General features: G+C 67.5%; 58 protein-coding genes and 2 pseudogenes (2 of these 60 running past the window's edge). 45 read left to right on the top strand and 15 right to left on the bottom strand.

The features are described 5' to 3' along the window. Nucleotides 1-389 carry the 3' portion of a 50S ribosomal protein L10 gene (gene rplJ / locus P6281_RS22450; protein ID WP_014381143.1) on the top strand. Its footprint begins 244 nt before the window's first position, so the window shows 389 of its 633 coding nt (coding positions 245-633); its start codon lies beyond the left edge, outside the window; it ends in the stop codon at nt 387-389. A gap of 44 nt (nt 390-433) precedes the next feature. After that, on the top strand, nt 434-826 hold the full coding sequence (rplL, locus tag P6281_RS22445) for a 50S ribosomal protein L7/L12 (RefSeq protein WP_008260886.1): 393 nt from the start codon (nt 434-436) through the stop codon (nt 824-826). Between the two features lie 49 nt (nt 827-875). Here rplL and P6281_RS22440 read toward each other — a convergent pair whose 3' ends face one another. Next, the gene (locus P6281_RS22440; protein WP_036459705.1) at nt 876-1565 is read right to left on the bottom strand and encodes a TetR/AcrR family transcriptional regulator; all 690 of its coding nucleotides are present in this window, start codon (nt 1563-1565) and stop codon (nt 876-878) included. A gap of 71 nt (nt 1566-1636) precedes the next feature. On the opposite strand from P6281_RS22440, the gene P6281_RS22435 reads away from it, so the two are divergent. The 10 genes from P6281_RS22435 to P6281_RS22390 all read left to right on the top strand — a co-directional run bounded on the left by P6281_RS22435 (nt 1637) and on the right by P6281_RS22390 (nt 18119). After that, nucleotides 1637-3139, top strand: a complete 1503-nt coding sequence (locus tag P6281_RS22435; protein ID WP_014381141.1) for a carotenoid oxygenase family protein — start codon at nt 1637-1639, stop codon at nt 3137-3139. A 171-nt stretch (nt 3140-3310) separates the two neighbouring features. Beyond that, nucleotides 3311-4321, top strand: a complete 1011-nt coding sequence (locus tag P6281_RS22430; RefSeq protein WP_008260873.1) for an ABC transporter ATP-binding protein — start codon at nt 3311-3313, stop codon at nt 4319-4321. A gap of 406 nt (nt 4322-4727) precedes the next feature. Next, nucleotides 4728-8246, top strand: a complete 3519-nt coding sequence (rpoB, locus tag P6281_RS22425; RefSeq protein ID WP_324738525.1) for a DNA-directed RNA polymerase subunit beta — start codon at nt 4728-4730, stop codon at nt 8244-8246. Between the two features lie 44 nt (nt 8247-8290). Continuing rightward, nucleotides 8291-12241, top strand: a complete 3951-nt coding sequence (locus tag P6281_RS22420; RefSeq protein WP_009957074.1) for a DNA-directed RNA polymerase subunit beta' — start codon at nt 8291-8293, stop codon at nt 12239-12241. A gap of 158 nt (nt 12242-12399) precedes the next feature. Next, nucleotides 12400-13155, top strand: a complete 756-nt coding sequence (locus P6281_RS22415; RefSeq protein WP_008260869.1) for a deoxyribonuclease IV — start codon at nt 12400-12402, stop codon at nt 13153-13155. Nucleotides 13156-13182: 27 nt separating this feature from the next. After that, on the top strand, nt 13183-14022 hold the full coding sequence (locus P6281_RS22410) for an extracellular catalytic domain type 1 short-chain-length polyhydroxyalkanoate depolymerase (RefSeq protein ID WP_008260865.1): 840 nt from the start codon (nt 13183-13185) through the stop codon (nt 14020-14022). Between the two features lie 47 nt (nt 14023-14069). Beyond that, nucleotides 14070-15698, top strand: a complete 1629-nt coding sequence (locus P6281_RS22405; RefSeq protein ID WP_008260863.1) for an acyl-CoA dehydrogenase family protein — start codon at nt 14070-14072, stop codon at nt 15696-15698. Continuing rightward, nucleotides 15695-16633 carry a crotonase/enoyl-CoA hydratase family protein gene (locus P6281_RS22400; RefSeq protein ID WP_008260861.1) on the top strand — a complete coding sequence of 313 codons (939 nt, stop codon included), beginning with the start codon at nt 15695-15697 and terminating at the stop codon, nt 16631-16633. The genes P6281_RS22405 and P6281_RS22400 overlap by 4 nt, the downstream gene beginning before the upstream one ends. A gap of 2 nt (nt 16634-16635) precedes the next feature. Then, on the top strand, nt 16636-17355 hold the full coding sequence (locus P6281_RS22395; RefSeq protein WP_014385817.1) for a PaaX family transcriptional regulator C-terminal domain-containing protein: 720 nt from the start codon (nt 16636-16638) through the stop codon (nt 17353-17355). Beyond that, nucleotides 17352-18119 (top strand): crotonase/enoyl-CoA hydratase family protein, encoded by a 768-nt coding sequence (locus P6281_RS22390; protein WP_202377576.1) that lies wholly within the window; start codon nt 17352-17354, stop codon nt 18117-18119. Before P6281_RS22395 ends, P6281_RS22390 begins: the two co-directional genes overlap by 4 nt. A 39-nt stretch (nt 18120-18158) precedes the next feature. Here P6281_RS22390 and P6281_RS22385 read toward each other — a convergent pair whose 3' ends face one another. Together P6281_RS22385 and P6281_RS22380 are read right to left on the bottom strand one after the other, a co-directional pair. After that, nucleotides 18159-18620, bottom strand: a complete 462-nt coding sequence (locus P6281_RS22385) for a DUF3060 domain-containing protein (protein WP_044059221.1) — start codon at nt 18618-18620, stop codon at nt 18159-18161. Nucleotides 18621-18649: 29 nt separating this feature from the next. Continuing rightward, nucleotides 18650-19027: a DUF3060 domain-containing protein gene (locus tag P6281_RS22380; RefSeq protein ID WP_014381131.1), complete on the bottom strand. Its 378-nt coding sequence runs from the start codon at nt 19025-19027 to the stop codon at nt 18650-18652. 196 nt (nt 19028-19223) lie between these two features. Between P6281_RS22380 and P6281_RS22375 the strand changes: the two genes are divergently transcribed. From P6281_RS22375 to P6281_RS22335, 9 genes are all read left to right on the top strand, one after another. Beyond that, nucleotides 19224-19868: a TetR/AcrR family transcriptional regulator gene (locus P6281_RS22375; protein ID WP_008260853.1), complete on the top strand. Its 645-nt coding sequence runs from the start codon at nt 19224-19226 to the stop codon at nt 19866-19868. Between the two features lie 257 nt (nt 19869-20125). Next, complete coding sequence (gene rpsL, locus P6281_RS22370) at nt 20126-20500, top strand: 30S ribosomal protein S12 (RefSeq protein WP_007767794.1); 375 nt, start codon at nt 20126-20128, stop codon at nt 20498-20500. Further along, a complete protein-coding gene (gene rpsG / locus P6281_RS22365; protein WP_008260850.1) occupies nt 20500-20970 on the top strand; it encodes a 30S ribosomal protein S7 in 471 nt (156 codons plus the stop codon). The genes rpsL and rpsG overlap by 1 nt, the downstream gene beginning before the upstream one ends. 81 nt (nt 20971-21051) lie before the next feature. Then, complete coding sequence (fusA, locus tag P6281_RS22360; RefSeq protein ID WP_008260848.1) at nt 21052-23157, top strand: elongation factor G; 2106 nt, start codon at nt 21052-21054, stop codon at nt 23155-23157. 110 nt (nt 23158-23267) lie between these two features. Beyond that, nucleotides 23268-24458 (top strand): elongation factor Tu, encoded by a 1191-nt coding sequence (tuf, locus tag P6281_RS22355; RefSeq protein ID WP_008260847.1) that lies wholly within the window; start codon nt 23268-23270, stop codon nt 24456-24458. A 171-nt stretch (nt 24459-24629) separates the two neighbouring features. Next, nucleotides 24630-25370, top strand: coding sequence for a PE family protein (locus P6281_RS22350; RefSeq protein ID WP_169716665.1), 741 nt, complete (start codon nt 24630-24632; stop codon nt 25368-25370). A 92-nt stretch (nt 25371-25462) separates the two neighbouring features. Further along, nucleotides 25463-26311, top strand: coding sequence for an SHOCT domain-containing protein (locus tag P6281_RS22345; protein ID WP_202284502.1), 849 nt, complete (start codon nt 25463-25465; stop codon nt 26309-26311). A 91-nt stretch (nt 26312-26402) separates the two neighbouring features. Next, nucleotides 26403-27221 (top strand): mycofactocin-coupled SDR family oxidoreductase, encoded by an 819-nt coding sequence (locus P6281_RS22340; protein WP_324738524.1) that lies wholly within the window; start codon nt 26403-26405, stop codon nt 27219-27221. A gap of 25 nt (nt 27222-27246) precedes the next feature. Further along, the gene (locus P6281_RS22335) at nt 27247-28434 is read left to right on the top strand and encodes an NAD(P)/FAD-dependent oxidoreductase (protein WP_324738523.1); all 1188 of its coding nucleotides are present in this window, start codon (nt 27247-27249) and stop codon (nt 28432-28434) included. A 7-nt stretch (nt 28435-28441) separates the two neighbouring features. On the opposite strand, the gene P6281_RS22330 is transcribed toward P6281_RS22335, so the two are convergent. Next, nucleotides 28442-29269, bottom strand: a complete 828-nt coding sequence (locus tag P6281_RS22330; protein WP_009956322.1) for an inositol monophosphatase family protein — start codon at nt 29267-29269, stop codon at nt 28442-28444. Between the two features lie 567 nt (nt 29270-29836). Here P6281_RS22330 and P6281_RS22325 point away from each other — a divergent pair. Continuing rightward, the gene (locus P6281_RS22325) at nt 29837-30697 is read left to right on the top strand and encodes an aldo/keto reductase (protein ID WP_193375520.1); all 861 of its coding nucleotides are present in this window, start codon (nt 29837-29839) and stop codon (nt 30695-30697) included. A 62-nt stretch (nt 30698-30759) separates the two neighbouring features. Here the strand turns inward: P6281_RS22325 and P6281_RS22320 are convergent, their stop codons facing one another. Further along, on the bottom strand, nt 30760-31803 hold the full coding sequence (locus tag P6281_RS22320) for a DUF2332 domain-containing protein (RefSeq protein WP_014383299.1): 1044 nt from the start codon (nt 31801-31803) through the stop codon (nt 30760-30762). Then, nucleotides 31800-32393: a mycofactocin system transcriptional regulator gene (gene mftR, locus P6281_RS22315; RefSeq protein ID WP_009957101.1), complete on the bottom strand. Its 594-nt coding sequence runs from the start codon at nt 32391-32393 to the stop codon at nt 31800-31802. The genes P6281_RS22320 and mftR overlap by 4 nt, the downstream gene beginning before the upstream one ends. Nucleotides 32394-32495: 102 nt before the next feature. Here mftR and mftA point away from each other — a divergent pair, with 102 nt between their 5' ends. The 8 genes from mftA to P6281_RS22275 all read left to right on the top strand — a co-directional run bounded on the left by mftA (nt 32496) and on the right by P6281_RS22275 (nt 39751). Further along, on the top strand, nt 32496-32585 hold the full coding sequence (gene mftA, locus P6281_RS22310) for a mycofactocin precursor MftA (RefSeq protein ID WP_007773607.1): 90 nt from the start codon (nt 32496-32498) through the stop codon (nt 32583-32585). Beyond that, complete coding sequence (gene mftB, locus P6281_RS22305; protein ID WP_201358779.1) at nt 32570-32911, top strand: mycofactocin biosynthesis chaperone MftB; 342 nt, start codon at nt 32570-32572, stop codon at nt 32909-32911. The genes mftA and mftB overlap by 16 nt, the downstream gene beginning before the upstream one ends. Continuing rightward, nucleotides 32908-34119, top strand: a complete 1212-nt coding sequence (gene mftC / locus P6281_RS22300) for a mycofactocin radical SAM maturase (RefSeq protein ID WP_009957098.1) — start codon at nt 32908-32910, stop codon at nt 34117-34119. Before mftB ends, mftC begins: the two co-directional genes overlap by 4 nt. Nucleotides 34120-34121: 2 nt before the next feature. Beyond that, on the top strand, nt 34122-35309 hold the full coding sequence (gene mftD / locus P6281_RS22295) for a pre-mycofactocin synthase MftD (protein WP_009957097.1): 1188 nt from the start codon (nt 34122-34124) through the stop codon (nt 35307-35309). 163 nt (nt 35310-35472) lie between these two features. Next, nucleotides 35473-36204, top strand: a complete 732-nt coding sequence (gene mftE / locus P6281_RS22290; protein ID WP_324738522.1) for a mycofactocin biosynthesis peptidyl-dipeptidase MftE — start codon at nt 35473-35475, stop codon at nt 36202-36204. Next, a complete protein-coding gene (gene mftF, locus P6281_RS22285) occupies nt 36201-37619 on the top strand; it encodes a mycofactocin biosynthesis glycosyltransferase MftF (RefSeq protein ID WP_014385805.1) in 1419 nt (472 codons plus the stop codon). The genes mftE and mftF overlap by 4 nt, the downstream gene beginning before the upstream one ends. Before the next feature lie 8 nt (nt 37620-37627). Next, entirely contained in the window at nt 37628-39073 is a 1446-nt protein-coding gene (gene mftG, locus P6281_RS22280; protein ID WP_014385804.1) for a mycofactocin dehydrogenase MftG, read from the top strand. Nucleotides 39074-39151: 78 nt separating this feature from the next. Continuing rightward, entirely contained in the window at nt 39152-39751 is a 600-nt protein-coding gene (locus tag P6281_RS22275) for a TetR/AcrR family transcriptional regulator (RefSeq protein WP_170320628.1), read from the top strand. On the opposite strand, the gene P6281_RS22270 is transcribed toward P6281_RS22275, so the two are convergent. Next, on the bottom strand, nt 39717-40979 hold the full coding sequence (locus tag P6281_RS22270) for a cytochrome P450 (RefSeq protein WP_008260825.1): 1263 nt from the start codon (nt 40977-40979) through the stop codon (nt 39717-39719). The genes P6281_RS22275 and P6281_RS22270 overlap by 35 nt on opposite strands. 138 nt (nt 40980-41117) lie before the next feature. Continuing rightward, nucleotides 41118-41324, bottom strand: a pseudogene (locus P6281_RS26195) (hypothetical protein); the annotation flags it as partial. A gap of 110 nt (nt 41325-41434) precedes the next feature. Between P6281_RS26195 and rpsJ the strand changes: the two are divergent. The 15 genes and pseudogenes from rpsJ (at nt 41435) to P6281_RS22195 (ending at nt 53004) form a co-directional block, all read left to right on the top strand. Then, nucleotides 41435-41740 carry a 30S ribosomal protein S10 gene (gene rpsJ / locus P6281_RS22265; RefSeq protein ID WP_003873519.1) on the top strand — a complete coding sequence of 102 codons (306 nt, stop codon included), beginning with the start codon at nt 41435-41437 and terminating at the stop codon, nt 41738-41740. A gap of 14 nt (nt 41741-41754) precedes the next feature. After that, nucleotides 41755-42408, top strand: coding sequence for a 50S ribosomal protein L3 (rplC, locus tag P6281_RS22260; RefSeq protein ID WP_008260820.1), 654 nt, complete (start codon nt 41755-41757; stop codon nt 42406-42408). Next, nucleotides 42408-43079, top strand: coding sequence for a 50S ribosomal protein L4 (gene rplD, locus P6281_RS22255; RefSeq protein ID WP_009957092.1), 672 nt, complete (start codon nt 42408-42410; stop codon nt 43077-43079). Before rplC ends, rplD begins: the two co-directional genes overlap by 1 nt. Further along, entirely contained in the window at nt 43079-43381 is a 303-nt protein-coding gene (gene rplW, locus P6281_RS22250; RefSeq protein ID WP_003873516.1) for a 50S ribosomal protein L23, read from the top strand. The genes rplD and rplW overlap by 1 nt, the downstream gene beginning before the upstream one ends. A 28-nt stretch (nt 43382-43409) precedes the next feature. Then, nucleotides 43410-44252: a 50S ribosomal protein L2 gene (gene rplB / locus P6281_RS22245; RefSeq protein ID WP_008260807.1), complete on the top strand. Its 843-nt coding sequence runs from the start codon at nt 43410-43412 to the stop codon at nt 44250-44252. 29 nt (nt 44253-44281) lie between these two features. Continuing rightward, nucleotides 44282-44563 (top strand): 30S ribosomal protein S19, encoded by a 282-nt coding sequence (gene rpsS, locus P6281_RS22240; RefSeq protein ID WP_009957090.1) that lies wholly within the window; start codon nt 44282-44284, stop codon nt 44561-44563. After that, entirely contained in the window at nt 44560-45117 is a 558-nt protein-coding gene (gene rplV / locus P6281_RS22235; RefSeq protein ID WP_009957089.1) for a 50S ribosomal protein L22, read from the top strand. The genes rpsS and rplV overlap by 4 nt, the downstream gene beginning before the upstream one ends. Further along, entirely contained in the window at nt 45117-45941 is an 825-nt protein-coding gene (gene rpsC, locus P6281_RS22230; protein ID WP_008260804.1) for a 30S ribosomal protein S3, read from the top strand. Before rplV ends, rpsC begins: the two co-directional genes overlap by 1 nt. A gap of 3 nt (nt 45942-45944) precedes the next feature. Beyond that, on the top strand, nt 45945-46361 hold the full coding sequence (gene rplP, locus P6281_RS22225) for a 50S ribosomal protein L16 (RefSeq protein WP_008260803.1): 417 nt from the start codon (nt 45945-45947) through the stop codon (nt 46359-46361). Continuing rightward, nucleotides 46361-46594 (top strand): 50S ribosomal protein L29, encoded by a 234-nt coding sequence (rpmC, locus tag P6281_RS22220; RefSeq protein WP_043955376.1) that lies wholly within the window; start codon nt 46361-46363, stop codon nt 46592-46594. The genes rplP and rpmC overlap by 1 nt, the downstream gene beginning before the upstream one ends. Then, entirely contained in the window at nt 46594-46941 is a 348-nt protein-coding gene (gene rpsQ, locus P6281_RS22215) for a 30S ribosomal protein S17 (protein WP_008260801.1), read from the top strand. Before rpmC ends, rpsQ begins: the two co-directional genes overlap by 1 nt. A gap of 115 nt (nt 46942-47056) precedes the next feature. Further along, nucleotides 47057-49417: an arylsulfatase gene (locus P6281_RS22210; RefSeq protein WP_202377575.1), complete on the top strand. Its 2361-nt coding sequence runs from the start codon at nt 47057-47059 to the stop codon at nt 49415-49417. 68 nt (nt 49418-49485) lie between these two features. Then, nucleotides 49486-50376, top strand: coding sequence for a formylglycine-generating enzyme family protein (locus P6281_RS22205; RefSeq protein WP_014942910.1), 891 nt, complete (start codon nt 49486-49488; stop codon nt 50374-50376). Between the two features lie 39 nt (nt 50377-50415). Beyond that, nucleotides 50416-51546, top strand: a pseudogene (locus tag P6281_RS22200) (HNH endonuclease signature motif containing protein); the annotation flags it as partial. Nucleotides 51547-51564: 18 nt separating this feature from the next. After that, nucleotides 51565-53004, top strand: a complete 1440-nt coding sequence (locus P6281_RS22195) for a recombinase family protein (RefSeq protein ID WP_072501373.1) — start codon at nt 51565-51567, stop codon at nt 53002-53004. Here the strand turns inward: P6281_RS22195 and P6281_RS22190 are convergent. The 7 genes from P6281_RS22190 to P6281_RS22160 all read right to left on the bottom strand — a co-directional run. Continuing rightward, a complete protein-coding gene (locus P6281_RS22190; RefSeq protein ID WP_008260795.1) occupies nt 53001-53627 on the bottom strand; it encodes a GNAT family N-acetyltransferase in 627 nt (208 codons plus the stop codon). The two genes, P6281_RS22195 and P6281_RS22190, sit on opposite strands and share 4 nt — an antisense overlap. A gap of 606 nt (nt 53628-54233) precedes the next feature. Continuing rightward, on the bottom strand, nt 54234-55208 hold the full coding sequence (locus tag P6281_RS22185; RefSeq protein WP_008260794.1) for an ImmA/IrrE family metallo-endopeptidase: 975 nt from the start codon (nt 55206-55208) through the stop codon (nt 54234-54236). Beyond that, a complete protein-coding gene (locus tag P6281_RS22180; RefSeq protein ID WP_225325531.1) occupies nt 55205-55795 on the bottom strand; it encodes a hypothetical protein in 591 nt (196 codons plus the stop codon). The genes P6281_RS22185 and P6281_RS22180 overlap by 4 nt, the downstream gene beginning before the upstream one ends. Nucleotides 55796-55998: 203 nt before the next feature. Next, nucleotides 55999-56547: a hypothetical protein gene (locus P6281_RS22175; RefSeq protein WP_008260789.1), complete on the bottom strand. Its 549-nt coding sequence runs from the start codon at nt 56545-56547 to the stop codon at nt 55999-56001. 66 nt (nt 56548-56613) lie between these two features. Next, nucleotides 56614-56820: a hypothetical protein gene (locus P6281_RS22170; protein ID WP_008260788.1), complete on the bottom strand. Its 207-nt coding sequence runs from the start codon at nt 56818-56820 to the stop codon at nt 56614-56616. Between the two features lie 104 nt (nt 56821-56924). Further along, a complete protein-coding gene (locus P6281_RS22165; RefSeq protein ID WP_041321066.1) occupies nt 56925-57335 on the bottom strand; it encodes a hypothetical protein in 411 nt (136 codons plus the stop codon). Between the two features lie 308 nt (nt 57336-57643). Then, nucleotides 57644-57671: the final stretch of a hypothetical protein gene (locus P6281_RS22160; protein ID WP_008260785.1), read on the bottom strand. The gene runs 716 nt beyond the window's last position; 28 of the gene's 744 nt are visible here — the last part of the coding sequence; its start codon lies off the right edge, out of view; its stop codon occupies nt 57644-57646.

Raw genomic sequence — 57671 nt, 5'->3', positions numbered from 1 at the left:
TCACCGGGGAGCCGGTCGACGCCGCCAAGGCCATCAAGACCTTCGCCAAGGAGCACAAGGCGCTGGTCATCAAGGGTGGCTACATGGACGGCCGCGCGCTGACGGTCGCCGAAGTCGAGCGCATCGCCGACCTCGAGTCGCGCGAGGTGCTGCTGGCCAAGCTGGCCGGCGCGATGAAGGGCAACCTCGCCAAGGCGGCCGGGCTGTTCAACGCCCCGGCGTCGCAGGTCGCCCGGCTCGCGGCCGCGTTGCAAGAGAAGAAGGCCGCAGAGGGACCGGCGGGGCCAGCAGCTTCCGAGGCCGCTGCCGAGCCCGCCGCGGAAGCCGCCCCGGAACCCGCTTCGGAAGCACCCGCCGAGCCTGCGGAAACCCCGGCCGAAGCCGAATAACAACCACCCCGGAACCTGGGAAAAACAAGGAAGGACCCACACCCATGGCAAAGATGTCTACCGACGACCTGCTCGACGCGTTCAAGGAGATGACGCTCCTGGAGCTCTCCGACTTCGTCAAGAAGTTCGAGGAGACCTTCGAGGTCACCGCGGCCGCCCCGGTCGCCGTCGCCGCGGCCGGCCCGGCCGCCGGTGGCGCGCCCGCCGAGGCCGCCGAGGAGCAGTCGGAATTCGACGTGATCCTCGAGTCCGCCGGCGACAAGAAGATCGGCGTCATCAAGGTGGTCCGCGAGATCGTCTCCGGCCTGGGCCTCAAGGAGGCCAAGGACCTGGTCGACGGCGCGCCCAAGCCGCTGCTGGAGAAGGTCGCCAAGGAGGCCGCCGACGAGGCCAAGACCAAGCTCGAGGCCGCCGGCGCCACCGTCACCGTCAAGTAAGTCACTGCGCGCAGGCCCCCGGGATCGAGGTCCCGGGGGCTTCGTGCGCTCAGCGCGCGCCCATCGCGGTCTGCAGCGACTGCGCCACCTGCTCCGGTGAATCACCAAGGGCCACAAGCAGGTTCGACGTCATCGACCCCAGCACCGGGACGACGGCCGAGCTGTCGTCGCCGTAGTAGCCGGCCAGTTCCAGCATGACGAAGCCGTGGATCAACGCCCAGAACTGGGCCGCGGTCGCCACCACGGACGCGTCGTCGACACCGTCTTTCACGGCGCCCGCGGGTTTGATGCGGCCGGCCACCGCGCACCGGTGCACCCCGCGCACCACGTGAGCGAAGCTCGGGTAGTCGCGCTCGATCTCGGCGACCGTCAGCGTCAGGACGTTGTGGGCGGGCGCGTTGATGCCGTGCGCGCTGGTGCTGCCGAACATCAGCCGATACACGTGCGGGCGCTTGATCGCGTAGCGGCGGTAGGCCGCCCCGATCATGAACAGATCGGCGACCGGGTCGGCGGTGTGCGGCACGGTCAGCGCGGCGTCGAACTGGCGCAGGCCCTCCTCGGCCACCTCGGCGATGAGCCCCCGCATCCCGCCGAAGTGGGTGTAGACCGCCATGGTGGAGGTCCCCGCGGCGCCGGCCACCTTGCGCGTCTGCAGGGCGTCGGGGCCGTGCTCGTCGAGCAGGCCGACCGCCGCGCGCAGCATCTCCTCGCGAACGCTGCGCTGAACGTCTGAAGTCATCGTTGCCATCTTCTCATCGGGGGCGTACGGTGCCAATAACGCTGAAATAACAATGTTATAGGAGGTCAGCCATGGCGACCACGACAACCGCCAAGCCCGGCAACCCCTACCTCGAGGACTTCCTGGCGCCGGTGAGCGCGGAGGTCACCGCCACCGACCTCAAGGTCACCGGACGCATTCCCGAACACCTCGACGGGCGCTACCTGCGCAACGGGCCCAACCCCGTCGCCGAGGTGGACCCCGCCGTCTACCACTGGTTCAGCGGTGACGGCATGGTGCACGGGGTGGCGCTGCAAGGCGGGCAGGCCCGCTGGTATCGCAACCGATGGGTGCGCACCGCCCACGTCTGCACCGCACTCGGCGAGCCGGCGCCCAGCGGGCTGAATCCGCGGGCCGGCATGCTCTCCGTCGGCCCCAACACCAACGTGCTCAGCCACGCCGGCCACACGCTCGCGCTCGTCGAGGGGGGCGGGGCGAACTACCGCCTCACCGACGAGCTGGACACCGAGGGGCCCTGCGACTTCGACGGAACCCTGTTCGGGGGATACACCGCCCATCCGCACGCCGACCCGCGGACCGGCGAATTGCACGCGGTGTCCTACTCGTTCACCCGCGGGCGGACCGTGCAGTACTCGGTCATCGACACCCAGGGCCGGGCGCGGCGCACCGTCGACATCGAGGTGGGCGGGTCGCCGATGATGCACGACTTCTCGCTGACCGACAAGTACGTGGTGATCTACGATCTGCCCGTCACGTTCGACCCCGTTCAGGTGATGCCGGCGAACGTGCCCCGTTGGCTGAGCCTGCCGGCCCGCCTGGTGATGCAGTCGCTCATCGGGCGCGTGCGGCTGCCCAGCCCGATGGCGACGGCGATCAATCGCAACCAGCGGCCGACCAGCCGGATGCCGTACCGGTGGGACGACAACTACCCGGCGCGCATCGGGGTGATGCCCCGAGAGGGCGGAAATCGGGACGTGCGCTGGTTCGACATCGAGCCCTGCTACGTCTACCACCCGCTTAACGCGTACTCCGAGATGCGCGACGGCACAGAGGTTTTGGTGCTCGACGTGGTGCGCTACGCGCGGATGTTCGACCGTGACCTGCGCGGTCCCGGCGACAGCCGGCCGACGCTGGACCGCTGGACCGTCAACCTGGCCACCGGGACGGTGACCAGCGAACGCCGCGACGATCGCCCCCAAGAATTCCCGCGCATCAACGAGACCTTGCTGGGCGGGCCGCACCGGTATGGCTACACCATCGGCACCGAGGGCGGTTACCTGTCCGGCGGGCGATCCGAGATGTCGACCGCCGTGTACAAGCACGACTACGCGACCGGATCCGCCACCGCTGCCGATCTCGATGCGTGCCTTTTGCTCGGCGAGATGTCGTTTGTGCCCAATCCCGCACCGGGCGCCGAGGATGACGGCATCCTCATGGGGTTCGGCTATCACCGCGACCGCGACGAGGGCCAACTGGTCTTGCTGGACGCGCAGACGCTCGAGCACGTCGCCACCGTGCATCTGCCGCAGCGGGTGCCGATGGGATTCCACGGCAACTGGGCGCCGGCTGGCTAACACGTGCGTCAAATAAGTTGCGCCATCGGGGCTTCCGGCTGATCTCGGGACGGCCAATTTTTCCCCGCTGTGTGCCGCAACCCTGATGCCGTGTGGCAGGCGTGCGCTACAGTGACTCATGCCACACAAAAGGGCAGGTGGCAGGCATGAGTGTCGACGGAAGGATTTCCCATGGGCGTCGCAATCGAGGTGAATGGACTCACGAAGTCCTTCGGTTCCTCGAGAATCTGGGAAGACGTGACGCTGGAAATCCCCGCCGGGGAGGTCAGCGTCCTGCTGGGGCCGTCGGGTACCGGCAAATCGGTTTTCCTGAAGTCACTGATCGGTTTGTTGCGCCCCGAGCGCGGCTCGGTCGTCATCGACGGCACCGACATCCTGCAGTGCTCGGCCAAGGAGCTCTACGAGATCCGCACGCTGTTCGGCGTGATGTTCCAGGACGGCGCGCTGTTCGGGTCGATGAACCTCTTCGACAACGCTGCCTTCCCGCTGCGCGAGCACACCAAGAAGAAGGAAGGCGAGATCCGTGACATCGTCATGGAGAAGCTGACCCTGGTCGGCCTCGGCGGCGACGAGAAGAAGTTCCCCGGTGAGATCTCCGGCGGTATGCGCAAGCGCGCCAGCCTGGCCCGCGCCCTGGTGATGGACCCGCAGATCATCCTGTGCGACGAGCCCGACTCCGGTCTGGACCCGGTTCGTACCGCCTACCTGAGCCAGCTGATCCTCGACATCAACGCCCAGATCGACGCCACGGTGCTGATCGTCACGCACAACATCAACATCGCCCGCACGGTGCCGGACAACATGGGCATGCTGTTCCGCCGCAAGCTGGTCATGTTCGGCCCCCGCGAGGTGCTGCTGACCAGTGACGAGCCGGTCGTGCGGCAGTTCCTCAACGGCCGCCGCATCGGGCCGATCGGCATGTCGGAGGAAAAGGACGAAGCGACCATGGCCGAGGAGCAGGCGGCGCTGGACGCCGGACAGCATGCGGGCGGTGTAGAGGAGATCGAGGGCGTGCCGCCGCAGATCGTCGCATCGCCCGGCATGCCGGAACGCAAGGCCGTCGCCCGCCGCCAGGCGCGGGTGCGCGAGATCCTGCACACCCTGCCCAAGACCGCTCAGACCGCCATCCTCGACGACCTCGAAGGCACCCACCGGTACCGCGCACACGAGATCGGCGAATGAGGGGCGCCGGGCCGGCGGGTTCCGTGATAACTCCGCGTAACACTCCCGGCCCGCCCTCTTGACGACGGGCCCTAAACGAGCCAGTCTGTTGGGCAGCATGTACCTGAACAGTCCGAGGGAAGTCGAGATCGCCAGCCAGCGTCGATGTCCCTGGACCCCCAGGGCTGGGAAGTTGAGGAATGCGCCGTCCTGCGCTATTGTTGGACGTTGCGCTGGCTACCTCCTGCCCACCTCACCCGCCACCTGACACCGTGGTCTAAGCCTGAGCCCCCTACGTGGCTTAGTTCTTTAGTTGCGCGCGTGAGATCCGGACAGTTCGTTCGCCGGCCGAACCGACACAATTCGCGGCGAGCTGGCCGGTGGTCCCGGCCTTCGTGAGTCGCACGAGGTGCTGGAAGGATGCATCTTGGCTGATTTCCGCCAGAGCAAGACGGATCGCCCACAAAATTCCTCTAACGGAAGTTCGTCGAACGGCTCCGTGCCCGGAGCGCCCAACCGAGTTTCCTTCGCCAAGCTCCGCGAGCCCCTCGAGGTTCCGGGCCTGCTTGACGTGCAGATCGACTCCTTCGAGTGGTTGATCGGCGCGCCGCGGTGGCGCGAGGCGGCCGCCGCGCGCGGCGACGGCAAGCCGGGGGTCACCCCGGTGGGCGGCCTCGAAGAGGTGCTCTTGGAGCTCTCGCCGATCGAGGACTTCTCCGGCTCGATGTCGCTGTCGTTCTCCGACCCGCGCTTCGACGAGGTCAAGGCGCCGGTCGACGAGTGCAAAGACAAGGACATGACGTACGCGGCCCCGCTGTTCGTCACGGCCGAGTTCATCAACAACAACACCGGCGAGATCAAGAGCCAGACGGTGTTCATGGGTGACTTCCCGATGATGACCGAGAAGGGCACCTTCATCATCAACGGCACCGAGCGCGTCGTGGTCAGCCAGCTGGTCCGCTCGCCCGGTGTGTACTTCGACGAGACCATCGACAAGTCGACCGAGAAGCTGCTGCACAGCGTCAAGGTGATCCCCAGCCGGGGCGCGTGGCTGGAGTTCGACGTCGACAAGCGCGACACCGTCGGCGTGCGCATCGACCGCAAGCGCCGCCAGCCGGTCACCGTGCTGCTCAAGGCGCTGGGCTGGACCAACGAGCAGATCACCGAGCGCTTCGGCTTCTCCGAGATCATGATGTCGACGCTGGAGAAGGACAACACCGCCGGCACCGACGAGGCGCTGCTGGACATCTACCGCAAGCTGCGTCCGGGCGAGCCGCCGACCAAGGAGTCCGCGCAGACCCTGCTGGAGAACCTGTTCTTCAAGGAGAAGCGCTACGACCTGGCGCGTGTCGGCCGCTACAAGGTCAACAAGAAGCTCGGCCTGCACGCGGGCGAGCCGATCACCAGCTCGACGCTGACCGAGGAAGACGTCGTCGCCACCATCGAGTACCTGGTGCGCCTGCACGAGGGCCAGCCCACGATGACCGTCCCCGGCGGCATCGAGGTGCCGGTGGAGACCGACGACATCGACCACTTCGGCAACCGCCGCCTGCGCACCGTGGGTGAGCTGATCCAGAACCAGATCCGGGTCGGCATGTCGCGGATGGAGCGCGTCGTCCGCGAGCGGATGACCACGCAGGACGTCGAGGCCATCACGCCGCAGACCCTGATCAACATCCGGCCGGTCGTCGCCGCGATCAAGGAGTTCTTCGGCACCAGCCAGCTGAGCCAGTTCATGGACCAGAACAACCCGCTGTCCGGTCTGACCCACAAGCGCCGCCTCTCGGCGCTGGGCCCCGGCGGTCTGTCCCGTGAGCGCGCCGGCCTGGAGGTCCGTGACGTCCACCCCTCGCACTACGGCCGGATGTGCCCGATCGAGACCCCGGAGGGTCCCAACATCGGTCTGATCGGCTCGCTGTCGGTGTACGCGCGGGTGAACCCGTTCGGGTTCATCGAGACCCCGTACCGCAAGGTGGTCGACGGTGTGGTCACCGACGAGATCCACTACCTGACCGCCGACGAGGAGGACCGCCACGTCGTAGCGCAGGCCAACTCGCCGATCGACGCCAAGGGCCGGTTCGAGGAGTCGCGCGTCCTGGTCCGCCGGAAGGCGGGCGAGGTCGAGTACGTGCCCTCGTCCGAGGTGGACTACATGGACGTGTCGCCGCGCCAGATGGTGTCGGTGGCCACCGCGATGATCCCGTTCCTCGAGCACGATGACGCCAACCGTGCCCTGATGGGCGCCAACATGCAGCGCCAGGCGGTTCCGCTGGTGCGCAGCGAGGCGCCGCTGGTGGGCACCGGCATGGAGCTGCGCGCGGCGATCGACGCCGGCGACGTCGTCGTCGCGGACGAGGCCGGGGTGATCGAGGAGGTCTCCGCCGACTACATCACCGTGATGGCCGACGACGGCACCCGGCACACCTACCGGATGCGCAAGTTCGAGCGGTCCAACCACGGCACCTGCGCCAACCAGTCGCCGATCGTCGACGCGGGCGACCGCGTCGAGGCCGGCCAGGTGATCGCCGACGGTCCGTGCACCGAGAACGGCGAGATGGCGCTGGGCAAGAACCTGCTCGTGGCGATCATGCCGTGGGAGGGCCACAACTACGAGGACGCGATCATCCTGTCCAACCGTCTGGTTGAGGAGGACGTGCTCACCTCGATCCACATCGAGGAGCACGAGATCGACGCCCGCGACACCAAGCTGGGCGCCGAGGAGATCACCCGGGACATCCCGAACGTCTCCGACGAGGTGCTGGCCGACCTCGACGAGCGCGGCATCGTGCGCATCGGCGCCGAGGTCCGCGACGGCGACATCCTGGTCGGCAAGGTGACCCCGAAGGGTGAGACCGAGCTGACCCCGGAGGAGCGGTTGCTGCGGGCGATCTTCGGCGAGAAGGCCCGCGAGGTCCGCGACACCTCGCTGAAGGTGCCGCACGGTGAGTCCGGCAAGGTCATCGGCATCCGGGTGTTCTCCCGCGAGGACGACGACGAGCTGCCGGCCGGTGTCAACGAGCTGGTCCGCGTCTACGTGGCGCAAAAGCGGAAGATCTCCGACGGCGACAAGCTGGCCGGACGGCACGGCAACAAGGGTGTGATCGGCAAGATCCTGCCCCAGGAGGACATGCCGTTCCTGCCGGACGGCACTCCGGTGGACATCATCCTGAACACCCACGGGGTGCCGCGACGGATGAACATCGGCCAGATCCTGGAGACCCACCTCGGGTGGGTCGCCAAGTCCGGCTGGAACATCGAGGGCTCACCCGATTGGGCGGTGAACCTGCCCGAGGAGCTGCGGCACGCGCAGCCGGACCAGATCGTGTCGACGCCGGTGTTCGACGGCGCCAAGGAGGAGGAGCTTGCGGGCATGCTGTCCTGCACGCTGCCCAACCGCGACGGCGAGGTCATGGTGGACGGCGACGGCAAGTCGGTGCTGTTCGACGGCCGCAGCGGCGAGCCGTTCCCGTACCCGGTGACCGTCGGCTACATGTACATCATGAAGCTGCACCACCTGGTGGACGACAAGATCCACGCCCGCTCCACCGGCCCGTACTCGATGATCACCCAGCAGCCGCTGGGCGGTAAGGCGCAGTTCGGTGGCCAGCGCTTCGGTGAGATGGAGTGCTGGGCGATGCAGGCCTACGGCGCGGCGTACACGCTGCAGGAGCTGTTGACCATCAAGTCCGACGACACCGTCGGCCGGGTCAAGGTGTACGAGGCGATCGTCAAGGGCGAGAACATCCCGGAGCCGGGTATCCCCGAGTCCTTCAAGGTGTTGCTCAAGGAACTGCAGTCGCTGTGCCTCAATGTCGAGGTGCTGTCCTCGGACGGCGCGGCGATCGAGTTGCGCGAAGGCGAGGACGAGGACCTCGAACGGGCCGCGGCGAACCTGGGAATCAACTTGTCCCGCAACGAATCCGCGTCCGTTGAGGACCTCGCCTAACAAACGTTTTCAGTTACTAAACCCGCAGGGGGAAAGGGAGTTACGTGCTCGACGTCAACTTCTTCGATGAACTCCGGATCGGTCTGGCCACCGCGGAGGACATCAGGCAATGGTCTTACGGCGAGGTCAAGAAGCCGGAGACGATCAACTACCGCACGCTGAAGCCCGAGAAGGACGGCCTGTTCTGCGAGAAGATCTTCGGACCGACTCGCGACTGGGAGTGCTACTGCGGCAAGTACAAGCGCGTCCGCTTCAAGGGCATCATCTGTGAGCGCTGTGGCGTCGAGGTGACCCGCGCCAAGGTGCGTCGCGAGCGGATGGGCCACATCGAACTGGCCGCGCCCGTCACGCACATCTGGTACTTCAAGGGCGTGCCGTCGCGGCTGGGGTACCTGCTCGACCTGGCGCCGAAAGATCTCGAGAAGATCATCTACTTCGCCGCCTACGTCATCACCTCGGTCGACGAGGAGATGCGCCACAACGAGCTCTCGACGCTCGAGGCCGAAATGATGGTGGAGCGCAAGGCCATCGAGGACCAGCGCGACGCCGACCTGGAGGCCCGCGCCCAGAAGCTCGAGGCCGACCTGGCCGAGCTGGAGGCCGAGGGCGCCAAGGCCGACGCGCGCCGCAAGGTCCGCGACGGCGGCGAGCGCGAGATGCGTCAGCTGCGCGACCGGGCCCAGCGTGAGCTGGACCGGCTCGAGGAGATCTGGACGACCTTCACCAAGCTGGCTCCCAAGCAGCTGATCGTCGACGAGAACCTCTACCGCGAGCTGATCGACCGCTTCGGTGAGTACTTCACCGGCGCCATGGGCGCGGAGTCGATCCAGAAGCTGATCGAGAACTTCGACATCGACGCCGAGGCCGAGATCCTGCGCGACGTCATCCGGAACGGCAAGGGGCAGAAGAAACTTCGCGCCCTGAAGCGGCTCAAGGTGGTCGCCGCCTTCCAGCAGTCGGGCAACTCGCCGATGGGCATGGTGCTCGACGCCGTCCCGGTGATCCCGCCGGAACTGCGCCCGATGGTCCAGCTCGACGGTGGCCGGTTCGCCACCAGCGACCTCAACGACCTGTACCGCCGGGTGATCAACCGGAACAACCGCCTCAAGAGGCTGATCGACCTCGGCGCGCCCGAGATCATCGTCAACAACGAGAAGCGGATGTTGCAGGAGTCCGTGGACGCGTTGTTCGACAACGGCCGTCGCGGCCGCCCGGTCACCGGACCCGGTAACCGCCCGCTGAAGTCGCTGTCCGATCTGCTCAAGGGTAAGCAGGGCCGGTTCCGTCAGAACCTGCTCGGCAAGCGTGTCGACTACTCGGGCCGCAGCGTCATCGTGGTCGGCCCGCAGCTCAAGCTGCACCAGTGCGGTCTGCCCAAGCTGATGGCGCTGGAGCTGTTCAAGCCGTTCGTGATGAAGCGGCTGGTCGACCTCAACCACGCGCAGAACATCAAGAGCGCCAAGCGCATGGTGGAGCGCCAGCGTCCCCAGGTGTGGGATGTCCTCGAAGAGGTCATCGCCGAGCACCCGGTGCTGCTGAACCGCGCGCCCACCCTGCACCGGCTGGGTATCCAGGCCTTCGAGCCGATGCTGGTGGAAGGCAAGGCAATTCAGCTGCACCCGCTGGTGTGTGAGGCGTTCAACGCCGACTTCGACGGTGACCAGATGGCGGTGCACCTGCCGCTGTCCGCCGAGGCGCAGGCCGAGGCCCGCATCCTGATGCTGTCCTCGAACAACATCCTGTCGCCCGCGTCGGGCCGTCCGCTGGCCATGCCGCGTCTGGACATGGTGACCGGGCTGTACTACCTGACCACCGAGGTCGACGCCGCCTTGGGCGAATTCAAGCCCGCCGCCAAGGACGAGCCCGAGGTCGGGGTGTACTCCTCACCGGCCGAGGCGATCATGGCGTCCGACCGTGGCGTGCTGTCGGTGCGGGCCAAGATCAAGGTGCGGCTGACCCAGCTGCGCCCGCCCGCCGAGATCGAGGCCGAGCTGTTCGGCGCCAACGGCTGGCAGCCGGGGGACGCCTGGATGGCCGAGACCACGCTGGGCCGGGTGCTGTTCAACGAGCTGCTGCCGGTGGGCTATCCGTTCGTGAACAAGCAGATGCACAAGAAGGTGCAGGCAGCCATCATCAACGACCTGGCCGAGCGCTACCCGATGATCGTGGTCGCGCAGACCGTCGACAAGCTCAAGGACGCCGGTTTCTACTGGGCGACCCGCAGCGGTGTCACCGTGTCGATGGCCGACGTGCTCGTGCCGCCGCGCAAGAAGGAGATCCTCGACCAGTACGAGGAGCGGGCGGAAAAGGTCGAAAAGCAGTTCCAGCGTGGCGCTTTGAACCACGACGAGCGCAACGAGGCGCTGGTGGAGATCTGGAAGGAAGCCACCGACGAGGTCGGTCAGGCGCTGCGTGAGCACTACCCGGCCGACAACCCGATCATCACGATCGTCGACTCGGGTGCCACGGGTAACTTCACCCAGACCCGGACGCTGGCCGGCATGAAGGGTCTGGTGACCAACCCCAAGGGTGAGTTCATCCCGCGTCCGGTCAAGTCGTCGTTCCGCGAGGGCCTGACCGTGCTGGAGTACTTCATCAACACCCACGGCGCCCGAAAGGGCCTGGCGGACACCGCGTTGCGTACCGCCGACTCCGGGTACCTGACCCGTCGTCTGGTGGACGTGAGCCAGGACGTCATCGTCCGCGAGCACGACTGCGAGACCGAGCGGGGCATCGTCGTCGAGCTGGCCGAGCGTCAGCCCGACGGCACCCTGATCCGCGACCCGTACATCGAAACCTCGGCGTACGCACGGACTTTGGGCACCGACGCGGTCGACGAGGCCGGCAAGGTCGTCGTCGCTCGCGGCGAGGACCTGGGTGACCCGGAGATCGAGGCGCTGCTGGCGGCCGGCATCACGCAGGTCAAGGTGCGCTCGGTGCTGACGTGCACCACCGGCACCGGGGTGTGCGCGACCTGTTACGGGCGGTCCATGGCCACCGGAAAGCTGGTCGACATCGGCGAGGCCGTCGGTATCGTCGCGGCCCAGTCCATCGGTGAGCCCGGTACGCAGCTGACCATGCGGACGTTCCACCAGGGTGGTGTCGGTGAGGACATCACCGGCGGTCTGCCCCGGGTCCAGGAGCTGTTCGAGGCCCGCATCCCGCGCGGCAAGGCGCCGATCGCCGACGTCACCGGGCGGGTCCGCCTCGAGGAGGGCGAGCGCTTCTACAAGATCACCATCGTTCCCGACGACGGGAGCGAGGAGGTCGTGTACGACAAGCTCTCCAAGCGGCAGCGGCTGCGCGTGTTCAAGCACGAAGACGGTTCCGAGCGGGTGCTCTCCGACAACGACCACGTCGAGGTGGGCCAGCAGCTGATGGAAGGCTCGGCCGACCCGCACGAGGTGCTGCGCGTGCAGGGCCCCCGCGAGGTGCAGATCCACCTGGTCCGCGAGGTCCAGGAGGTCTACCGCGCGCAGGGTGTGTCGATCCACGACAAGCACATCGAGGTGATCGTTCGCCAGATGCTGCGCCGCGTCACCATCATCGACTCGGGCTCGACGGAGTTTTTGCCCGGCTCGCTGATCGACCGCGCGGAGTTCGAGGCGGAGAACCGCCGGGTGGTGGCCGAGGGCGGCGAGCCCGCCGCCGGCCGTCCGGTGCTGATGGGTATCACGAAGGCGAGCCTCGCCACCGACTCGTGGCTGAGCGCGGCGTCGTTCCAGGAGACCACGCGAGTGCTGACCGATGCGGCGATCAACTGCCGCAGCGACAAGCTCAACGGTCTGAAGGAGAACGTGATCATCGGAAAGCTGATCCCGGCCGGTACCGGCATCAACCGCTACCGCAACATCCAGGTGCAGCCGACCGAGGAGGCCCGGGCCGCCGCGTACACGATCCCGTCCTACGAGGATCAGTACTACAGCCCGGACTTCGGCCAGGCCACCGGCGCCGCGGTTCCGTTGGACGACTACGGCTACAGCGACTACCGGTAGTTTCTGCGACAACGACAAAGCCCCGGGTTTCGCCCGGGGCTTTGTCGTTGCGTGGGACGCCGAGCCGGTCGGGTGTGCGGCCAGCCGCACGTTCGGACTCGGGTGTGCGGCCAGCCGCACTCTCGCCGCCGTCAGGACCCCTCACTACACTGGCCACCGTGCTCATCGGTTCGCATGTCCACCAGGATGACCCGCTGGCCGCCGCGCAGGCCGACGGCGCCGACGTCGTCCAGTTCTTCCTCGGCAACCCGCAGAGCTGGAAGAAGCCCAAGCCGCGTGACGACGCCGAGGCGCTCAAGGCGTCGACCATCCCGCTCTACATCCACGCGCCCTACCTGATCAACGTGGCCTCGGCCAACAACCGGGTCCGCATCCCGTCGCGCAAGATCCTGCAGGACACCTGCGACGCGGCCGCGGCGATCAGCGCGACGGCGGTGATCGTGCACGGCGGCCACGCCGACGACAACGACATGGACGCCGGCTTCGAACGGTGGGTCAAGGCCCTGGACTACCTGGAAACGGACGTGCCGGTCTACCTGGAGAACACCGCCGGCGGCGACCACGCGATGGCCCGCCACTTCGACACCATCGGCCGGCTGTGGGATCACATCGGCGACAAGGGAATTGGGTTCTGCCTGGACACCTGCCACGCCTGGGCCGCCGGCGAGCAGCTGATCGACGCGGTCGACCGCATCAAGGCGCTGACCGGCCGCATCGACCTGGTGCACTGCAACGACTCGAGGGACGCGGCGGGCTCCGGCGCCGACCGGCACGCCAACTTCGGCACCGGCCAGATCGATCCCGAGCTGCTCGCCGCGGTGGTCAAGGCCGCCGACGCCCCGGTGATCTGCGAAACCGCCGACGAGGGCCGCAAGGACGACATCGCGTTCCTGCGGGAGAAAACGGGCGGCTGAGCGCGGGCCAGCGCTTACCTTTGATCCATGCTGCGCCGGCTGGCCACGATCTCGGGTGTCGTCCTGGTGCTCGCGGGCTGCTTCCCCGGAGTCGCCAACGCGCCGACGGGCTTCGTGACCGGCACCAGCGTCCACCACCTCAAGGTCGGCGATCTCGATCGCAGCTATCGGCTGTACAAGCCCGCGGGAGTGGCGGCCTCGGCCCCGCTCGTGGTCATGATGCACGGCGTGTCGGGAAGCGCCAGGGAAGCCGAAAAGGACTACCACTGGGACGGTTTGGCCGATTCGGGCAAGTTCGTCGTCGCCTACCCTGACGGCCTCGACCACGCCTGGAACGTCGACGGCCAAACCTGCTGCGGCCGGTCCGGACGAGAGGGCGTGGATGACGTCGGTTTCATCAGCGCGGCCGTCGCCGACATCGCCAAGAACGTCGGCATCGACACCGCGAAGGTCTATGCCACCGGCATGAGCAACGGCGGCATCATGTCCTACACGCTGGCCTGCACCACGGAGATCTTCGCCGCGATCGGTCCGGTCGCGGGCACCCAGCTGAACTCCTGCCGCACGCCGCATCCGATGTCGGTCATGCACATTCACGGCACCGCGGACGAGCTGGTGCCCTACGGCGGCGGACCGGGCTACAGCGTGATCAACGGCCCGCCCGTGCCGAACGTGAATGCCTTCTGGCGCAACGTCGATCAGTGCGGCGCCCCGTCGGCCACCACCGACGGCCCGATCACCACCTCGACCGCGGGATGCGCCGAGGGTCGCGGGGTCGTGCTCATCACGGTCGACCACGGCGACCACGAGTGGCCCGACTTCGCGACGCGAGAACTGTGGGACTTCTTCGCCGCGCACCCGCGCTGAGCATTACAGCTCTTGTGCAACTGTCGGAAAAATGTAACATTGATCCCATGTCGGACACCCATGTCGTCACCAACCAGGTCCCGCCCCTGGAAGACCACAACCCCGCCACCTCGGCGGTGCTCATCGAGGCCCTGATTCGCGAGGGAGGGCAGTGGGGCCTGGACGAGGTGAACGAGGTCGGCGCCCTGTCGGCCAGCCGCGAGGCGCAGCGCTGGGGCGAGCTCGCCGATCGCAACCGGCCCATCCTGCACACCCACGACCGCAACGGTCACCGGATCGACGAGGTCGAATACGACCCGGCGTACCACGAGCTGATGCGCGCGGCGATCGAACACGGCATGCACGCCGCGCCCTGGGCCGACGAGCGGCCGGGTGCGCACGTCGTGCGGGCCGCCAAGACCTCGGTGTGGACGGTCGAACCGGGGCACGTCTGCCCGATTTCGATGACGTATGCCGTGGTGCCCGCGCTGCGCTACAACCCCGAGCTGGCCCAGGTCTACGAGCCGCTGCTGACCTCCCGCGAATACGACCCGGAACTCCGGCCGGCCACCGCCAAGCCCGGCATCACGGCGGGCATGTCGATGACCGAGAAGCAGGGCGGCTCCGACGTGCGCGCCGGCACCACGCAGGCCACCCCCAACGCCGACGGCACCTACAGCCTGACGGGCCACAAGTGGTTCACCTCGGCGCCGATGTGTGACATCTTCCTGGTGCTCGCGCAGGCGCCCGGAGGGTTGTCGTGCTTCATGCTGCCGCGCGTGCTGCCCGACGGCACCCGCAACCGGATGTTTTTGCAGCGTCTCAAGGACAAGCTCGGCAACCACGCCAACGCCTCGAGCGAGGTCGAGTACGACGGCGCGATCGCGTGGCTGGTGGGCGAGGAGGGCCGCGGCGTGCCGACCATCATCGAGATGGTCAACCTCACCCGGCTGGACTGCACGCTGGGCAGCGCCACCAGCATGCGCACCGGTTTGACCCGCGCGATCTACCACGCCCAGCACCGAAAGGCGTTTGGCGCCTATCTCATTGACCAGCCGCTGATGCGCAACGTGCTGGCCGATTTGGCCGTGGAGGCGGAGGCGGCCACCATGGTCGCGATGCGGATGGCCGGCGCCACCGACAAGGCGGTGCGCGGCGACGAGACCGAGGCGCTGCTGCGCCGGATCGGCCTGGCCGCCAGCAAGTACTGGGTGTGCAAGCGCTCGACCCCGCACGCCGCCGAAGCCCTGGAATGCCTGGGCGGCAACGGCTATGTGGAGGACTCCGGCATGCCGCGGCTGTACCGGGAGGCGCCGCTGATGGGCATCTGGGAGGGTTCGGGCAACGTCAGCGCGCTGGATACGTTGCGCGCCATGGCGACTCGTCCCGAATGCGTCGAGGTGCTGTTCGACGAAATCGCCGAGAGCGCGGGCCAGGACCCGCGCCTGGGCAACCATGTCGCGCGGCTGCGCGCCGACCTGGCCAACCTGGAGTCCATCGCCTACCGCGGCCGCAAGGTCGCCGAGGACATCTGCCTGGCGCTGCAGGGCTCGCTGCTGGTGCGCCACGGGCACCCCGCCGTCGCCGAGGCGTTCCTGACGACCCGGCTCGACCGCCGGTGGGGCGGCGCGTTCGGCACCATGCCCGACGGGCTCGACCTCGCGCCGATTCTCGAGCGTGCTCTAGTAAAGGGATGACTCACGCGATCAGGCCGGTCGACTTCGACAACCTGAAGACGATGACCTATGAGGTCACCGACCGGGTCGCCCGGATCACGTTCAACCGGCCGGAGAAGGGCAACGCGATCGTCGCCGACACGCCGCTGGAGCTCTCCGCGCTGGTGGAGCGCGCCGACCTCGACCCGAATGTGCACGTCATCCTGGTGTCCGGTCGCGGCGAGGGATTCTGCGCCGGATTCGACCTGAGCGCCTACGCCGACCGCACCGGGTCGGCCGGCGGCACCGGCGCGTACGCGGGCACCGTGCTGGACGGAAAGACCCAGGCGGTCAACCATCTGGCGGATCAGCCGTGGGACCCGATGATCGATTACCAGATGATGAGCCGCTTCGTGCGAGGCTTTTCCAGCCTCATGCACGCCGACAAGCCCACGGTGGTCAAGATCCACGGCTACTGCGTGGCCGGGGGCACCGACATCGCGCTGCACGCCGACCAGGTGATCGCCGCCGCCGACGCCAAGATCGGCTACCCGCCCACCCGGGTGTGGGGCGTGCCGGCGGCCGGCCTGTGGGCGCACCGGCTCGGCGACGCGCGCGCGAAAAGGCTGCTGTTCACCGGCGATTGCATCACCGGCGCGCAGGCCGCCGAGTGGGGATGGGCGGTCGAGGCGCCGGATCCGGCGGACCTCGACGAGCGCACCGAGCGGCTGGTCGAGCGGATCGCCGCGGTGCCGGTCAACCAGCTGATCATGGTCAAGCTCGCGCTGAATTCCGCCCTGCTGCAACAGGGTGTGGCCACCAGCAGGATGGTCAGCACGGTGTTCGACGGCGTCGCCCGGCACACGCCCGAGGGCCACGCGTTCGTCGCCGACGCGGTCGAGCACGGATTCCGTGAGGCGGTGCGGCATCGCGACGAACCCTTCGGCGACCACGGCCGCCGGGCGTCCGGGGTGTAGCGATGCCGGACATGACGGCGCGGTCGGTGGTGCTCAGCGTGCTGCTCGGCGCCCACCCGGCGCGCGCCCGCGCCAGCGAACTGGTCAGGCTCACTTCCGATTTCGGCATCAAGGAGTCGACGCTGCGAGTGGCGCTGACCCGGATGGTCGGCGCGGGCGACCTGGTCCGCAACGCCGACGGCTACCAGCTCTCGGACCGCCTGCTCGCCCGCCAGCGGCGCCAGGACGATGCCATCGACCCGCGCGTGCGTCCCTGGCGCGGGGAGTGGGTCACCCTGGTCGTGACCAGCGTGGGGGACGACGCACGCACCCGGGCCGCGCTGCGAACCGCCATGCACGACAAGCGTTTTGGTGAGCTGCGCGAGGGGGTGTGGATGCGCCCCGACAACATCGACGCGGAGCTGGGCCCCGACGTCACCGCCAGGGTCCGGGTGCTGCGCGCGCGCGACGGCGACCCCGCCGAGCTGGCCGCGCAGCTGTGGGACCTGCCCGCCTGGGCACGGGCCGGGCACCGGTTGCTCGACGACATGGCCGCCGCGCCGGACATTCCGGGCCGTTTCGTGGTGGCCGCCGCGACCGTCCGGCACCTGCTCACCGACCCGGTCCTGCCCGACGAACTCCTGCCGGCCGACTGGCCCGGGGCCCGGCTGCGGGCGGCCTACCATGACTTCGCCGCTGAGCTGCTGCGGCGGCGCGAACCACTATGTGCGGAGGCGAGATGAGCGATCCGGTGCGCGTCGAGCGCAACGGCCGGGTGACCACCGTGATCATCGACCGGCCGGGGGCGCGCAACGCGGTCAACGGCCCGACGGCCGCCGCGCTCTATGCGGCGTTCGAGGAGTTCGACCGCGACGACACCGCGTCGGTCGCCGTGCTGTGGGGCGACGGCGGGACATTCTGTGCCGGAGCCGATTTGAAGGCGTTCGGCACACCCGACGCCAACGCCGTGCACCGGAGTGGCCCGGGCCCGATGGGCCCGACGCGGATGGTGCTGTCCAAGCCCGTCATCGCCGCGGTCAGCGGCTACGCCGTCGCCGGCGGCCTCGAGTTGGCCATCTGGTGTGATCTGCGGGTGGTCGAGGAGGACGCCGTGTTCGGGGTGTTCTGCCGGCGCTGGGGTGTTCCCCTGATCGACGGGGGCACGGTGCGGCTGCCGCGCCTGATCGGCCACAGCCGCGCGATGGACATGATCCTCACCGGCCGCGCCGTGGCCGCCGACGAAGCCGAGGCCATCGGGCTGGCGAACCGGGTGGTCCCCAAGGGCCAATCGCGCCGGGCCGCAGAGGAATTGGCGGCACAACTGTCGGCGCTGCCGCAGCAGTGCCTGCGCTCGGACCGGCTCTCGGCGCTACACCAATGGGGGGCAACGGAATCCGAGGCGCTCGACTTCGAATTCGCCAGCATCTCCCGGGTCGCCGCCGAGGCGAACGAAGGGGCCGGGCGGTTCGCCGCCGGCGCGGGGCGTCACGGCGCGGCCGCCGATTGAGGGCGCGTTAGCCGCCGATCAAGGCCGGTGAGCCGCCGGTCAGCTGCCCTTGTTGATCGTGTTGTCCGAGCCGAGGTTATCGACCTTGGGATCGCCGTCTTTGTAGGTGATGGTGTTGTTCATCCCGAGCACGGTGATGCGCTTCTCGACCTTGTCGAGGGTGATCTTGTTGTTGGTGCCGCCGATGTTCACCGTCGAGCAGCTGCCGGTGACGGTCAGGGTGTTGTCCGAACCGGCCACGTTCAGCGACTTGCCGGTGGCGCAGTCGAGGTTGGTGGTGGTGCCCATCGACCCGTAGTTCACCGTGTTGCCGATCTCGAGGGACGCGGTGGTGCTCGCTCCGCTCGATCCCGTCGTCGGCGCGGCGCCGGCACTGGTCGTCGGGCTGCTCTTCGTCGTGGTGGTGGAGGAGGAGCCCGCCGGCGGGTTGGCCGTCGAGCTGCAGCCGGCCAGCACCAGGATCGCGGCGGCCGGTGCCAGGGCGAAGGTGTGCACACGCATCGTTGTTTGATTCCCCTCGGTATGGTGCCTCAGCCCGGCACCTGCTGGAGCCGGTTGGTCATGCCCAGTTCGCGGCCCCGGTCCCACAGGAACGGCTGACCACCCTTGTAGAGCACGGTCTGGTCGTGGCCGTACACCGTGATGTCGTGCGAAACCGAGTCGGCGATAACGACATTCGACGAACCCATCACCGTCACGGCGTAGCAGTTGCCCAGCGCGGTGACCGTCAGGAACGAGCCGTTGACCAGCAGCGTGGCGTCGTTGCAGTCGACCGTCTGCTCCATGTCCTCCCCGATGACATGGGTGTCGCCGTTCTTGGCCTGCGCCAGCCCCGGCACGGCGGCGAAACCGGCGACGACGGCGACGGCGCACGTGGCCAACGACCCGGCGACAGTTGTCCACTTCACTGCGGGCCCCCTCTTGGACGGGTCGTCTGCTCGAATGAGCCAAGCATGACATTACGTGCATTCGCCCGCCCGATGGCAGATTTTCTTTTGGTTTGCCGGGCGCTCATGCCCCTGCGGGGAGATTAATGTCTGACCGGGCGTCAACTAGAGTCATTAGTTAACCGCAACCCGTTCCCGCGATCGAAGGGCGACCGCCATGGCAGCTCAACCGGAATCGCCGTCGGCGGCCGGGCGCCAACGCGCGGGACGGCCCGGTTCGCGCCCGACCAAGCTCAGCCGGGAAGGGATCATCGACGGCGCGCTGACGTTCCTGGACCGCGAGGGCTGGGACGCCCTGACCATCAACGCGCTGGCGACGCAGTTGGGCACCAAGGGGCCGTCGCTGTACAACCACGTGGACAGCCTGGAGGACTTGCGCCGGGCGGTCCGGATCCGGGTGATCGACGACATCATCATGATGCTCAACCGGGTGGGCGAGGGCCGCGCCCGCGACGACGCGGTGCTCGTCATGGCCGGCGCGTACCGCAGCTACGCCCACCACCACCCGGGCCGCTACTCGGCCTTCACCCGGATGCCGCTGGGTGGCGAAGACGCCGAGTACGCGGCGGCGACCCGCAGCGCGGCCGCCCCGGTGATCGCCGTGCTGTCCTCCTACGGTCTAGACGGCGCCGAAGCCTTCCACGCCGCGCTGGAGTTCTGGTCCGCGATGCATGGCTTCGTGTTGCTCGAGATGACCGGCGTCATGGACGACATCGACACCGACGTGTTGTTCTCCGACATGGTGCTGCGCCTGGCGGCGGGTCTGGAACGGCGCACCGCCCACGACGGCGCCAGGGGCTAGGCCCCCTTGCGATCGCCGCTTTGACCTGCGAGACCGGCGGCGGGTATTGTGGTTCCTCGTGCCTGGCGGCTTACGGCGCCTAACCGTAAGGAAGTGAATGCCGGGCGAATTCGCGTGTCCACCATGCATCGGACTTACGTCCGGTGCGCAGCGCATGCGACACACCCGGCCGCGGGGTGAAGCGGACGGTCATAACTGCAGTACACAGACTTGAAGACGCCAGAAATATGCCGAACACGAACAGAGAAAGCCGGTAGATGCCAACCATTCAGCAGCTGGTCCGCAAGGGTCGCCGGGACAAGGTCGCCAAGGTCAAGACCGCGGCCCTCAAGGGCAGCCCGCAGCGCCGTGGCGTATGCACCCGCGTGTACACCACCACCCCGAAGAAGCCGAACTCCGCTCTTCGGAAGGTCGCCCGCGTGAAGCTGACGAGCCAGGTTGAGGTGACGGCCTACATCCCCGGCGAGGGACACAACCTGCAGGAGCACTCGATGGTGCTGGTGCGTGGTGGCCGGGTGAAGGACCTGCCCGGTGTCCGGTACAAGATCATCCGCGGTTCGCTCGACACCCAGGGCGTCAAGAACCGCAAGCAGGCTCGCAGCCGTTACGGCGCCAAGAAGGAGAAGAGCTGATGCCGCGCAAGGGGCCCGCGCCGAAGCGCCCATTGGTCAACGACCCGGTCTACGGGTCGCAGCTGGTCACCCAGCTGGTGAACAAAGTCCTGCTGCAGGGGAAGAAATCGCTCGCCGAGCGCATTGTTTATGGTGCGCTCGAACAAGCCCGGGACAAGACGGGCACCGATCCCGTGATCACGCTCAAGCGTGCTCTCGACAACGTCAAGCCCGCCCTGGAGGTGCGCAGCCGCCGCGTCGGTGGTGCCACCTATCAGGTGCCGGTCGAGGTGCGTCCGGATCGGTCCACCACGCTGGCACTGCGCTGGCTGGTCAGCTTCTCGCGGCAACGCCGGGAGAAGACCATGGTCGAGCGCCTGGCAAACGAGATCCTGGATGCCAGCAACGGCCTGGGTGCCGCCGTCAAGCGACGCGAGGACACCCACAAGATGGCCGAGGCCAACCGCGCCTTCGCGCACTACCGCTGGTAGGTCTTTGCGGCCCGCGCGCCGGGGCGCTGGCCTGACCGCGACAGACAGCAATTAAGCAATCGAAAGAGTGGGAAGACTTCTGTGGCACAGAAGGACGTGCTGACCGACCTGACCAAGGTCCGCAACATCGGCATCATGGCGCACATCGACGCCGGCAAGACGACGACGACCGAGCGCATCCTCTACTACACCGGTATCAGCTACAAGATCGGTGAGGTGCACGACGGCGCCGCCACCATGGACTGGATGGAGCAGGAGCAGGAGCGGGGGATCACCATCACCTCCGCGGCCACCACCTGCTTCTGGAAAGACAACCAGATCAACATCATCGACACCCCCGGGCACGTCGACTTCACCGTGGAAGTCGAGCGCTCGCTGCGTGTCCTCGATGGCGCCGTCGCCGTCTTCGACGGCAAGGAGGGCGTGGAGCCGCAGTCCGAGCAGGTCTGGCGGCAGGCCGACAAGTACGACGTCCCGCGCATCTGCTTCGTCAACAAGATGGACAAGATCGGGGCCGACTTCTACTTCTCCGTGCGCACCATGGAGGAGCGCCTCGGCGCCAACGTCATCCCGATCCAGCTGCCCGTCGGCTCCGAGGGTGACTTCGAGGGCATCGTCGACCTGGTCGAGATGAACGCCAAGGTGTGGCGCGGCGAGACGAAGCTGGGCGAGACCTACGACACCATCGACATCCCGGCCGAGCTGGCCGAGAAGGCCGAGGAGTACCGCACCAAGCTGCTCGAGGCGGTCGCCGAGACCGACGAGGCGCTGCTGGAGAAGTACCTGGGCGGCGAGGAACTGTCGGTCGACGAGATCAAGGGTGCGCTGCGCAAGCTCACCATCAGCTCCGAGGCGTACCTGGTGCTGTGCGGCAGCGCGTTCAAGAACAAGGGCGTGCAGCCGATGCTGGACGCCGTCATCGACTACCTGCCCTCGCCGCTGGACGTGCCGCCGGCCGTCGGCCACGCGCCGGGCAAGGAGGACGAAGAGGTCACCCGCAAGCCGTCGACCGACGAGCCGTTCTCCGCGCTCGCGTTCAAGGTCGCGACGCACCCGTTCTTCGGCAAGCTGACCTACGTCCGGGTGTACTCCGGCAAGGTCGACTCCGGCAGCCAGGTCATCAACGCCACCAAGGGCAAGAAGGAGCGGCTGGGCAAGCTGTTCCAGATGCACTCCAACAAGGAGAACCCGGTGGAGACCGCCTCGGCGGGTCACATCTACGCGGTGATCGGGCTCAAGGACACCACCACCGGTGACACCCTGAGCGACCCGAACCAGCAGGTCGTGCTGGAGTCGATGACCTTCCCCGACCCGGTCATCGAGGTGGCCATCGAGCCCAAGACCAAGAGCGACCAGGAGAAGCTGTCGCTGTCGATCCAGAAGCTCGCCGAGGAGGACCCGACCTTCAAGGTGCACCTGGACCACGAGACCGGCCAGACGGTGATCGGCGGGATGGGCGAGCTGCACCTGGACATCCTGGTGGACCGGATGCGCCGCGAGTTCAAGGTCGAGGCCAACGTCGGCAAGCCGCAGGTGGCCTACAAGGAGACCATCCGCCGCAAGGTGGAGAACGTCGAGTTCACCCACAAGAAGCAGACGGGCGGCTCCGGCCAGTTCGCGAAGGTCATCATCAACCTCGAGCCGTTCACCGGCGAGGACGGCGCGACCTACGAGTTCGAGAACAAGGTCACCGGTGGGCGCATCCCGCGTGAGTACATCCCGTCGGTGGACGCGGGCGCGCAGGACGCCATGCAGTACGGTGTCCTGGCCGGTTACCCGCTGGTGAACATGAAGGTCACCCTGCTCGACGGGGCGTTCCACGAGGTCGACTCGTCGGAGATGGCCTTCAAGATCGCCGGTTCGCAGGTGCTGAAAAAGGCTGCGGCGCAAGCGCAGCCAGTCATCCTGGAACCGATCATGGCCGTCGAGGTCACCACGCCCGAGGACTACATGGGCGATGTGATCGGCGACCTGAACTCCCGCCGTGGCCAGATCCAGGCCATGGAGGAGCGGAGCGGTGCGCGCGTCGTGAAAGCGCATGTGCCGCTGTCGGAGATGTTCGGCTACGTCGGCGACCTGCGGTCCAAGACCCAAGGCCGGGCGAACTACTCCATGGTCTTCGACTCGTACGCCGAAGTGCCGGCGAACGTGTCAAAGGAGATCATCGCGAAGGCGACGGGCCAGTAAACATTCGCTCGGAGTAATCTTGCCGGGTCATTGGAATGCCTTGGGCGCGGCACAACTGAAAACACCAACACTGCTTTAACAAGCACCAACTAGTCCAGGAGGACACAGAAGTGGCGAAGGCGAAGTTCGAGCGGACGAAGCCGCACGTCAACATCGGGACCATTGGTCACGTTGACCACGGCAAGACCACGCTGACCGCGGCTATCACCAAGGTTCTGCACGACAAGTACCCGGACCTGAACGAGTCCCGCGCGTTCGACCAGATCGACAACGCGCCCGAGGAGCGTCAGCGCGGTATCACCATCAACATCTCCCACGTGGAGTACCAGACCGACAAGCGTCACTACGCCCACGTCGACGCCCCGGGTCACGCCGACTACATCAAGAACATGATCACCGGTGCGGCCCAGATGGACGGCGCGATCCTGGTGGTCGCCGCCACCGACGGCCCGATGCCGCAGACCCGTGAGCACGTGCTGCTCGCCCGTCAGGTCGGTGTGCCCTACATCCTGGTCGCCCTGAACAAGGCCGACATGGTCGACGACGAGGAGCTCCTCGAGCTCGTCGAGATGGAGGTCCGCGAGCTGCTGGCCGCCCAGGAGTTCGACGAGGACGCCCCGGTGGTGCGGGTCTCCGCGCTCAAGGCGCTCGAGGGCGACGCCAAGTGGGTCGAGTCCGTCGAGCAGCTGATGGAGGCCGTCGACGAGTCGATCCCGGACCCGGTCCGCGAGACCGAGAAGCCGTTCCTGATGCCGGTGGAGGACGTCTTCACCATCACCGGGCGTGGCACCGTGGTCACCGGTCGTGTCGAGCGCGGTGTGATCAACGTGAACGAGGAAGTCGAGATCGTCGGCATCCGCCCGACCAGCACCAAGACCACGGTCACCGGTGTGGAGATGTTCCGCAAGCTGCTCGACCAGGGCCAGGCCGGTGACAACGTCGGTCTGCTGCTGCGTGGTATCAAGCGTGAGGACGTCGAGCGCGGCCAGGTCGTGACCAAGCCGGGCACCACCACGCCGCACACCGAGTTCGAGGGCCAGGTCTACATCCTGTCCAAGGACGAGGGCGGCCGGCACACGCCGTTCTTCAACAACTACCGTCCGCAGTTCTACTTCCGCACCACCGACGTGACCGGTGTGGTGACGCTGCCGGAGGGCACCGAGATGGTGATGCCCGGTGACAACACCAACATCTCGGTGAAGCTGATCCAGCCCGTCGCCATGGACGACGGTCTGCGGTTCGCGATCCGCGAGGGTGGCCGCACCGTCGGCGCCGGCCGGGTCGTCAAGATCATCAAGTAGTTCGCTACTGAGTCAGGTCGAAGCCCGGATTGCCCACACGGCAATCCGGGCTTCGTCTGCTGTGCGCATCGCCTCGCCGGACCGGCGCGGAAATGATGCGGCCGCAGAGCGCCCTGCACTAGGATTTCGGCATAGTTCTCGGTGACCGTGAGGCGTGGCGGGGAGGTGCCGATGTCGTTCGTTCAAACGACTCCCGAATTCGTTGCGGCTGCCGCGACGGACCTGGCCAGGATCGGGACGACGATCACCTCCGCCAACACGGCGGCGATGGGGCCGACGTCGGCGGTGCTCGCCCCCGGCGCCGACGAGGTGTCGGCGAGCATCGCCGCCCTGTTCGACGCCCACTCCCAGGTCTATCAGGCACTCAGCGCCCAGGCGGCCGCCTTCCACAGCCAGTTCGTCCAGCTGATGAACGGCGGTGCGATGCAGTATGCCGCCGCCGAGGCGGCCAACGCGACGCCGCTGCAGACCGCGGCCGCGCCCGCATCGATGGCCGCGCAGGTACCGACGATGACGGCCGGCGCCATGAGCGCCTCCGCGCCGACCGCGCCCGCGGGGCCCCTGGCGGCGGCGGTGGCCCCGGCGGCCGCGGTGCCCGCACCGGCCGGCACGCCGGTCGCGGCGGCGCCGGTGGGGTCGGCGACGCTGGCCTCGGCCACCGCACCCGCCGGACCGGCGCGGGTGGCGACGCCGGCCTACGCACCGGCCGGGCCCGCGAGCACCGTCACGCCCGCGGCGTCGGCACCGACCGGCACGTCCGCCGCGCCGCCGGCACAGGTGGCGCCGCAGGCCTCCCCGGCCACGACGCTGCCGGTATCGCCGCGCACCGCCCCGCACTCGCCGGCGGGGACGCAGCCCGCGGCGCCCCCGGTGCGCCGGGTGCCGATCGTCCCGCCCGAATCGCTGGCCTGATCGCGGCCGAACCCGGTTTGCGCGTATCGCGTTCGCGGCGAGCCCCCGAGCGCTAATCTGACACAAATCCCCAGCAAGCCAAGGAGGGGCAAGTGTTAGCGCGCTACCTGAAGGCACAGTTAGTCGTTTTGCTGTGCGGAGGCCTCGTGGGGCCGATTTTCCTGGTCGTGTATTTCGTCATGGGGCTCGACAGCCTGCTGCAGTGGATGTTCTACGTCGGCCTGCTGATCACCGCGGCCGACGTGCTGATCGCGCTCGCGCTGGCCAACTACGGCGCCAAGACGTCGGCGAAGGTGGCCGCCCTCGAGCAGAGCGGCGTGCTGGCGCTCGCGCAGATCACCGGCATCACCGAAACGGGCACGTGGGTCAACAACCAGCAGGTCGTCAAGGTGCACCTGCACATCGCGGGGCCCGGGCTCCTGCCGTTCGACAGCGAAGACCGCGTGATCGCCAGCGTCACCCGGCTGGGCAACCTCAACGCCCGCAAGGTGGTGGTCCTGGTCAACCCCACCACCAACGAATACCGGATCGACTGGGAGCGAAGCGCTTTGGTCAACGGCCTGGTGCCCGCGCAGTTCACGGTGGCCGAGGACAACCGGACCTACGACCTGAGCGGGCAGGCGGGCCCGCTGATGGAGATCCTGCAGATCCTCAAGGCCAACAACGTTCCCCTCAACCGGATGGTCGACATCCGGTCGAACCCGGCGCTGCGCGGCCAGATCCAGGCGGTGGTGCGCCGGGCCGTCGAGCAGCAGTCATCGGCCGCCCAACCGGCGCCGGGTGCCCCGCCGTCCGCGGGCGCGGCGCCGTCGGCGGTCGTCACGCCGCCCGAACCGTCGATCGCCGCGCGGCTGCAGGAGCTGAACGATCTGCACGCGAGCGGCGCGGTCACTGACCAGGAATACAACAGCCGCCGCGCTGCGATCATCGCCGAAATCTAGGGACTCGTCCGCCCACCGGCGGCCGAATTAGAACACGTTTCAGTTCCGCTGCTAGCCTGGGCGTGTCTGTCGGCGGTCGAAGGGGTTACACGTGGCTGGATCACTGCACGGGCGGGTGGCATTCATCACCGGGGCCGCCCGCGGCCAGGGGCGATCGCACGCGGTGCGGCTGGCCGCCGAGGGCGCCGACATCATCGCGCTCGACATCTGCGCGCCGGCATCGGCCAGCGTGACCTACCCGCCCGCCACGCCCGAGGACCTCGACGAGACCGCGCGCCTGGTGGAGGGGCAGGGGCGCAAGATCCTGACCCGCGTCCTCGACGTCCGCGACGACGCCGCGCTGCGGGAGCTGGTGGCCGACGGGATGGAACAGTTCGGCCGGCTCGACATCGTGGTCGCCAACGCGGGAGTGCTGAGCTGGGGCCGCGTCTGGGAGCTCACCGACGAGCAGTGGGACGCCGTCATCGGGGTCAACCTGACCGGCACCTGGCGCACGCTGCGCGCCACCGTGCCCGCGATGATCGAGGCGGGCAACGGCGGTTCCATCGTCGTGGTCAGCTCCTCGGCGGGGCTCAAGGCGACACCGGGCAACGGCCACTACTCGGCCAGCAAGCACGGGCTCACCGCGCTCACCAATACCCTCGCGATCGAGCTCGGCGAATACGGCATCCGGGTCAACTCGATCCATCCGTACTCGGTCGAAACCCCGATGATCGAGCCCGAAGCGATGATGGAGATCTTCGGCAGGCATCCCAGCTTCGTGCACAGCTTCCCGCCAATGCCGGTGCAGCCCAACGGCTTCATGACGGCCGACGAAGTCGCCGACGTCGTGGCGTGGCTCGCCGGCGCCGGGTCCGGCACACTGACCGGCACGCAGATCCCGGTAGATAAGGGTGCCCTAAAGTACTGACCGGCCACCGTGCTAAGAACTCCACGTGAGTACTGACGCGAGCGCCACCAACGGAATCGTGATCGTCGGCGGCGGATTGGCCGCCGCCCGCACCGCCGAGCAGCTGCGGAAATCGGAGTATTCCGGGCCCATCACGCTCGTCAGCGACGAGGTCCACCTGCCGTATGACCGCCCGCCGCTGTCGAAAGAGGTGCTGCGCAAAGAGGTCGACGACACCGCGCTCAAACCGCGCGAGTGGTACGACGAGAACGACATCACCCTGCGGCTGGGATCGGCCGCGACAAGCCTGGACACCGCGGCGCAGACGGTGACGCTCGACGACGGGACGACGCTTCGCTACGACGAACTCGTCATCGCCACCGGGCTGGTACCGCGACGCATCCCGTCGATCCCCGACCTCGAGGGCATCCGGGTGCTGCGCTCGTTCGACGAGTCCCTGGCGCTGCGCGAGCACGCGTCCGCGGCGCAGCGCGCCGTCGTCATCGGCGCCGGCTTCATCGGCTGCGAGGTGGCGGCCAGCCTGCGCAGCCTGGGGGTGGACGTGGTGCTGGTGGAGCCCCAGCCCACTCCGCTGGCCGCGGTGCTCGGCGAACAGATCGGTGAGCTGGTGGCCCGGCTGCACCGCGCCGAAGGCGTCGACGTCCGGCTCGGGGTCGGCGTGGCGGAGGTGCGCGGTGACACGCGCGTCGAGGCGGTGGTGTTGAGCGACGGCACCGAGTTGGCGGCCGACGTGGTGGTGGTCGGCATCGGGTCGCGCCCGGCGACCGAATGGCTCGAGGGCAGCGGAGTTGACGTCGACAACGGCGTCATCTGCGACGAGGCCGGGCGCACCAGCGCGCCGAACGTGTGGGCGCTCGGGGACGTCGCGTCGTGGCGTGACGCGACGGGACACCAAGGGCGCGTGGAACATTGGAGCAATGTCGCCGATCAGGCCCGCGCCGTGGTGCCCGCGATGCTGGGGCAGGACGTGCCCACCGCGGTGGTGGTTCCCTACTTCTGGAGCGACCAATACGACGTCAAGATCCAGTGCCTGGGTGAGCCGGAGGCCGACGACATCGTGCACGTAGTCGAGGACGACGGTCGCAAGTTCCTGGCCTACTACGAACGCGACGGCGCCCTGGCCGGCGTGGTCGCCGGCGGGATGCCCGGCAAGGTCATGAAGATGCGCGCCAAAATCGCTGCGGCCGTGCCCATTTCGGAAGTGCTGGGCTGAGCCTTCGCTAGCCGACGGCGGTCGCGTACCGGTCGCCGACGTTCTCGGTGTTGCGGATCACCGTCGCGAGTTGCTCGGCGATGCCCGGCGCGCTGATGACCGTCGACGCGGACTTGTGGGTGTGGGGATTGCCCTGGGCGTCGGTGAGCTGCGCCCCCGCTTCCCGGGCGATGAGGGTCCCCGCCGCGGTGTCCCAGGGCTTGTTGGACATCATCACGCAGGCGTCCAGGGCGCCCTCGGCGACGAACGCGAGGTCCAGGGTCGCCGCCCCGATCATGCGGATGCGCTCGACCCGCGGCACCAGCTCGGCGGTGAGCGCCAGCCGGTGCTCGTTCAGCCTGCCGGCGTCGTGGCCGACGGCGTAGTCGCCGAGCGACACGATGGCCCCGCTGAGGCTGTCGGCGGCGCTGGCGTTGATCCGCTGGCCGCCCAGGAAAGCGCCCTTGCCCTCGATGGCGTGGTAGGTCTTGCCGAGCAGGGGAGCGTGGGTGACCGCGACCACGGTGCGCCCGGTGCGCATCAGCGCCAGTGATACGGCGCACAACGGCAGCCCGTGGACGAAGTTCGACGTTCCGTCGATGGGGTCGAGTACCCAGAGCCACTCGGAGGTTTCGATGTCCGGCTGTTGCTCGGACTCTTCGGCCAACAGTGGGATCTCGGGTGTGGTTTGGGCCAGGTAGTCGGCGATGTCACGCTGGATCGCGAGGTCGATGTCGGTGACCAGGTCACGGTCTCCCTTGTGCTGCACCGAGCTCGGCTGTGATTTCTTGAGCGTGGCGGCACCGATTTGCGTTGCTTGCCAGGCAATTTCGAAAAGCTCTTGCATTGTCTTCATGCGACAGACTTGCCTCGCTTCCAGGGGTAGCGCGTGGTCGCGTCTCTCGAGGATAGGGGACAGGTGATTTCACATCACAGTCGCATCACGGTATATCACGTTCGCATCACGACGCAGCTATGTCCGTTCCCCCGGGAGTGAAACACGCACCATTGTCGGTGTTTTCGCCGGTAGGGCGCCTGCCCCAGGGAGAATTACGCTGAAATCGGTGATGCGCCACAACGCAATTCGATGGTGCTGCACATCACATCGGTTTGAGGTTTCGTTTGTCTTCGTCGAGGGCACCGGGCGCTCGTGTTTGCGGTGTCACAAAATTGCCAAAATTCCATCGCCAATCTTATTGTGCTGGAAAGACGTAACTTCTGAGCTCGCGTTTTTTTGCTAATGCGACGTCGACCGCCTCGGTCCGGGCGCCGTCCGCCCGGCTCGGTTATTGTCTCCAAGCGAACGATGTATGGGGCCCATACGCACCAGAAGGGGTTGGCATAAGCCGCCTGGTGTGTTGTCCCTGAATCGTTTACGTCGAAGAAACCCCACACCCCAACCTGGCAGGCAGGTGATTGAAAAGTGACAGTGATTGATGAGATATACAGCGCTTCCAGCGTGATTCCGACCGTCGCTCTCAACGACGAGGCGAAGATGCCCGTACTTGGCTTGGGCGTAGCCAAATTGTCCGATGAGGAGACGGAAAGCTCGGTACTCGCGGCCCTGGAGGCTGGCTGCCGCCTCATCGACACCGCTGCCTCGTACGGAAACGAAGAAGCCGTCGGGCGGGCGATCGCCGCGTCGGGCATCCCGCGTGAGGAGTTGTTCGTCGCCACCAAGCTGGGCACCTCGAGGCAGGGCTTCCAGAGTGCCCAGGAGTCGTGCAAGGAGAGCCTGGACCGTCTTGGGCTGGATTACCTCGACCTCTACCTGATCCACTGGCCGGCGCCGAAGCTGGGCAAGTACGTGGAGAGCTTCGAGGGCATGAAGGTCGCCCGCGACGAGGGGCACGTCCGCTCGATCGGCGTCTGCAACTTCACCGAGGAACTGCTGGCGAACGTCATCGAGGAGACCGACGAGGTGCCCGCGGTGAACCAGGTCGAGCTGCACCCGCGCCTCAACCAGGCCGAGCTGCGCCAGGCGCACGCCCAGCACGACGTGACCACGCAGTCCTACAGTCCGCTGGGCGTCGGCAAGATGCTCGAGGACCCGACCGTGACGGCGATCGCCGCCGAGTACGGCCGCACGCCGGCGCAGGTGCTGGTCCGGTGGAACCTGCAGTTGGACAACGTGGTCGTCTCGCGGTCGTCCAAGCCCGAGCGCGTGGCCCAGAACCTCGACGTGTTCGACTTCACTTTGGAGTCCGAGCACATGGAGGCCATCAACGGATTGCACGACGGCACCCGGGTGCTGCACGATCCGATGACCTTCATGGGGACCTAGTACACGCAACGTCAATGCGGCCGAATTGCCGGGCCTAGTCCGGCAATTCGGCCGCATGCGTTTTACCGCCAGTGCACCGGCGGGCCGTGCGGGTGGCATTCGCCCAGCACGCGCGATTCGCCGTCCGGCCAGCTGCGGGCGCACACCTCGAACCTGATCGGGGCGCCGGGCCCATCGCTCGCCGGCTCCATCGTGAGGTGGGCGAACGGTGAGCGCGCGCCGGCCCGTGCGGCCAGCGCGTCCACGTGGGCGCGCACGGCGTCGCGCTCGTCGGCCGACAGGTATTGCCAGGTGATGGAATGCCAGAGGACGGTGAGCGCGCCGTCGGCCACCCGCAGGCCGGCGACCGCGCCGGCCGCCGTCCGGCGTTCGAGCCGGGCCGGGACCCGGCGGGCCACCTCGATGGCCCCGCGCAGCCGGGCCAGCCGCGTGGCCTGGTCGGGCCAGACGTAGCTCAGCACGGTCAGCTCCCCGTCGGTGTCGCCGACGTCGATCGGCGCGATGTCGTAGCCACACCGCTCGGCGATCCGCACGTCACGCCCGGGCGGCAGCGCGCCGCGCCACGCGTCGTCGATGGCCACCGGCGAGTCGGGCGGCCCCCACTGGCTCCCGGCGAACCGGTAAAGGTAGTGGTCGGCTCGCAGGTTCAGCCCCGCGCTCGACCCGATCTCGAAAAGCCTTATCGGCAAACCGGATTGATTGAGGTGCAGCAAGCCGCCGATCAGTGCGGCCGATCGACCCACCTCGTTGGTCTGCGGGGGTTGATCCAGCGCCGCGCGCAGCGCATCGGCGTGGCCGGCCGCGGCGTCGCGGATCTGAGGCCAGGCCGCTCCGGCGTTCCAGCTCCCGCCGGTGCTGGGGTACCAGCGGCGCAGGTGCGCCGCCCGGCCGTCGAGCACCAGCCGGTGCAGCCCGCCGAGCAGCCGAAGCGGCACCGCGTCGCGCGAGGGGGCGTGGCGGTGCCGGGACAGGATGGCCGCGAACACGCCGCCGGCTTCGACGTCGGCGGCCACCAGCTCGAACAGCTCGCCGTACATCGCGGAGCCCGACGAGGCGCAGAACCTGCCCTGGGCGCGCAGCGTGTGCGCCAGGTGCTCGACGCTCAAGTGTCCAGCTCGTTCAGCCCCGCGCCGACCACGTCGAAGGCATTGCCCAGGGCGACCGGCAGCGGGACGGACTCATCGCTGAGCCAGTGTTCGTAGGCCGACAGCGCCACCCCCAGCATCGTCCAGGCGGCGGTCTGCGGCAGCAGGTCGGTTGTCTTGCAATCGCAACGGCGGGCCACGAACCCGGCGATCACCTCGCGCCAGCCGGCGTACATCGTCATCGAATACGCCTGCAGCTCAGCGGTTTGCAGGATCACCCGCATGCGCTGGCGATGGCGGGCGGTCTCGGACTCGTCAAAGGTGTTGAACGCCAACAACGCCGCGCGCAGGGCATCGCCCAGGCGCACCCGGGAATCCACGTTGTCGAGCAGGTCGCGGAGGTGGGCGAGGTGAGTGTCGAAATCGCCCCACGGGATGGCGTTCTTGGACGCGTAGTAGCGAAAGAGCGTGCGGCGGGAGATGCCGGCGGCGTGGGCGACGTCGTCGACGCTCACGTCGGCGAAACCGCGGGCGGTGAACAGGTCGATGGCCACGTCGGTGATGTGGGCCGGCGTGGTCGAGCGGCGCCTGCCCACCCGCGGCTGCGGCATCTTCGGACCCCGCCCTTCCATTTCGGCACTCGATGCCATATTCTGGCGGCGAGTGTGACTCAGACCCCATCGTTGTCAAGACCCGACGAAAGGCAAGGCCCCGTGGACCACGAGACCGAAACTGACACCCAGCTCGTCACCGAGACCCTGGTCGAAGAGGTGTCCATCGACGGCATGTGCGGGGTCTACTGACCGTGCCTGCGCCCGCGCAGGCCGAAACGGCTCGCCCCGCCGGCGACACCGTGTTCGATCCTGATCGCGGCTGGCGACTGCACCCGCAGGTGGCGGTGCGGCCGGAACCGTTCGGCGCGCTGCTCTATCACTTCGGCACCCGCAAGCTGTCGTTTTTGAAGAACCGCAGCATCCTCACGGTGGTGCAGTCGCTGGCCGAGCACCCCGACGTCCGCTCCGCTTGTCGCGCGGCGGGCATCGACGACGCGGGGCAGGGTCCCTACCTGCACGCGCTGGGTGTACTCGTCGACTCCAAGATGCTGGTGCCCCGGGAGGACCATCAATGACCGCACCGACCCAAGCGGCCGTACCGCGGCTGATCGAGCAGTTCGAGCACGGGCTCGACGCGCCCATCTGCCTCACCTGGGAGCTCACCTACGCCTGCAACCTGGCCTGCGTGCACTGCCTGTCGTCGTCGGGCAAGCGGGATCCGCGCGAGCTGTCCACCCGTCAGTGCATGGACATCATCGACGAGCTGGAACGCATGCAGGTGTTCTACGTCAACATCGGTGGTGGGGAACCCACTGTGCGCCCGGACTTTTGGGAGCTCGTCGACTACGCGACCGCCCATCACGTCGGCGTCAAGTTCTCCACCAACGGCGTCCGGATCACGCCCGAGGTCGCCGCGCGGTTGGCGGCCAGCGACTACGTCGACGTCCAGATCTCGCTGGACGGCGCCACCGCCGAGGTCAATGACGCGGTGCGTGGACCCGGGTCGTTCGACATGGCGGTGCGGGCGCTGGAAAACCTGGCCGACGCCGGCTTCAAAGACGCCAAGATTTCCGTGGTCGTCACGCGGCACAACGTCGACCAGCTCGACGAATTCGCCGCGCTGGCAAGCCGTTACGGCGCCACGCTGCGGATCACCCGGCTGCGCCCGTCCGGGCGCGGCGCCGATGTCTGGGAGGAGCTGCACCCCACCGCCGACCAGCAGGTCCAGCTGTACGACTGGCTGGTCGCCAAGGGCGAGCGGGTGCTCACCGGCGACTCCTTCTTCCACCTGGCCCCGCTCGGTCAGTCCGGCGCGCTGGCCGGCCTGAACATGTGCGGCGCGGGCCGCGTCGTGTGCCTGATCGACCCCGTCGGCGACGTGTACGCCTGCCCGTTCGCCATCCATGACCGCTTCCTGGCCGGAAACGTGCTGTCGGACGGCGGCTTTGACAACGTGTGGAAGAACGCCCCGTTGTTCCGCGAGCTGCGCGAACCGCAGTCGGCGGGCGCCTGCGGCAGTTGCGGGCATTACGACAGCTGCCGGGGCGGCTGCATGGCGGCCAAGTTCTTCACCGGGCTGCCGCTGGACGGGCCGGACCCCGAATGCGTTCAGGGCCACAGCGCGTCGGCGCTGGCGCACGACCGCGAGACGCCGCGCCCCCGGGCCGACCACTCCCGCGGCAAGCGCATCCGCCAACCGGTGCCGCTCACGCTGTCGCTGCGGCCACCGACGGTCACGCCCGCGGCGCCGCCGGCGCGCCTGTGTAATGAAAGCCCGGTGTGACAATGGCCGAGAAATGGTTTGAAACCGTTGCCATCGCGCAGCAACGCGCCAAGCGCCGGCTGCCGAAATCGGCCTATTCGTCGCTGATTTCGGCCAGCGAAAAGGGAATCACGGTTTCCGACAACGTCGAAGCCTTCGGTGAGCTCGGTTTCGCCCCCCACGTCGTCGGCGCGCCGGCCAAGCGCGACATGTCGACCAGCGTTATGGGGCAGGACATTTCGATGCCCGTCCTGATCTCACCGACCGGCGTGCAGGCCGTGCACCCCGACGGCGAGGTGGCCGTCGCGCGGGCCGCCGCCGCCCGCGGCACCGCCATGGGCCTGTCCTCGTTCGCCAGCAAGCCGATCGAAGAGGTCATCGCGGCGAACCCCAAGTTGTTCTTCCAGCTGTACTGGCTGGGTGACCGCGACGCGATCGCGGCGCGGGTCGAGCGCGCCCGGGCGGCCGGCGCGGCAGGCCTGATCGTCACCACCGACTGGAGCTTCTCGCACGGCCGGGACTGGGGCAGCCCCTCGATCCCGGAGAAGATGGACCTCAAGACCATCCTGAAGATGAGCCCGGAGGTGATCACCAAGCCGCGGTGGTTTCTGCAGTGGGCGAAGACCATGCGGCCGCCGGAGCTGCGGGTGCCCAACCAGGGCCGCCGCGGCGAGCCCGGGCCCCCGTTCTTCGCGGCCTACGGCGAGTGGATGGGCACCCCGCCGCCGACCTGGGAAGACATCGCCTGGCTTCGCGAACTGTGGGGCGGGCCGTTCATGCTCAAGGGCGTGATCCGCGTCGATGACGCCAAAAGGGCTGTGGACGCGGGGGTTTCGGCGATCTCGGTGTCGAACCACGGTGGCAACAACCTGGACGGCACCCCGGCCTCGATCCGCGCCCTGCCGGCGATCGCCGCGGCCGTCGGGGATCAGGTCGAAGTGCTGCTCGACGGCGGCATCCGGCGCGGCAGCGACGTCGTGAAGGCCGTGGCGCTGGGGGCGCGCGCGGTGATGATCGGCCGGGCGTACCTGTGGGGCCTGGCCGCGGCGGGCCAACCGGGCGTGGAGAACGTCCTCGACATCTTGCGTGGCGGCATCGACTCGGCCCTGATGGGTCTGGGACATTCCTCGATCCACGACCTCGGGCCCGGCGACATCCTGGTGCCGCCCGGTTTCACCCGGGCGCTGGGCGTGCCGCCGGCCGGCGGATAACGAAAGCCGGGCTATCCAGGGCGGCTTTGTCGGAATTATTTGACGGCCACGGAAATCGTGGTACGGGCGGGGTAACCGTGACGAACGAGCCGACAATTCGAATGACCGATGAACGGCGCGGAAAAAAAGTTATTTTCAAGCTTCAACAATTGGTGCACGCCAGGTGAATTCGTCCTACCATCACCGAGTGCCCGTACTCGGCGAACTAGGAACAGCGACGTCGAGCCAGCTGTCCGGCACGGCGGCATCGGTCATGATTCCGCTGGGTTCGACCGAGCAACACGGGCCGCACCTGCCGCTGGACACCGACACCCGGATCGCGACGGCGGTCGCCCGGCGCGCTCGCGCGCGCCTCGGCGACGGGTGGCTGGTGGCGCCGGCCATCGCCTACGGCGCGAGCGGCGAGCACCAGAGCTTTGCCGGGACGATCTCGCTCGGCACCGAGGCGCTGACGCTGCTGCTGGTCGAGTACGGCAGGTCGGCGGGCACGTGGGCCCGGCGCCTGGTCTTCGTCAACGGCCACGGCGGCAACGTCGCCGCGCTGGGCGCCGCGGTGGCCAGGCTGCGCGCCGAGGGCCGCGACGCCGGGTGGTGCCCCTGTGTGGCCCCCGGCGGTGACGGCCACGCCGGGCATACCGAAACATCGGTGTTGCTGCATATCTCGCCAGCCGATGTCCGGACCGACCGGTGGCGCGCCGGCAACACCGCACCGTTGCCGGAGTTGCTCGGGCCGATGCGCCGCGGGGGAGTCGCGGCGGTCAGCCCGGTCGGCGTGCTGGGCGACCCGACCACCGCCACCGCCGCCGAGGGCGAGCGCATCGTCGCCGAGATGGTCGACGAGTGTGTCCGCCGCGTCGCCCGCTGGGGGCCCGGCCCCGACGGGATGCTGACATGACCTCCTCGGCGCCCCGGCTGCCCGACGGCTTCGCGGTCCAGGTCGACCGCCGCGTGCGGGTGCTCGGCGACGGCTCGGCGCTGCTCGGCGGTTCGCCGACCCGGCTGCTGAAGCTGGCCCCGGCGGCACAGGACATGCTCTGCGACGGCCGGCTGAAGGTGCGCGACGATCTCAGCGCCCAGCTCGCCCGCACCCTGCTGGACGCCACGGTCGCCCATCCCAGGCCCGCCGGCGGGCCGTCGCACCACGACGTGACCGTGGTAATCCCGGTGCGCAACAACCTTTCTGGCGTGCGCCGGCTGGTGAGCTCGCTGCGCGGGCTGCGCGTCGTCGTGGTCGACGACGGCTCGTTCAACGCCGTCGAGCCCGAAGACTTCGTCGGCGCGCACTGCGACATCGAGGTGTTGCGCCACCACCGCAGCAAGGGCCCGGCGGCGGCCCGCAACACCGGGCTGGCGGCCTGCCGGACGGACTTCGTGGCGTTCCTGGATTCCGACGTCGCGCCGCGCCGGGGCTGGCTGGAGGCCCTGCTCGGTCACTTCTGCGACCCCACCGTCGGCCTGGTCGCGCCGCGCATTGTCGGCCTGTCGCACAACGAGAACGTGGTGGCCCGCTACGAGGCCGTGCACTCCTCGCTCGACCTCGGTGAGCGCGAGGCCCCGGTGTTGCCCCACAGCACGGTGTCGTATGTCCCCAGCGCGGCCATCATCTGTCGCTGCTCGGCCATCCGGGAGGTTGGCGGGTTCGACGAGACATTGCAGTCCGGCGAGGACGTCGACCTGTGCTGGCGGCTGATCGAGTCGGGCGTCCGGCTGCGTTACGAGCCGATCGCGCTGGTGGCCCACGACCACCGCACCGAATTGCGGGATTGGCTCGCGCGCAAAGCGTTTTACGGCGGCTCGGCCGCCCCGCTGTCGGTGCGCCACCCGGACAAGACGGCGCCGGTGGTGATCTCCGGCTGGGCGCTGATGACCTGGACGCTGATGGCCTTCGGGTCCACGCTGTCGCGGCTGGCGTCCATCGTGCTGGCCGTCCTGACGGGGCGGCGCATCGCGCGGGCGATGCGCAGCGCGGAGACGTCGATGGCCGATGTCGCCATGATCGCGGGCCGCGGCCTGTGGTCGGCGGCGCTGCAGCTGGCGTCGGCGCTGTGCCGGCACTACTGGCCGCTTGCGCTGATGGCCGCGACCATGTCGCGGCACTTCCGGCGGGTGGTACTGGTCGCGGCCGTCATGGACGGGGTGGTCGACTGGCTGCGCCGCCGGGACGCCGTCGGCGACGACGTCGAACCGATCGGGCTGCCGACCTATCTGGTGCTCAAGCGCGTCGACGACCTGGCGTACGGCCTCGGGTTGTGGTGGGGTGTGCTACGGGAGCGCAACGTGCGCGCCCTGAAACCCCAGATCCGCAGTTAGCCGCCGCCTTGACCGCAGCCGTCTCGCACAGCGATGTGCTGATCGTCGGGGCCGGCAGTGCTGGATCGGTTGTCGCCGAACGCCTTTCCGCCGACGCGGACCGCACGGTCACCGTCCTCGAGACGGGCCCCGCCCTCGACGATCCGGGCCTGCTCGCCCAGACCGCCAACGGTCTGCAGCTGCCGATCGGCGTCGGCAGCCCCCTGGTCCGGCGCTATCAGACCCACCTCACCGACGAACCCGTCCGCCAGCACCCCCTGGTGCGGGGGGCCACGGTGGGCGGATCGGGAGCCATCAACGGCGGCTACTTCTGCCGCGGATTGCCCCGCGACTTCGACCGCATCGGCCTACCGGGCTGGGGATGGTCCGAGGTGCTGGACAGCTTCCGGGCCATCGAGACCGACCTGGACTTCGACGGTCCCGCCCACGGCGACAGCGGCCCCATCCTGGTGCGCCGCACCCACGAGATGACGGGAACCACGGAGCGTTTCATCACCGCCGCCCAGCGCGCCGGATTCGGCTGGATCGCCGACCTCAACGACGTTGCGGCTGAACCAATTTCGGGGATAGGCGCCGTCCCGCTCAACATCGTCGACGGCGTGCGCAGGGGGTCCGGCACCGCGTATCTCATCCCGGCGCTGAGCCGGCCGAACCTGCGCCTGCACGCGCGGACCCGGGCGGTGCGGCTGCGCTTCGCCGGGAGCGTCGCGGTGGGCGTGGACGCGATCGGGCCGGACGGCCACACCGTGTTCACTGCCGACCGAATCGTGTTGTGCGGCGGCGCCATTGAAACGGCGCATCTCCTCATGCTCTCGGGCATCGGCGACCCCGACGCGCTGGCGGCCGCCGGGGTGCCGGTGGTCGCGGCGCTGCCGGTGGGGGCGTCGTTCAGCGATCACGCCGAGTGGGTGCTGCCCACCGACTGGACGGTGGCCCCCGGGCGCCCGGTGCTCGAGGTGGTGCTGAGCACGGCCGACGGCCTCGAGATCAGGCCGTACACCGGTGGATTCGTGGCGATGACCGGCGACGGCACCGCCGGGCACGCCGATTGGCCGCACATCGGGGTGGCCCTCATGCAACCGCGCGCGCGGGGCCGCATCACGCTGGTCTCGCCGGATCCCGACGTGGCGCCGCGCATCGAGCACCGCTACGACAGCGAGCCCGACGACGTCGCGGACCTGCGCCGGGGCATCGACTTGGCCCACGAATTGGCCGGCAGCACAATCGGTTCCGCGACGGCGGTCTGGTCCACCTCGCAGCATCTGTGCGGCACCGCGCCGATGGGTGTCGACGGCGACCCGCGGGCCGTCGTCGACCCCCTGTGCCGGGTCTACGGCATCGACAACCTGTGGGTGATCGACGGCTCGGTCCTGCCCACGATCACCAGCCGCGGTCCGCACGCCACCATCGTGATGATCGGGCACCGGGCGTCAGAATTCGTTTCGACCCGATAGTCTCGTCTCAGACAGGAGGTGGTCGCCATTACCGCCGGGACGACCGACCCGCGCCCCGCGAGGTCGCGGGCCAGGCTGCTGGACGCCGCCGTCACGCTGCTGCGGGCCGGGGGTCCCAGCGCGGTGACGGTCGACGCGGTCACCCGCACCGCCAACGTGGCCAGGGCGACCCTGTATCGCCACTTTCCGAGCGGAAACGACTTGCTGGCAGCGGCTTTCAACAGCCTGATACCGGCGTCACCGACCCCGCCGGCCGAGGGATCGCTGCGGGACCGGCTGGTCGCGGTGGTGTTGGCCCAGGCCGAATCCGTGGCCCACGCGCCCACCCTCATGACGGCGATGTCCTGGCTGGCGCTGGGGCGTGACCTGGAGGGGCTGCCCGAACCCCGGCACAGCGCCAATGCCGACAGCGCGGCGATCACCACCCTGCGCGAGCGGATCGCTCAGCAGTACGCGGAGCCGTTCGACGTCATCTTCGACAGCCCGGAGGCCGCCGAGCTGGGCGAGGTGGACCGATCCCGGGCGATCGCCATGCTCATCGGACCCCTGGTGCTCGGCCGCCTGTCCACCCTGCCCGATTTCGACTACCGCGAATGCGCGCTGGCGGCGGTCGACGGCTTCCTCCACGTCCAGACCAATCGGGCTAACGCAGCGAATACCGAATCGGCAGGTGCTTGAGACCACCCACGAACGTGGTGGCGACGAGTTCGGGTTCCCCGGCGCACTCGACGGACTCCAGCCGGGGCAACAGTTCGGTGAAAAAGCTGTTCACCTCCATGCGGGCCAGCGCGGCCCCCAGGCAGAAGTGCACGCCGTAGCCAAAGGCCAAGTGCTTGTTGGGGTCTCGGCCGACATCGAACCGGAACGGGTCGTCGAACACGTCCTCGTCGCGGTTCGCCGACACGTAGGACAGATACACCGATTCGCCCGCGGCGATCGGCACCCCGCGAACGGCGGTGTCGGCGACCGCGGTGCGCATGAACTCTTTGACCGGCGTCACCCAGCGGATCATCTCCTCGGTCGCCAGCGGCATCAGTGCGGGGTCGGCGGTCAACCGGGCGCGCTGGTCGGGGTTTTCGATCAGCGCCTGCAGCCCGCCGGCGATGGTGGCGCTCGTGGTGTCGTGCCCGGCGGTCGCGATGATGACGTAGTAGGAGGCCGTGTCGACGTCCGACAGCGGCTCGCCGTCGACGCGCGCGTTGGCGATCGCCGACGCCAGGTCGTCGGTGGGGTGGGCCCGCCGCGCCGCGGTGAGATCGCTGAAGTAGCCGAAGAAGTCGAGCAGGATCTGCATCTGCTCCTCGGGCGTGGTGCCCCGCTTGAACTCCTCGTCGTCGCCGCCGAACAGTTCCTGGGTGAGTCTGAGCATGCGCGGGAAATCCGATTCCGGCAGGCCCAGCAGCGACAAGATCACGTACAGCGGGTAGTTCACGGCGACCTCCTGCACGAAATCGCATTCGCCGCCCGCGGCCATCATCTTGTCGACGTAGCTCTTGGCCAGCTCGTCGACCCTGACCTTCAGCGCGCGCATGGCCTTGGGGCGAAACCAGTCGGCACCGATCGCGCGCACCACCTGGTGCCGGGGGTCGTCCATGTGGATCAGGGTGCGCAGGCCCATCCCGGCGTCCAGCTGGGCGCGCGCGAAGTCGTCGGCCTCGGCGGGGGCCAGCAGCGGCCGCGGCTCGTTGAGGAACAGGTCGTTGGCCCGCTCGATCTCCATGACGTCGGCGTGCTTGGTGATCGCCCAGAACGGCCGGTACGGCGGACAGTCGACCAACGACACCGGTGCGTGCGCGCGCAGGTGCGCCAGCGCCGCATGCAGCCGCGGCTCGTCGGCGTACGCGATGGGGTCGGCGAACACCTTGACGGCCTGCGCGGTTTCCGGATCGACGGTCGGTGTGCTCATGGCACTAGTCTTGGCCTCGGCACCGGCCATCTCAAGGCCTCTGACCTGGGCGTTAGCGTCGCGTAGCGACGGCGTCCGGGCCGGGCGTGACGGATTGGGCCCGGGATCTCGCCCGAATTTTGTTCGGGCCCCGATCTAGGGCATACTGTTCAGGTTGCCTTGAGCCGGGTTTGCGCCTGGTCGGGCATACGACCAGCGTCCAAACGGGCGCGTCCGGTCCCATCCTTCGAGTGCGACGAATTTCGATCGTGAAATCGGCGCGCCGAGGCCGCGTGAGGGTGACACACCCGACCGCGGGGGCCGGTGGACCACGACAGGTAAACAGCGGCGCACTATCCGGCGCAACGCTCGATCGGCCAACATCGGCCGGCCCGATCGGCGCGCCGGTGGCACTGAGGACATGGATTATTTGAGCCCGGAAACCGGGCCTCAACAGGAGCGAGGGTAGGAGAAGCGTGGCGGGACAGAAGATCCGCATCAGGCTTAAGGCCTACGACCATGAGGCTATCGACGCGTCGGCGCGCAAGATCGTCGAGACCGTCGTCCGCACGGGTGCCAGCGTCGTAGGGCCGGTGCCGCTGCCGACCGAGAAGAATGTGTATTGCGTCATCCGCTCTCCGCACAAGTACAAGGACTCGCGGGAGCACTTCGAGATGCGCACGCACAAGCGGCTGATCGACATCCTCGACCCGACGCCGAAGACCGTTGACGCGCTGATGCGCATCGACCTTCCGGCCAGTGTCGACGTCAACATCCAGTAGGGGGTTACAGAGCAATGGCGCGTAAGGGCATTCTCGGTACCAAGCTGGGCATGACGCAGGTATTCGACGAGAACAACAGGATTGTGCCGGTGACGGTCGTCAAGGCCGGGCCGAACGTGGTGACCCGCATCCGCACGCCGGAGCAGGACGGCTACAGCGCCGTGCAGCTGGCGTACGGCGAGATCAGTCCGCGCAAGGTCAACAAGCCGGTGACCGGTCAGTACGCGGCCGCGGGCGTCAACCCGCGCCGGTTCTTGGCCGAGCTGCGGCTGGACAACCCGGACGCGGCGGCGGAATACCAGGTCGGCCAGGAGCTGACGGCCGAGATCTTCACCGACGGCAGCTACGTCGACGTCACCGGAACCTCCAAGGGGAAGGGCTTCGCGGGCACCATGAAGCGCCACGGTTTCCGTGGTCAGGGCGCCAGTCACGGTGCCCAGGCGGTGCACCGTCGCCCGGGTTCCATCGGTGGTTGCGCCACCCCCGCCCGCGTGTTCAAGGGCACGCGGATGGCGGGCCGGATGGGTAACGACCGGGTGACCGTCCAAAACCTGTTGGTGCACAAGGTCGATACCGAGAACGGCGTGCTGCTGATCAAGGGTGCGGTCCCCGGCCGCACCGGTGGACTCGTGGTGGTCCGCAGCGCGGTCAAACGAGGTGAGAAGTGATGGCAGCACAAGGTTCCAAGACGCTCAAGATCGACGTCAAGACACCGGCCGGCAAGGTCGAAGGCTCGATCGAGTTGCCGGCCGAATTGTTCGACGCCCCGGCCAATATCGCGCTGATGCACCAGGTCGTCACCGCCCAGCGGGCGGCGGCGCGCCAGGGCACGCACTCGACCAAGACGCGCGGCGACGTCAGCGGCGGTGGCCGTAAGCCCTACCGGCAGAAGGGAACCGGCCGCGCCCGGCAGGGTTCCACGCGGGCCCCGCAGTTCACCGGCGGTGGCGTCGTGCACGGCCCCAAGCCGCGTGACTACAGCCAGCGCACGCCCAAGAAGATGATCGCCGCGGCGTTGCGCGGTGCGCTGTCCGACCGGGCGCGCAACGGGCGCATCCACGCGGTCACCGAAATCGTCGCCGGCCAGACCCCGTCGACCAAGAGCGCCAGGGCGTTCCTGGGCACGCTGACCGAGCGCAAGCAGGTGCTGGTCGTGATCGGACGCAGCGACGAGGCGGGCGCCAAGAGCGTGCGCAACCTTCCCGGTGTGCACATCCTGACACCCGGCCAGCTCAACACCTATGACGTGCTCCGCTCCGACGACGTGGTGTTCAGCGTGGAGGCCCTCAACGCCTACATCAGCGCCAACACCGGTACTCCCGAGGAGGTTTCGGCCTGATGGCGACCGTCACTGACCCCCGCGACATCATCTTGGCCCCGGTCATCTCGGAGAAGTCCTATTCGCTCCTCGATGACAACGTGTACACGTTCGTGGTGCACCCCGATTCGAACAAGACGCAGATCAAGATCGCCATCGAGAAGATCTTCTCCGTCAAGGTCGCATCGGTGAACACCGCGAACCGGCAGGGTAAGCGCAAGCGCACCAGGACCGGGTTCGGCAAGCGCAAGAGCACCAAGCGGGCCATCGTCACGCTGGCGCCGGGTAGCAAGCCGATCGATCTGTTCGGGGCACCGGCCTAGCCGCCGCGAGAGGAAGACCTGATTAGACATGGCAATTCGTAAGTACAAGCCGACGAGCCCCGGCCGTCGCGGCGCAAGCGTGTCCGATTTCTCCGAGGTCACCCGTTCCACCCCGGAGAAGTCGTTGGTTCGGCCGCTGCACGGCCACGGTGGGCGTAACGCGCACGGCCGCATCACCACCCGCCACAAGGGTGGCGGCCACAAGCGCGCCTACCGGGTGATCGACTTCCGTCGCAACGACAAGGACGGCGTCAACGCCAAGGTCGCCCACATCGAATACGACCCCAACCGGACCGCCAACATCGCGTTGCTGCACTTCCTGGACGGCGAGAAGCGCTACATCATTGCGCCGCAGGGACTTTCGCAGGGCGACGTGGTGGAGACGGGTCCGAACGCGGACATCAAGCCGGGCAACAACCTGCCGCTGCGCAACATCCCGGCCGGTACCGTGATCCACGCCGTGGAACTGCGGCCGGGCGGTGGCGCCAAGCTGGCGCGGTCGGCCGGCGCGAGCATTCAGTTGCTCGGTAAGGAGGGCACCTACGCGTCGCTGCGTATGCCCAGCGGCGAGATCCGTCGCGTCGACGTGCGTTGCCGCGCCACCGTCGGCGAGGTGGGCAACGCCGAGCAGGCGAACATCAACTGGGGGAAGGCCGGCCGCATGCGGTGGAAGGGCAAGCGCCCTTCGGTCCGTGGTGTGGTCATGAACCCGGTGGATCACCCGCACGGTGGTGGTGAGGGCAAGACCTCCGGTGGTCGCCACCCGGTGAGCCCGTGGGGCAAGCCCGAGGGCCGCACCCGCCATCCGAACAAGGCCAGCAACAAGCTCATCGTGCGACGCCGGCGTACCGGCAAGAAGCACGGTCGCTGAGGAACCCCAGGACCAGGAGTAGTCAGCACATGCCACGCAGCCTGAAGAAGGGCCCGTTCGTCGACGGCCACCTGCTCAAAAAGGTGGACGCGCAGAACGAGAAGAACACCAAACAGGTGATCAAGACATGGTCGCGCCGTTCGACGATCATTCCTGACTTCATCGGCCACACGTTCGCTGTCCACGACGGACGCAAGCACGTCCCGGTGTTCGTCACCGAGTCGATGGTCGGCCACAAGCTTGGTGAATTCGCCCCCACCCGCACCTTCAAGGGACACATCAAGGACGACCGGAAGGCCAAACGGCGATGACCACGACTGAATTTCCCTCGGCGGTGGCCAAAGCGCGCTTCGTGCGGGTGTCGCCGAGAAAGGCGCGACGGGTGATCGACCTGGTGCGCGGCCGCTCGGTGGCCGACGCGCTCGACATCCTGCGCTGGGCGCCGCAGGCCGCCAGCGAGCCGGTGGCCAAGGTGATCGCCAGCGCCGCGGCCAACGCGCAGAACAACAACGGGCTGGACCCGTCGACCCTGGTGGTCGCCACCGTCTACGCCGACGAGGGCCCCACCGCCAAGCGCATCCGGCCGCGCGCCCAGGGCCGCGCGTTCCGGATTCGCAAGCGCACCAGCCACATCACGGTCGTGGTGGAGAGCCGCCCGGCCAAGGACCAGCGGTCGGCGAAGTCGACCCGGGCCCGCCGCGCCGAGGCGAGCAAGGCCGCCGCCAAGAAGGCCCCGGCCACCAAGGCGCCGGCCAGCAAGGCACCCGCCAAGAAGGCCGCGGCAAAAGCGCCCGCGAAGAAGGCCGCACCGAAAGCCGAAGCCAAGACGTCTGAGACTTCTGACGCGAAGGGAGGCTCAGACTAGTGGGCCAGAAGATCAATCCGCACGGCTTCCGGCTGGGCATCACGACCGACTGGAAGTCCCGCTGGTACGCCGACAAGCAGTACTCGGACTACGTCAAGGAAGACGTCGCGATCCGGCGGCTGCTGTCGACCGGCCTGGAGCGGGCCGGGATCGCCGACGTGGAGATCGAGCGCACCCGCGACCGCGTCCGGGTGGACATCCACACCGCGCGTCCGGGCATCGTCATCGGCCGCCGCGGCACCGAGGCCGACCGGATCCGCGCCGACCTGGAGAAGCTGACCGGCAAGCAGGTCCAGCTCAACATCCTCGAGGTCAGAAACCCTGAGTCCCAAGCGCAATTGGTGGCCCAGGGCGTCGCCGAGCAGCTGAGCAACCGCGTGGCGTTCCGCCGGGCGATGCGCAAGGCCATCCAGTCGGCGATGCGCCAGCCCAACGTCAAGGGCATCCGCGTGCAGTGCTCCGGCCGTCTCGGCGGCGCCGAGATGAGCCGCTCGGAGTTCTACCGCGAGGGCCGGGTGCCGCTGCACACGCTGCGCGCCGACATCGACTACGGCCTGTACGAGGCCAAGACCACCTTCGGCCGGATCGGCGTGAAGGTGTGGATCTACAAGGGCGACATCGTCGGTGGCAAGCGCGAACTGGCCGCCGCCGCTCCCGCGGGCGCCGAGCGTTCCCGCCGCGAGCGCCCGTCGGGCACCCGCCCGCGCCGCAGTGGCGCCTCAGGCACCACGGCCACCAGCACCGAGGCCGGCCGGGCCGCCAGCGCCGAAGAGGGCGCCGCGGCCGCCGCACCCGCTGCAGAACCGCAAAGCACGGAGAGCTGAATCATGTTGATTCCACGCAGAGTTAAACACCGCAAGCAGCACCACCCCCGCCAGCGCGGTATCGCCAGCGGCGGCACGGCGGTGAACTTCGGCGACTACGGCATCCAGGCCCTGGAGCACGCGTACGTCACCAACCGGCAGATCGAGTCCGCTCGTATCGCCATCAACCGGCACATCAAGCGTGGCGGCAAGGTGTGGATCAACGTGTTCCCCGACCGCCCGCTGACCAAGAAGCCCGCGGAAACCCGGATGGGTTCGGGTAAGGGTTCGCCGGAGTGGTGGGTCGTCAACGTCAAGCCGGGCCGGGTGCTGTTCGAGCTCAGCTACCCCAACGAGCAGATCGCCCGTGCGGCGCTCACCCGCGCGATCCACAAGTTGCCGATCAAGGCGCGCATCGTGACTCGAGAGGATCAGTTCTGATGGCAGTGGGAATTTCGCCGGGCGAACTGCGCGAGCTCACCGACGAGGAGCTGAGCGAGCGGTTGCGCGAGTCCAAGGAAGAGCTGTTCAACCTGCGCTTCCAGATGGCGACCGGCCAGCTCACCAACAACCGCCGGCTTCGCACCGTGCGTCAGGAGATCGCGCGCGTCTACACCGTGCTGCGCGAACGAGAACTGGGCCTGGCTTCCGGGCCGGATGGTAAGGAATCGTGATGGCAGAAGCCAAGAAGGCCGCCCCCAAGAAGGCCGCCGCAGCCCAAGCCGCGTCGAAGGACAAGGGCCCCAAGCACACTCCCGCGAACCCGAAGGTGCGTGGCCGCCGCAAGATGCGCATCGGTTACGTGGTGAGCGACAAGATGCAGAAGACCATCGTGGTCGAACTGGAAGACCGCGTCCGTCACCCGCTGTACGGCAAGATCATCCGGACCACCAAGAAGGTCAAGGCGCACGACGAGAACAGCGCCGCCGGGATCGGCGACCGCGTCTCGCTGATGGAGACGCGCCCGACGTCGGCGACCAAGCGCTGGCGGCTCGTCGAGATTCTGGAAAAGGCGAAGTAAGGCATCGAGCGACATCGAAACGCCCGGGACGTGATCGTCTCGGGCGTTTTGCTACCCGCACGTAACGCCGCTGCGAAAAAACGCGGAAAGTTCGCGGCCACGTTACGCTCGGCGCATGTCCACTGACTCGCGAGCCTTCAACGGCAAGATCGAGCTCGATATCCGCGATTCCGAACCGGATTGGGGTCCCTACGCCGCGCCGACCGCGCCGCAGGATGCACCGAACGTCCTCTATCTGGTTTGGGATGACACCGGCATCGCGACCTGGGACTGCTTCGGCGGCCTGGTCGAGATGCCGGCCATGTCGCGCATCGCCGAACGCGGCGTCCGGCTTTCGCAGTTTCACACCACCGCGCTGTGTTCGCCGACCCGGGCGTCGCTGCTCACCGGGCGCAATGCCACGACCGTCGGCATGGCCACCATCGAGGAGTTCACCGAGGGCTTCCCCAACGCCAACGGTCGCATCCCGTTCGACACCGCCCTGCTGTCCGAGGCCCTCGCCGAGGCGGGATACAACACCTACTGCGTGGGCAAGTGGCACCTGACGCCGCTGGAGGAATCGAACCTGGCGTCGACGAAGCGGCACTGGCCGCTCTCGCGCGGCTTCGAACGGTTCTACGGGTTCCTGGGCGGGGAGACCGACCAGTGGTATCCCGACCTGGTGTACGACAACCATCCGGTCAGCCCGCCGGCCACCCCGGAGGACGGCTACCACCTGTCAAAGGACCTCGCCGACAAGACGATCGAATTCATCCGCGACGCCAAAGTGATTGCGCCGGAAAAGCCGTGGTTCTCCTACGTGTGCCCCGGCGCCGGGCACGCGCCGCATCACGTCTTCAAGCAATGGGCCGACCACTACGCCGGCCGTTTCGACATGGGCTACGAGCGCTACCGGGAGATCGTGCTGGAGCGGCAGAAGTCGATGGGCATCGTGCCGGGCGACACCGAACTGTCGCCGGTCAACCCGTACCTCGACGTGAAGGGTCCCGACGGCCAGGAGTGGCCCCTGCAGGACACGGTGCGACCCTGGGATTCCCTGAATGACGACGAGAAGAGGCTGTTTTCCCGGATGGCCGAGGTGTTCGCCGGGTTCCTGAGCTACACCGACGCCCAGATCGGCCGGATCCTGGACTATCTCGAGGAATCGGGTCAGCTCGACAACACCATCATCGTGGTGATCTCCGACAACGGCGCCAGCGGCGAGGGCGGGCCCAACGGATCGGTCAACGAGGGCAAGTTCTTCAACGGCTACATCGACACGGTCGAAGAAAGCATGAAGCTGTTCGAGCATCTCGGCGGGCCGCAGACCTACAACCACTACCCGATCGGGTGGGCGATGGCATTCAACACGCCCTACAAGCTCTACAAGCGCTACGCCTCCCACGAGGGCGGGATCGCCGACACCGCAATCATCTCCTGGCCCAACGGGATTGCCGCGCACGGCGAGGTCCGCGACAACTACGTCAACGTCTGCGACATCACGCCGACCGTCTACGACCTGCTCGGCCTGACGCCGCCGCAAACCGTCAAGGGCATCGCACAGAAACCACTGGACGGCGTGAGTTTCAAAGCGGCACTTGACGATCCGAAGGCCACCACCGGCAAAAGCACCCAGTTCTACACCATGCTGGGTACCCGCGGGATCTGGCACGAGGGCTGGTTCGCCAACACCGTGCACGCGGCCACACCGGCCGGCTGGTCGCATTTCGACGCCGATCGCTGGGAGCTGTTCCACATCGAGGCCGACCGCAGCCAGTGCCACGACCTCGCGGCCCAAAAGCCGGAGAAACTCGAGGAACTCAAGGCGTTGTGGTTCTCGGAGGCCGCCAAGTACAACGGGCTGCCCCTCTCGGATTTCAACATCCTGGAGACCCTGGGGCGCTCGCGGCCGTATCTGGTCGGCGAACGGTCCAGCTACGTCTACTATCCCGATTGCGCGGACGTGAGCATCGGCGCGGCCGCCGAGATCCGCGGCCGCTCGTTTTCGGTGCTGGCCGAGGTGACCATCGATACCACCGGCGCCGAGGGTGTGCTGTTCAAGCAGGGCGGCGCGCACGGCGGGCACGTGTTGTTCATCCAGGACGGGCGGCTGCATTACGTGTACAACTTCCTCGGCGAGCGCCAGCAGGAGGTCTCCTCGGCGCAGGCCGTGCCGTTGGGCAGGCATCTGTTCGGCGCCAGCTATTCGCGGACCGGCACGGTCGAAAACAGTCATACGCCGCTGGGTGACGTGACGCTGTTCATCGATGACGAGGTTGTCGGCACGCTCGCCGGGGTGAGCACCCACCCCGGCACCTTCGGGTTGGCGGGCGCCGGCATCACCGTCGGTCGCAACGGCGGGTCGGGTGTGTCCAGTCGCTTCAAGGCGCCGTTCGCGTTCACCGGCGGGACCATCGCACAGGTCACCGTCGACCTGTCCGGCCGGCCCTATCGGGACGTGGAAACCGAGATCGCGCTGGCCTTTTCGCGCGACTGACGCGGCCGCGCGAGCGAGCGCCGGCGACGCCTGGATCGATCGAGCAGGGTTCGTCATACCCTGGACTGGTGCTGAGCGAACTGGTCGACCTCCCCGGCGGGTCATTCCGCATGGGCTCGACCAGCTTCTACCCGGAAGAGGCGCCGATCCATACGGTCACCGTGGGTCCCCTTGCGGTGGAACGGCACCCGGTGACCAATGCGCAGTTCGCCGAATTCGTCGACGCCACCGGGTATCTCACGGTGGCCGAGCAACCGATCGACCCGGCGCTGTACCCCGGTGCGGATCCCGACGATCTGTGCCCGGGCGCAATGGTTTTCCGGCCGACGCCGGGGCCGGTGGACCTGCGTGACTGGCGACAGTGGTGGCGGTGGGTGCCGGGCGCGAGCTGGCGTCATCCGTTCGGGCCCGACAGCGACGTGGCCGACCGCGGCGATCACCCGGTGGTGCAGGTCGCCTACCCCGACGCGGCCGCCTACGCGCGCTGGGCGGGGCGGCGGCTGCCGACCGAGGCCGAGTGGGAGTACGCGGCCCGCGCCGGAAGCACCACGACGTACTCGTGGGGTGACGAGGTCACCAGCGATGGCCGGCTGATGGCCAACACCTGGCAGGGCAGCTTCCCCTACCGCAATGACGGGGCGCTCGGCTGGGTGGGGACCTCGCCGGTCGGCACGTTTGCGCCCAACGCGTTCGGCCTTATCGACATGATCGGCAACGTCTGGGAATGGACCGCCACCGAATTCTCGCCGCACCACCGGCTCGATTCGGCGCCCAAGGCCTGCTGCACCCCGCCGGGCCCCGCCGACCCATCCGTCAGCCAGACGTTGAAGGGCGGCAGCCACCTGTGCGCGCCGGAGTACTGCCACCGATACCGGCCGGCGGCCCGGTCCCCGCAATCGCAGGACTCCGCGACCACCCACATCGGGTTTCGCTGCGTGGCGGATTCGCGGTCAGGCTAGGCCGGGCGGTTGTCGGTTGCCTGTGGCATAGTCGAACGTATGTTCGATGAGGTGCGGCGGCGTGCGGTGATCGCGGAGCTTGATGAGCTCGTTGAGCGGTGTCATCCGTCGTCGACGCGGGAGTCGGCGGCGTTGTTGGAGCACCTCGGGGTTGTGGCGCGGGTGGAGAATCGGGCGGCCGCGGCGCAGTTGGTGGCGATCGGGGAGTTGTTTGCTTACCGGCTCTCGCGCTGTGCGGAGACCGAGGAGTGGGCGGTGGACACCGAGGCGGCGGTGGCTGCGGAGGTGGGCGCGCAGTTGCGGATCGGCCAGGGGTTGGCCGCGAGTCGGGTGCGCTATGCCCGGGCGATGCGGGAGCGGTTGCCGCTGGTGGGGGCGGTGTTTGGCGCGGGGGATATCGATTATCGGATGTTTCAGACGATCGTGTTCCGCACGGATCTGATTACCGACCTCGAGGTGTTGCGTTCGGTGGACGCGGTGTTGGCGGCCAATGTGGGCCGGTGGCCGTCGTTGAGTCAGGGCCGGTTGGCGGCCCAGGTCGACAAGGTCGTGGCCAAGGCTGATGTGGATGCGGTGCGGCGGCGCCAGGAGCGCGCGGCCGGCCGGCAGGTGTGGATGGCCGACATGGGTGATGGGCTGGCGCATCTGGAGGCCACCCTGTATGCCCCGGATGCCCATGCCCTGGATCGGCGCCTGGATGGGTTGGCGGCCACGGTGTGTGCCCATGACCCACGGACTCGCGAGCAGTGCCGCGCTGATGCGTTGGGGGCGTTGGCCGCCGACGCCGATCGGCTGGGGTGTCGCTGCGGGCGCGCGGATTGTGCGGCCGGGGGGCGGGCCGCGGGCCCGGTGACTGTCCATGTGATCGGCGAACACGCGGTGCTGGAGGGTCGCGCATCCACTCCGGGTGTCGAGGTCGGCGCCGAGGGATTGATTCCGCCGGAGGTGCTCGCCGAGCTGGCGGCCTCGGCCACACTGGTGCCGTTGACCCATCCCGCCGATGCGCCACCCGAGGCGGGGTATGTGCCCTCGCGGGCGCTGGCTGATTTTGTGCGGTGTCGGGATCTGACGTGTCGCTGGCCCGGCTGTGATCGCCCGGCCACCGCCTGCGATGTGGACCACACCATCCCCTACGCCGCCGGCGGGCCCACGCACGCGTCGAAGCTGAGATAATGTTAAACTACCCTCATGTCACGCCGGAAAGCCACTGCTCAGCGAGTTGGTGTTCAGTCGGCCGCGGTCTACGCACGTATCTCTGCTGACGTTGAGGGCGCCGGGTTAGGGGTGGCGCGCCAGTTGGAGGATTGCCGCAAGCTGGCCGCCGATCGCGGCTGGCCAGTCGGTGATGAGTACGTCGATAATGATGTGTCGGCCTTCTCTGGTAAACCGCGCCGCGAGTACGCACGGATGCTGGCCGATCTGGAGTCGGGTGCGCGCGATGCGGTGCTCGTCTACAACTTGGATCGGTTGCATCGCCGCCCGGTGGAGCTGGAAGAGTTCGTCGCGTTGTGTGAATCGGTAGGAGTGCGCGACGTGGCCACCGTGACCGCCGATATCGATCTGGGCAATGATGACGGGTTGTTCATGGCCCGGATTTTCGCCGCGTTCGCCGCCAAAGAGTCCGGACGCAAATCCGCACGCATCCGCCGCAAGATGTTGCAGAACGCCGAACAAGGACGCCCGCACGGCTCGGTGCGCCCGTTCGGGTACGAACCCGACAAGATCACCGTGCGCAGCGAGGAGGCTGCCGTGGTGCGTGAGATGGTGGACCGGTATCTGGCGGGGGCCTCGATCCGCTCATTGACCATGTGGCTCAACGATTCCGGGATCGCGCCTGCGGCATCGAAATCGTGGCGGACCTCGGCGGTGCGCCAAATCCTATGCTCGGGTCGCGTGGCGGGACTGCGCGAGCATCACGGCCAGGTGATCGGTGAGGCCGCGTGGCCAGCGATCATCAGCCCCATGCAGCGCGATCAGGTGTTAGCCCGCATGACCGCGCGGGCGCTGACCAAGACCCGCGCCCCGCGCACCTACCTGCTGTCGGGATTGCTGCGCTGCGGCCGGTGCGGCAACCGGTTGTATTCCCAAGCCCGCCATGTCAATCCCGAGAACCGGGTGCGCCGCTATGTGTGTCTGAGCGGCCCGGATCAGGGCGGCTGCGGCCGCTTGACGGTCGTGGCTCAACCCGTCGAGGACCTTCTCACGGACGCGGTGCTGACCCGGTTGGACTCTCCGGCACTGGCCGATGCACTAGTGGGGAAATCCAGCGTGGATGCCAATGTCGCAGAGTTGTCGGTTCAGCTCGACGCCGACACCGCCCGTTTGGATGAGCTGGCCGCGCTGTATGCGGACGGTGCCGTGACCGCGCGGGAGTGGATCGCCGCCCGTGACCCCATCACCGCCCGCATCGCCCAAACGCGTAAAGCGATCGCCGCGGCCACCGACACCGCAGACGTCAACGAACTCGCGGGCACCGGACACCTGCTCCGCGAGCAATGGGACAGCTTGGACATCGACCGCCAACAAGCGGTCATCAAGTCCGTGCTCGGTCACGCCGTGATCGCCCCGGGTACTCCCGGCGCACGCAGCCTCGACATCAACCGCGTCCATCCGCATTGGCGCATCTAGGTCAATCCGGTGACGAAGAGTCGGTCGCTGCCGGTTGGCTTTATCAGGGTGGGGAAGCCCATTACTTCGGTGAGGTTGAGCGCCTGGTCCGTTTCGAGTACTTCGAACCCGCACCGTTCGTAAAACGTTGGCAGGGCGGGCCGGTCAGCATGGAACTCACCGTAAAGGACGAGATATCCCGACTGGCGCGCAATGTCGGTCCCTACCCTGACTAGCCGCGATCCGATGCCCGTGCCGTGCACGGTTGGATCGACCGCTAGGACACCTAGTTTTGCGACGTGAAATAAGAACGCGGCATTCTGGCCATTGAATTGCGGTCCTCGTTGCAGCAGCGCTGGGGGCGGCCCGAGAAGCAACAGCCCCACTGTTTTTGCACCGCTTCGCGCCGACAGGACCAGAGTTCGCGCGCAGAGGCTGTCGAACATGTTGGCGTACTGGTTGATTGATCGCGCGTGCTTAATCCCCCCTCGTAGTGCGTGACTTAAGACGCCCGACTCCTTTGCCTCAGCGAGGTCTTCGCCCAGCGCACTGCCGGGCCCAATTCCAGCAAGTATTTGCCACCGTTCCAGGTCCTCAATTTCCGCGATACTGGCGTCCTGGATGCCGATCTTCTTCCTCGCCACCGATGTCACCTTTCCTTTGCGTCAAGCATGCTGGGAGTGATCGCCCGTGCCGCTTCGGCTTTGGCTGCGGATGCTAGCGGTTGCCTCCGACATGTCCGCCAAACGCATTTCGTTGAGCAGTCGCGACACGAATGCTGGTGAGCGGCCTCAGCTATCCTTGGCGCTACAGCCTGAGCGCCGCCGCGGCTGTCGGGGTGTCCACCTCGGTGACGCACCCGATGGTGGGTGTGCTTTCGTTCCCCGGCGCACCGCCACCGTGTGCCTGGGTCTGCTGAGCGGTCAAGGCCTAGCTCCGGTCGGTCGAACCACTGTTCGAACTCGGACAGCCCGCCTGCCCCATTGGAGCGGACAGTAGACGAATCGGTCAGCGCACGGAATCTGGCCTAATACAACCCTTTCCCTGGCCACAAGCGCATCCCGTTTCTGGACCTTGCGCGGGCAGTCTTCTTGAGTCTTGGCGCGCTGCATGACACCGGTATGAGGTCTACTGGTTCTCCTGAAATGGATCTTCCGGTGACCGGAGTGAAAAACTGAAGTGCCCCATAGCTTCATTGAACGCCGGCCTTGATTTGCCGGGGATTGACTATCGGGCTGTCGCCATCGTGTTTACGCTAGCCGAAGGTGGCTCCAGTTCACGACTGCAGCAAGGTGTTTGGGATTGATTCCGAGGCGTTTCGCAACGTCCTGCGTGCCTCCGTGGACCTCAACGAGGCGCTGAAATAGTGTTCCTGTCGCAGGTTTGAATTCGCCGGGCTCGGTTCGGCGCCACTTCGACATCTGGATTTGTAGGGCACGGTAGCGAGCATCGTCGATGTAGTCGAGTTCGTGTGCGCGGTAGATGATCGCGGCCACTGACATGCCCCATGAACTCTTCAACTGAATGAAGTCGGCCAACTTGGGCTTATCGATCATCGCGGCGTCGAAATCTGCACGCGGAAACAGCAGTGCACCTGCAAACTGATTCGCTTCGCTTTCCACGGAATCGTGACGACGATCGTGAAATATCAAGTGGCCGCATTCGTGTCCCAAACTGAACCGGAACCTATCGCCCGGAACTGCGGGATTGAGACCGATGACCGGTACACCATTCACCCACGCGGACAAGCCGTCTAGCCCGGGAAGGCTAGGAATCGGCACAAGACAGATCCCCGCGCGTTCGACGAGCGCGGTCAGATTGCGGATGGGCCCCGATTCCTCCTGGCCCAGCACAGCACGGATGTCGCCGGCCAGTTCCTCGATTTCATCGGGGCCGGCCCCTGGCCCATGTCGGTGCAGGAGAATATCGGGGGCCTTCGGCGTGACGTTAAGCAACTCGCCGAAGACTTCGCCGGCCAACCGGAGAAGCTCCTTGGCCCGCTTCTTTGCCGCAACCGATGTCGACGCTCGGGCCCGATGAATGGGTTCGGACATGTCAGGCAAGCTCAGTCGATCATTGCGGTAACCCAGGGCCGCGAGATCGCCTCCGAAGCTTCGGCGACCGCTTTCGATCGCTGACACCATTGGTACCGACAGGCCGAGAATCTCTGCGAGGTCGCCCTGGTTGAGCCCTTCGATGTCGCGGAATGCTCGCAGCCTGTTCACAGGCCGTCTGCCTCCCCGAAGTCCAAATCCTCGCCGAGGTCATCGAACGGATCGTTCTCGCCTTGGTCAAATTTCAAGTCGCCGCCACCGTCTGGCGGCGAATCGGCCGCGAAGGGCCAGAATCCAACGTGGTCCAATTCTCCTGCGGGTACCAGTCGCTGCCGATTGACCATCCGCTTGGTTGCACAGGCCCACAGTCGCATGCCGCCCCGTTCGAAGGTGTAGGCGAGCAGCTTGGGGTGTCCGCTACGATTCTGGCGCGGTGGTTCGAACAAGACAAGTTGTTCGGCCCCGGAAAGGGCTTCCTCAATGTCGATCGCGGCCTTGCTGCGGATCAGGTAGGAATCTCGCGTGCTCATGTCGGTGACTTGCACGCGTCCCGATTCCATGTATTCCTGGTGCAGCGCGAATTGATCCGACTGAGCAATCTGCGCCTGGGCGATTGAGCGGAATCGATGCGACTTATCCATCCGGGTGGGCGGTGAACCCCATTCCGCGGTGAAGGTCCGCGCATCGGCGGCCGCACCGACGTATGCCGCTAATAGGATCTGGGCGAAAGCATCGACCTCGTGCCGCTCTAGCTGCATGCTGTACATACTACATTGCTTGTAGAAATTTTACTGCGAATGTTGCATCGTGTCGGTGACGCGCCAGCGGCTCCATCCACCGTCAGGTGGAGTTACCGCTACTTCGCTCGGCCGGGAGACGGGCAGCGATTCGGTATGAACTTTAATCCGCTTGCATACCATCGAGTTCAACGGAGAGATCCCAGTTCGGCTGGCGTGGGTGCTCACCATTTGACGAGTTCTGGGTGGGTTGCCCATATTTGGGGTAGCGACAGTTCCCCGAAGGGGGTGACCGCGAACGGCATGGTGACCCTCGTATTGCCTGTGCCGGGATCGAAGTGTGGCGACACGATTTCCAGGCTGGAGCCGCGTCGTTGCGGTGCGGCGTACAGGGTGAACTCGTAGCCGTCATAGGAGCGGCCGACGAGCGTGTAGCCGTCTCCGACCGGGGGTAGTCCCAGGGTGGCGGTCCATCCCCACATCCGCCACAGTTGTTGCAGCCGCTCACATACCGTTGAGGCGTCCCATTCTCCGCCGGGGTAGAACACATATCCCACGGTGAAGCCCAGGTTGTTACCGTGCGTTGTCGGTTGGGCGTGGTCCATCCATTGTGACCATTCCGTGCCCACACGCGCGCGGGGTAGGTGCAGGAACACCCGCTGTTGGTCGGGCAGGTCGCGCAGTGTGTCCGCCATATATTTGATCAATTCTTCTCGAATCACCCGCCCGCTGTCGGGCGGCACGCCGTCACCATTGTGTGTCCCAATGTCCACCTCGACCTCGTTTCTTTTGCGACGGAAGTCCCAGCGTTGTGCCCGCAAAGGACAGCCCACCAATCATCAATTATGTTGCCGCACACCATCTCTATGCGCGACCTGGCCCAGGAATGCATCGTCGAATCGGTAACCGGTCGGGCCGAACTCGAACCCTCGTCCGCTGCCTTGGTCATAGCAGTACACCCCGCCGTTGCGCAGGGAGCGACAGGTGAGCATGGCGGCACCCAGCGATCCGTACGTGGCGGTTTGGCCGGCATCGAGCACCTCCATCGACAAGGGCGCACCGAGTGGCCCGTCGGCGCACACCGACTGTGGGCCCCTCGCCCGCGCGTAGCGCCACGATGGCGCCGTACCACTTGCTCTCGCACAACGGGTTAGCGCTCACGGCTTGACGGCGCAGACCGTCTGCGAGTTGGCAGCGCACCGACGGCCTCGAACCGGCCGGTGGCCTCGCACACCACACCGGCCGTGGCAAACCATGAGGATCCCGCCAGTGGGGCCGGGTTCTCCAAACGGTCACCGGTGAACTCGCGCACCTGCCCAGCCGCCTGCCACAGCGCCCATCCGGCCACCAGCACGCCCGCCGCAGTAGCTGCCAGCTTGGTCGCACCCTTGACCACGGACCCCCCCGCACCCCACCCGCTGCGCCGACCGTCGATGACCTGGGCAGCTCGCAGGGCGTCCTGCTGGCCCAAGCGTGGGGCCGCCGCTCGGCGCCGCTGCACGTACGGCGGCACCCTGCGGCCGTTGCAGTCGGTGTAGCCGCTGATCGGTACCAACCTCATGCTCGGCATCGTGCACGTGCACACCGACAACCTTCCGTGCTCCGTTAATACGCCGTCACGTGATCGAGCCCGCTGAAGCCGGCCTGGCCTTTGCTGATCAGCTAGTCACGAGGAATATCGAGTTGGCTTAGTGCAAGGCCAGCGGCTGGAGGCTGCGGTTCGTCAAATGTTGTGTCAGCCATGCTGGTCGCCCTTCCTTATTTGACGGCACAGCCGTCTCAAGTCACCGCAGAGCGACCGCACGTCAAAATAAAGACGAAAGATGCTCGAAGGTGGCAGCAAATTATGTTGATAGAGGGGTCCTAATGTCAGCGTGGCGCGAACGCGACGTGCTGG

Origin of the sequence: Mycobacterium sp. 5-140-3-2 (assembly GCF_035666375.1) — a bacterium.
Taxonomy (GTDB): domain Bacteria; phylum Actinomycetota; class Actinomycetes; order Mycobacteriales; family Mycobacteriaceae; genus Mycobacterium; species Mycobacterium intracellulare.
This window is presented reverse-complemented; position numbering and strand designations above follow the sequence as displayed.

Bases quoted from the DNA above. Each gene is read 5' to 3' on its own strand.
- rplL (WP_008260886.1), top strand. From the start codon at position 434: ATGGCAAAGATGTCTACCGACGACCTGCTCGACGCGTTCAAGGAGATG.
- P6281_RS22440 (WP_036459705.1), bottom strand. From the start codon at position 1,565: ATGACTTCAGACGTTCAGCGCAGCGTTCGCGAGGAGATGCTGCGCGCG.
- P6281_RS22435 (WP_014381141.1), top strand. From the start codon at position 1,637: ATGGCGACCACGACAACCGCCAAGCCCGGCAACCCCTACCTCGAGGAC.
- P6281_RS22430 (WP_008260873.1), top strand. From the start codon at position 3,311: ATGGGCGTCGCAATCGAGGTGAATGGACTCACGAAGTCCTTCGGTTCC.
- P6281_RS22410 (WP_008260865.1), top strand. From the start codon at position 13,183: ATGCTGCGCCGGCTGGCCACGATCTCGGGTGTCGTCCTGGTGCTCGCG.
- P6281_RS22405 (WP_008260863.1), top strand. From the start codon at position 14,070: ATGTCGGACACCCATGTCGTCACCAACCAGGTCCCGCCCCTGGAAGAC.
- P6281_RS22400 (WP_008260861.1), top strand. From the start codon at position 15,695: ATGACTCACGCGATCAGGCCGGTCGACTTCGACAACCTGAAGACGATG.
- P6281_RS22395 (WP_014385817.1), top strand. From the start codon at position 16,636: ATGCCGGACATGACGGCGCGGTCGGTGGTGCTCAGCGTGCTGCTCGGC.
- P6281_RS22390 (WP_202377576.1), top strand. From the start codon at position 17,352: ATGAGCGATCCGGTGCGCGTCGAGCGCAACGGCCGGGTGACCACCGTG.
- P6281_RS22385 (WP_044059221.1), bottom strand. From the start codon at position 18,620: ATGCGTGTGCACACCTTCGCCCTGGCACCGGCCGCCGCGATCCTGGTG.
- P6281_RS22375 (WP_008260853.1), top strand. From the start codon at position 19,224: ATGGCAGCTCAACCGGAATCGCCGTCGGCGGCCGGGCGCCAACGCGCG.
- rpsL (WP_007767794.1), top strand. From the start codon at position 20,126: ATGCCAACCATTCAGCAGCTGGTCCGCAAGGGTCGCCGGGACAAGGTC.
- rpsG (WP_008260850.1), top strand. From the start codon at position 20,500: ATGCCGCGCAAGGGGCCCGCGCCGAAGCGCCCATTGGTCAACGACCCG.
- P6281_RS22350 (WP_169716665.1), top strand. From the start codon at position 24,630: ATGTCGTTCGTTCAAACGACTCCCGAATTCGTTGCGGCTGCCGCGACG.
- P6281_RS22330 (WP_009956322.1), bottom strand. From the start codon at position 29,269: ATGAAGACAATGCAAGAGCTTTTCGAAATTGCCTGGCAAGCAACGCAA.
- mftR (WP_009957101.1), bottom strand. From the start codon at position 32,393: ATGCCGCAGCCGCGGGTGGGCAGGCGCCGCTCGACCACGCCGGCCCAC.
- mftC (WP_009957098.1), top strand. From the start codon at position 32,908: ATGACCGCACCGACCCAAGCGGCCGTACCGCGGCTGATCGAGCAGTTC.
- mftD (WP_009957097.1), top strand. From the start codon at position 34,122: ATGGCCGAGAAATGGTTTGAAACCGTTGCCATCGCGCAGCAACGCGCC.
- mftF (WP_014385805.1), top strand. From the start codon at position 36,201: ATGACCTCCTCGGCGCCCCGGCTGCCCGACGGCTTCGCGGTCCAGGTC.
- P6281_RS22270 (WP_008260825.1), bottom strand. From the start codon at position 40,979: ATGAGCACACCGACCGTCGATCCGGAAACCGCGCAGGCCGTCAAGGTG.
- rplC (WP_008260820.1), top strand. From the start codon at position 41,755: ATGGCGCGTAAGGGCATTCTCGGTACCAAGCTGGGCATGACGCAGGTA.
- rplD (WP_009957092.1), top strand. From the start codon at position 42,408: ATGGCAGCACAAGGTTCCAAGACGCTCAAGATCGACGTCAAGACACCG.
- rplW (WP_003873516.1), top strand. From the start codon at position 43,079: ATGGCGACCGTCACTGACCCCCGCGACATCATCTTGGCCCCGGTCATC.
- rplB (WP_008260807.1), top strand. From the start codon at position 43,410: ATGGCAATTCGTAAGTACAAGCCGACGAGCCCCGGCCGTCGCGGCGCA.
- rpsS (WP_009957090.1), top strand. From the start codon at position 44,282: ATGCCACGCAGCCTGAAGAAGGGCCCGTTCGTCGACGGCCACCTGCTC.
- rplV (WP_009957089.1), top strand. From the start codon at position 44,560: ATGACCACGACTGAATTTCCCTCGGCGGTGGCCAAAGCGCGCTTCGTG.
- rplP (WP_008260803.1), top strand. From the start codon at position 45,945: ATGTTGATTCCACGCAGAGTTAAACACCGCAAGCAGCACCACCCCCGC.
- rpmC (WP_043955376.1), top strand. From the start codon at position 46,361: ATGGCAGTGGGAATTTCGCCGGGCGAACTGCGCGAGCTCACCGACGAG.
- rpsQ (WP_008260801.1), top strand. From the start codon at position 46,594: ATGGCAGAAGCCAAGAAGGCCGCCCCCAAGAAGGCCGCCGCAGCCCAA.
- P6281_RS22210 (WP_202377575.1), top strand. From the start codon at position 47,057: ATGTCCACTGACTCGCGAGCCTTCAACGGCAAGATCGAGCTCGATATC.
- P6281_RS22195 (WP_072501373.1), top strand. From the start codon at position 51,565: ATGTCACGCCGGAAAGCCACTGCTCAGCGAGTTGGTGTTCAGTCGGCC.
- P6281_RS22180 (WP_225325531.1), bottom strand. From the start codon at position 55,795: ATGCAGCTAGAGCGGCACGAGGTCGATGCTTTCGCCCAGATCCTATTA.
- P6281_RS22170 (WP_008260788.1), bottom strand. From the start codon at position 56,820: ATGGAGGTGCTCGATGCCGGCCAAACCGCCACGTACGGATCGCTGGGT.
- P6281_RS22165 (WP_041321066.1), bottom strand. From the start codon at position 57,335: ATGAGGTTGGTACCGATCAGCGGCTACACCGACTGCAACGGCCGCAGG.